This is a genomic window from Shewanella atlantica (assembly GCF_003966265.1).
GTDB lineage: Bacteria > Pseudomonadota > Gammaproteobacteria > Enterobacterales > Shewanellaceae > Shewanella > Shewanella atlantica.
This window is the reverse complement of the sequence record NZ_RXNV01000019.1, coordinates 1-53,581: the sequence shown is the minus strand read 5'-3', so window position 1 is coordinate 53,581 and position 53,581 is coordinate 1. Positions and strand designations below refer to the sequence as shown.

Genomic DNA, 53,581 nt, shown 5'->3' with positions numbered 1-53,581 from the left:
AGTATTCACTCTTTGCAGAGTCTAATGCAGTCCGGGTCCCCATCGTCTAGAGGCCTAGGACACCGCCCTTTCACGGCGGTAACAGGGGTTCGAATCCCCTTGGGGATACCACTTTTTCAAATAATCAGATTTCGGTCTGGTTATTCAAGCGTTAAACCTTAGCCTACAGGGTTTAACGAGTATTCACTCTTTGCAGAGTCTAATGCAGTCCGGGTCCCCATCGTCTAGAGGCCTAGGACACCGCCCTTTCACGGCGGTAACAGGGGTTCGAATCCCCTTGGGGATACCACTATTTCAAATAATCAGATTTCGGTCTGGTTATTCAAGCGTTAAGCCTTAGCCTACAGGGTTTAATGAGTATTCACTCTTTGCAGAGTCTAATGCAGTCCGGGTCCCCATCGTCTAGAGGCCTAGGACACCGCCCTTTCACGGCGGTAACAGGGGTTCGAATCCCCTTGGGGATACCACTTTTTCAAAATTTCATGCTTATATTCCAGTGCATGAAATGGGGCCTTAGCTCAGCTGGGAGAGCGCAACACTGGCAGTGTTGAGGTCAGCGGTTCGATCCCGCTAGGCTCCACCATTTTCTTATTGTTAGTTTGATATAAATTAACAAGAGACATGAAACCACCTTAGGGTGGTTTTTTTGTGACTAAAATTGGTGCCATACAGTTCATCTACCTGCGAACATAGAGTCTGAAGAAATCCTGAATACAGTTAGAGGGGATGGAGCTGCGTAGGCAATAAACTACTTTGCTTGCTGGCTGAAATCTGCATACCTATGGCCATTGGTATCATCAGCATTTATTGTTCGTCTACAGAGCTTTGACTTTCCGTCTAATGACGTTAGCCGTTAATAAAAAACCACCCTAACGGTGGCTTTTAAATTGTTAGATTAATGGCTTATCAATCGACCCCTAAAAAACCTCCGGTTTGATGCGCCCAAAGCTGAGCATAGATCCCCCCGGATCGAATTAACTCATGATGAGAGCCCTGTTCGACAATTTCCCCCTCATCGATGACAATAAGCCTATCCATTGCTGCAATCGTCGATAATCGGTGCGCAATAGCTATTACTGTCTTACCCTCCATCAATTGATATAAACTCTCCTGAATGGCCGCTTCTACTTCTGAGTCCAGAGCTGATGTTGCCTCATCGAGTAAGAGAATGGGGGCATTTTTAAGTAAGACACGTGCGATAGCGATACGTTGACGTTGACCACCGGATAGCTTTACGCCACGTTCTCCAACTTGCGCATCTAACCCTCGATTACCTTCCGGATCACTAAGAGTTTGAATAAACTCGTAGGCTTGAGAGTTTTTAATCGCTTTGAGTAGCTCCTCTTCACTCGCATCGGGGTTGCCATAAAGAATATTCTCACGAACTGAGCGATGTAGGAGAGAGGTGTCTTGCGTCACCATACCTATATGCGCGCGCAGAGAATCTTGCTGTACGTTTTTAATATCTTGTTTGTCTATTTGAATCGAGCCTTGTTCGACATCATAGAAGCGCATTAACAAGTTAACCAGTGTCGATTTTCCAGCGCCGGAACGGCCGACTAGGCCAACTTTTTCGCCGGCTTTAATATTCAGATTGAGATTATCTATGATCCCGCTGTTTTCGCCGTAATGAAAACTAACATTGGCAAAATCGATACACCCTCGGGTAACCGTGATTGGCTTCGCATCGATAATATCTTCAATTTCAGTGGGCTTGGATAAGGTGTTCATACCATCGGTCACAGTGCCGATATTTTCAAATAAAGAGCTTATCTCCCACATGATCCATTGGGACATACCATTGAGGCGAAGAGCCAGGCTGATTGCGATAGCGATGGCTCCTACGGTAATCGCACTGCTCGTCCACAACCAGATAGAAACTGCAGCTATGGTAAATGCGAGAAGATAATTAATCACTTGTACGCTGACATTAATGCCTGTAACCAGTCTCATTTGACGATAAACAGTATTCAGAAAAACTTTCATGCTGCCTTGAGCATACTCAGCTTCTTTTTGCGTATGAGAAAAGAGTTTTACCGTTGTGATATTGGTATAGCTGTCTACAATTCGCCCTGTCATGGTAGAGCGAGCGTCGGCTTGCTCCGTTGAGACCTTCTTCAGCTTAGGTAAAAACATGACTTGCAGGCCGATGTATAGCCCTAACCAGATAAGCATAGGGGCCATTAGCCTTAGATCCGCATTTGCAATCATGACTAGCATAGAGGTGAAATAAACCAAAATATATACCAGAACATCTAATAGCTTTGTCACAGTCTCCCTGACAGCCAGAGACGTCTGCATAACCTTGGTTGCAATTCTTCCTGCAAAATCATTTTGGTAGAATGAGACACTTTGTTTGAGCAGATACCTATGTGCTAACCAGCGGATCGACATGGGATAATTTCCAAGTAGCCCCTGATATACAATTAAGGCGTGCAGGAGAATAAGGCTGGGAATGATGACTAACACCAACACAGTCATCCCAATTAGCTTCTGACCTTCCTTTTCAAATAAGGTTTGAGGATCGTTAGCGATTAGCATATCGACTAACTGCCCCATAAAACCGAATAGTGAAACCTCTAAAATTGCCAACGTTGCGGTTAAAATAGACATAAGGACAAGAGGAAGTTCAAATCCTCGGGTGTAATGCCGGCAAAATGCATATATTCCTTTCGGGGGTTGTATCGGTTCTTCTGAGGGCAGGGCGTTGACCCAAGATTCGAATCGTTTAAACATCTATGTTCTCAATGATTATTTTTGCTAACTCTGTCGTTAGCATATAGTAAAAATAAACATTAGGTTAACATTGCTGTTTTTTGTAGAGTTCCGTTTTCCGCTAGTTTAGATGGTGGTTATTAAGTAAAGTAACACTTTATCAAATTACAAATTATGGATTAGGCCAGCTTAACCATGGACCATCACCTCGATACTTTAACCGTCGAATCTTGCCGAAAAGCGAGACTATCAAAAGATCCCCGTTTCGATGGCCAATTTTTTGTTGGCGTGATCACTACGGGGATTTTTTGTCGCCCTATATGCCCTGCAGTATCGCCACAAGAGAAAAATGTCAGGTATTTTGATTCTGCAATTCGAGCAGTGAATGCTGGATTAAGGCCCTGTCTGCGCTGCCGCCCTGATAGCGCGCCGGATTCATCAGCATGGAAAGGGACACAAACAACAATCGAGCGAGCCTTGAGATTAATAGATGCCGGGGTTATGCAGGGTGATGAAGGATTGAATATAGAGGCCTTGTCGGAAAGGCTGGGGATCGGTAGCCGATATTTACGCCAGTTATTTAATAAGCATTTGGGAACATCGCCTAAGAAATACGCACAATTTCGTCAGCTTATGTTTGCGAAGCAACTATTACATCAAACAGATCTACCTGTGATTCAAGTCGGCCTGGCTGCAGGCTACACCAGCATGAGGCGTTTTAATGAAGTATTCAAAGAAACCTTACAGTTAACGCCAACAGAGCTAAGAAAAACAAGAGGTAATAAGCAACCTCTCGTAGTGAAGGAAGCCTGCTCAGACAGAGGTCTTTGCTTAAGTTTACAGTTGTCATATCGGCCCCCCCTGAATTGGAGTCACCTGTCTGAGTTTTACCAATTGAGGATGGTGGAGGAGATGGAATGGCAGAGTGATTCATTGAGTTATGGACGAACTTTTGAAATCGGTACGGCGAGAGGTTTTTTTGAGGCGGTACATGATCCCTTAAAAAATAGATTCATGGTCACGATTCATCTGTCAGACGCACAAGATTTAGTATCGCTTAAGGATATTGTCATGCAGATCCGTAGGTTATTAGATCTCGATGCGGATATGGATAAGATACAGAGCTCGCTCGCATCAATCTCTCTTATAAGCAACCAGATAAAAGAGGGGCTTAGATTACCCGGCACCTGGTCTGCTTTTGAAGCTGGTTGCAGGGCGATTTTAGGGCAGCAGGTCAGCGTTATTCAAGCCACTAAGTTGCTTAATCGCATGGTAGAGGTCAATGGAGAGGTGTTGTGCCTTTCGGGGCGGACGCTTCGTATGTTTCCTACTCCTGATAAGCTTGCCAAAGCCAATTTGGATGAGCTTAAGATGCCTGGAGCAAGGAAAGCCGCGATCAATGCTTTTAGTTTATATGTGGCCACGAACCCGGATGCGGATCTTGATCAATGGTTAACCATTAAAGGCATAGGCCCCTGGACTGTAGCGTATGCAAAAATGCGCGGATTAAGCGATCCCAATATTTTGTTATGCACAGATCTGGTGGTTAAAAAGAAACTACTTAAGATGTATGAACTGGAAAAGTTATCAGGGAAGACAAAAAAGTCAGGTTGTCACCCTGAGCCAATGTCGGCAGAGGCGGTTGATTACGGCGCATTGACCGAGTCACTTCGTCAGCAGGCTACGCCCTGGGGCAGTTACTTAACCTTTCAACTATGGAGTCTGACATGACAGCACTAATGACTAGCAACACTGAACAGCAACCAACTCAGAAGCATAGTGTTGCTGAGGAAGCTGGACTCAATACCGGATCTGTACTTGTTAGCTTGCCGGACAAAGAGAAGGTTGTGCCGCTTGCATCGAAAACCTTTTCAACTCCAGTGGGTGAATTGCTCATTAAAGCAAATCAGTATGGTTTAAGTCACTTAAGCCTGACTGAGATGGATGAAGCTTTATGGGTAGATGAGAGTCATCCTTCACATCTTGATGCTGCCGGATACCTGTCCCAAACGGAGCTCGAAATCCGGCAGTATTTTTCTGGCTCTCGCGAGGTTTTTTCTGTGCCATTAGCGCCTCAAGGTACGGAGTTTCAGAAGCAAGTTTGGCAAGCCTTGCTTGAGCTCAGCCATGGTGAATATTGTAGTTACAGTGATATCGCGCAGAAGATCAATAGACCCAAGGCAGTTAGGGCTGTGGGCGCTGCAAATGGGGCAAATAGAATTGCCATCATTATTCCTTGTCACCGAGTAATAGGGAAAAATGGCCAGCTGACAGGTTATGCCTATGGAATAGATATGAAACGACAACTGCTTGGGTTGGAAGGCAATACTGACCGGAAAACTATTCTGTTTTAACCCTGGTCTGCCAATGAACACTTAGTGTTTGCTCTGTGTCCCATTCTACCAATCTAGATAACAGCAAAATATAAGCTTTATAGGTGAATTTAGCGTAGAATATGTGCCATATTTATTTTATGGCACTCATCCCAAACCTATGACACAAGCTCACTCTTCACAAACATCACAGAACGTCACCTTCGAACAATTAGGATTAATCCCTGAATTACAGGCTCGTTTAACTGAACTTGAGTATGTGACTCCTACACTGGTTCAAACAGGAACTATAGCTGCGGTTTTGGAAGGAAAAGATGTGTTAGCGGGGGCTATCACAGGTTCAGGTAAGACAGCTGCGTTTGCATTACCACTGATACAAAGACTGTTATCAAAACAATCTACCTCTGTGAAGGGAAACCAAATTGGGACATTAGTTCTGGTTCCGACTCGTGAGTTGGCTCAGCAAGTTGCCGAAAGCTTTAAGAGTTATGCAAAACTGATTAAACCTAGAGTTAAAGTTGAGGCAGTGTTTGGTGGTGTTTCAGCCAATACCCAAATGCTTGCGTTGAGAGGTGGGGCGGATGTGCTTGTGGCAACGCCCGGGCGTTTGCTTGATCTGATGTCGAACAATGCCGTGAAGCTTGGCCAAGTGGCCTCTTTAGTCCTCGACGAAGCCGACCGTATGTTAAGTCTGGGCTTCGAAGAAGAGTTAACGGAAATTCTGGCCAAGTTACCTAAACAAAAGCAAACTCTACTCTTTTCGGCTACTTTCCCTGAAGAAGTTAAGATATTGACTGACAAGTTGTTATCGTCTCCGGTAGAGGTTCAGCTTCAAAGTGAGGAAGAGAGTACGCTGACACAACAGGTATACACGGTTAACCGGAACCGTAAAACAGCATTACTGGCGCATTTGATTAACGAGAATGATTGGCGTCAAGTCTTGGTTTTTGCCAGTGCTAAAAATACCTGTAACCGTTTGGAACAAAAGCTGGAAAAGGCTGGCATTGCGGCGCAGGTTTTTCATAGCGATAAGGCTCAAGGAGCTAGAACCCGGGTATTAGAAGGGTTCAAAAATGGCGAGGTCCGTGTATTAATAGCTACCGACATCGCCGCGCGTGGTATAGATATTGAAAAGCTTCCCGTTGTTATTAATTATGAACTGCCTAGAAGCCCTGCTGATTATATGCATCGGATCGGCCGAAGTGGACGGGCTGGAGAAGCCGGTCTGGCGTTATCTTTAATTTCTCATGATGAGTACCATCATTTCAAAGTCATAGAGAAAAAGAATAAGTTTAGGTTAGAACGAGAGCAAGTTGTTGGTTTTGAAGCCTCTGAAGAAGCCCCGCTCGATTGCCCATCCAGAGAGATAAAGCCAATGGCGGCACCCGAAGGTATGGGTAAGAAAAAACGTAAGAAAATGCCTAAGGTCAATGCTGACCTTTGGGCCAAAAAGTCCTGATTTATTCGTTAGATATATGGTGGAAGCTCCACCTTATATTTGAATTATTTTGATCAATGTCATTAATAGTCAATTTGTTATAGGTAGAATTTATGCAGCATCTATTTTGGTTAGTTGAAGACAAAATTGCGGGACGTAGTGGGCCTAACAAGGAAGCGTGGGATCTCAATGAAATTAAAAGTTCAGGTATCGGGGCTATACTCTCTGTAAATGGTGGCGAGGCTTGTGAACCTGACGCATTTACTGAGGCGGACTTGGCGTATGCGTGCATCCCTTTTTCAAGTAATGTACCGCCTAAAGAGGAAGATTTAGGCTTGTGTGTCGAACAGCTCCCCAAGGCTTTGGCCTTTATTCGTGAATGTGAAGTTAACAATATGCCTGTTATGATCCATTGTCGCTCAGGTAAAGACAGAACAGCCTTGTTAATGGCTTATTATTTGATGGAAAATGGGGCTGCGCCTCTTCATGCCGTCAGCCAAGTTCGTGCGGCGAGGGATATTGCTTTTAGTGCCGAAGGTTGGGATCAGTTTGCTTTCGATGTGCTTTACGCATTACAGGAATAAAAAAGTTATCAGATAATTCATGTCATAATCTCTACGCTGAATAGGTTGAGACCAGCAGGCTTTTTGAGGAGTAGGTTTTGAATGGTAACCTATTTGATAAATAGGCTTTTGATAAGTAGGCTTCTGATTAATAGACTTCTGATTAATGGGTATTGGAATGGCATGAAAAGTAAACCCCTTGGCTGTTGGGCTGCTTTTTTCTGTCTCGTATGCTTATCCGCCTGTGGCTCTTTACCCGATTTTGGAGATAAAGAGCCAAGTTATAAATTACCTGCTTCATCAAATGCCAACCTGGTTCAATTTACCACTCCCCTCATCGTTAACCACCCGGCCCAAACTGGTGTCGTTCCCTTAACTAATGGGCTCGATGCATTTATAGCAAGGCTGGCCATCATCACTGCAGCAAGTACAAGCGTCGACTTGCAGTATTATATTTATCGACCCGATGAGACGGGTAAGTTACTCGTTTGGCATCTACTGGATGCGGCAGAGCGAGGGGTAAGAGTTCGTATCTTACTCGACGACTTGACGACCAAAGAGTTAGATCGCGGTTTGATGTTGCTCTCGAAGCACCCCAATATTCACATCCGCCTTTTTAACCCTTCATCTTCGAGAGCGTATAGAGGCCTTGAGTTTATTACCGGTTTTTCGCGCATGAATCATCGCATGCATAATAAGTCTTTGACCGTGGATAATTCGGCGACCGTTGTCGGTGGACGAAATATTGGCAACGAATATTTCTCAAATAATGAAGATGTTGATTTTGGTGATTTTGACCTGCTCGCGATAGGGAAGGCGGTTGACGAGGTATCTAATCAATTCGATCTGTACTGGAATGCTGAGGTCACAGTGCCTATTGAAACGCTATCGGACAAAAGTTTTAGCGAAGAGGAGCTTATCGATGCCGATGAGTCCTATCGGGCCGAACGCTTAGCCTTCGAGACGAACGAGTATCTGGGGCGCCTGGAGTTGAGCCTATTTTTAGAAGAGCTCAGGGAGCACAAACTAAAGTGGTACTGGGGCAAGGCTGAGGTGGTGTTTGACCCTCCGCAGAAGGCCCAGAAAAAAGATGATCAGTTGTGGCTACTTTCAGACTTGTCTAAATTCCTTGAAAGTGCCAAAGAGGAGGTGATGATAGTTTCTCCTTACTTTGTGCCAACGGCGCAAGGTACTCGAGATTTGGTGGCGGCATCCCAAAGTGGTTTAAGCGTTACTGTGGTTACCAATAGTTTAGCGGCTACCGATGTGCTGGCCGTTCACGCCGGATATCAGGGATACCGTAAGGCCCTACTCGATGGCGGAGTTAAAATATTTGAGGTGAGAGTCGACCCTGAGCATAGACCCTCAGGATGGATGGGTAGTTCACGCACAAGCCTCCATGCTAAAACTTTTATCTTAGACAGAAAATCAATCTTTGTTGGTTCATTTAACTTCGATCCCAGATCGGCTTGGATAAATACCGAAATGGGGATGATATTTCATCAGGTTGAATTTGCTGATGGCGTTGTCACCGCAATTGAGACAGGCCTTAAAGAGTCTGCCTTCAGATTAGATATTGAAGAGGGAGAACTTGTTTGGTTTGATGATTTAAGAAGCGAAAAGCTTCACTCTGAACCCGGTGCGGGGTTTTGGCGAAAGTTTATGGCCGATTTTATTTCGCTATTCCCTTTTGAATCACAACTTTAATGACTATCCGCCCAGCCTTTGACCGTCGTCATCTTGTTTTTGCTGTGTTAGGGTTATACTACAACTAATATTAATATTTTATTTGGTACGAAAATGAAGAGTAAGGCCAACCAATCACAAGGCTTATTGCTTTTTCGTCTGTCTCATAGACAACTATTCGCCCTGGGCACGCTAAAGATCAGGGAGCTAGTCCCCTATACTCCTTTAAGTGTCATACCTCAGTCTCACCCCACTATCTTAGGGGCTGCGACCATCCGTGGTAATACTATTCCTGTTATCGATATGGCGGCAGCGGTTGGCTATCCCTCTCTTACAGATGAAGAGTTGAAATCCAGTTATATTGTCATCACCGACTGCCAGCGAATGGTTATCGGTTTTTTGGTTCGCGCTATCGATAAAATTATTGAATGTAACTGGAGAGATATTGAATCTCCTCCAAATAACTTGGGTCCCAATGCCTATTTGACCGGAGTGACTCGCTTCGATGACCAATTGGTACAATTACTCGATGTAGAACTCCTACTGTCCAAAGTATTCCCACCAAGCCCTGAGATGAATCGAGCTATTTTAACCGATGTCCAGCGCGAGAAACTTAAGCCCTTGAGTATTCTGTTAGTCGATGACTCCAAAGTGGCCCGTAAGCAGCTTTCTGATGCCTTAGATAGCATCAATATTCCTTATCAGGTGACCTCCGATGGGCGTGACGCGCTCTCTATCATGGAGAAAGCGGCAAATGAGGGAACGCCTATCGATCTGCTGGTCAGCGACATTGAGATGCCGGGGTTAGATGGCTATGAACTCGCTTTTGAGGTGAAAAATACGCCCGCGTTGGACTCCGCCTATATTATCTTGCATACATCGCTCTCAAGTGAGATCAGCGTAAGTCAGGCTCATCAGGTTGGTGCGAATGAGGCATTAACTAAGTTTGATGCCCATGAGTTAATTAGTGCCATGCTACGAGGCGCAGAGTCCAAAGAGTAGGTGCTCACTTGAACTAACTCCGACAATCAGAGGCAGCAGCTAGGGAGTCATGGCTTTTATGGCTAATGACTTCTCGATGTTGGAGGGAGTTTTAGAGGCTTTGCTGGGGCGAACTGTCTCGATTATCTGTGATAAAAATTGAATCTCTGACAGGTTTAGGATTTGTGGCAAAAAGCCTTGTGAGCAAGCTTGGGTATATAGCTTGTTACCATTATGCTACAAACGGGTAATTTAGTCGGCTATTTCCACACTATGACTAGACATCTTAAGTGAGTTTAGTTAAAACATCTTGTTAAGAAATATTAATTATACTTATCTCTTCGATTAGTTTACGGCACCGCTTTGAAGGTGCCAGAAGCTAACAAGCTACATATTATAATAATGACAGGCCAATCAATGAATCAAAAACAATCTTTATTAGCCAGACTGGCTAATGGCAGCTTAGTGCTGCAAATCCTATTTGGGATAATTGCTGGTATTGCACTGGCGACAGTTTCAAAAGATTCCGCACATAGCGTTGCCTTCTTGGGTGAGCTGTTTGTCGGTGCTTTAAAAGCAATTGCGCCTATCTTAGTGTTTATCTTAGTCGCGGCTTCAATCGCGAATCAGAAAAAAAATGCTAAGACTAATATGCGCCCAATCGTTGTCTTATATCTGTTTGGTACCTTTGCCGCGGCGATGACCGCTGTACTTCTTAGCTTTACTTTCCCGATCACCTTAGTTCTGGCAACCGGCGCCGAAGGGGCCACACCTCCGGAAGGAATAGGTGAGGTGATTCACACTCTACTCTTCAAGCTAGTCGATAACCCGGTCAATGCGGTTATGACCGGTAACTACATCGGAATTCTAGCTTGGGGCGTAGGCCTTGGTTTGGCTCTTCACCATGCCAGCGATTCTACCAAGCAGGTATTTGCCGATGTGAGCCATGGTATTTCACAGATGGTTCGTTTCATTATCCGTTTAGCGCCTATCGGTATTTTCGGACTGGTTGCAGCAACATTTGCGAAAACAGGCTTCTCTGCTATTGCAGGTTATGGACAATTGTTAGCAGTTTTACTCGGTGCGATGGCTATCATTGCCCTTGTAGTTAATCCACTGATTGTTTTCCTGAAAATTCGACGCAATCCATATCCGTTAGTATTCACTTGCCTACGTGAAAGTGGCGTTACCGCGTTCTTCACTCGTTCCAGTGCGGCAAATATTCCGGTGAACATGGCACTTTGTGAAAAATTAGAGCTTCATGAAGATACCTATTCCGTATCTATCCCATTGGGTGCAACTATCAACATGGGAGGGGCGGCTATCACGATTACCGTGCTGACTCTCGCAGCCGTTCATACCATGGGAATTCAAGTTGATATTCTCACCGCAATTTTACTCAGTATCGTTGCTGCTGTATCGGCCTGTGGCGCCTCAGGGGTTGCCGGGGGCTCACTCCTGCTTATTCCTCTTGCGTGTAGTCTATTTGGCATCTCAAATGATGTTGCTATGCAAGTGGTTGCTGTTGGATTCATCATCGGTGTTATTCAGGACTCAGCAGAAACGGGTTTAAATAGTTCTACAGACGTACTCTTTACCGCCGCAGCTTGTGAAGCCGCAGAAAGAAAAGAGACTGTATAAGCTTAATCTATAGAAAGTCCCCGGAGTATAGGCTCCGGGAACTCTCTTATGCTCCACTGTTTTAAAGACAGTATCACACCATCATACCTTTGCTTTTCTCAACCAGTACTCTCAGAGATTGACTCATGAGTCGACCTATACATTGGTACTGAGGGGAGACATATATTGTGTCCCAACTCCTCATCGCTATATCAGTAACAATTAAAAATGGCTGAAACTCCTTTCTGACAGATAGAACCGTCTTAGATGAAACTTTAGCCATTATCTTTATGCCGATTGGTATAAAAACAGGTCTGAAAATATTCATTGACCTATACTCATCGGATGAATTAGGTAAATTAATTCATATTGTCTAAAGTAATGCATATAAAGTGATTTAGATCGCGTTTTTATTTTATGCATGCGATACACTTTTTAATGAATTGTTTAGCTAAGTCGCCATAAATCCGATTTAGCCATATGGTGCTTGATAGATAGCACCATGGCTCGTAACCGTCACAAATATTTAACAAAACACATTTCGATGGAGTTGAATTGAAAATGGATTCAATGGCTGAAGTCATACAAGATGAATGTAGTCAAACTGAAAGTCGAGAATTACTCGAGGTGATTAAAATGTCAGTATTTGAAAAGCGACAACGCTTAAGTTGGCAAGAAAAGGATGTGGTCAGTCGAGAAGTGGTTGGTAGGTGGATAGATGATCGTCATTGTGTGGGAGACAAGATCACACTTTACCGCCAAGGGGAGAAAGTTTTTCTGGAGACCTGGTACAGCGATGGTTGCCACAGTTTAGATGAAATGATGAGTACTCAAACTGAGGATGGGTTGAAATTAGAAGATAAAGGCGGGAATATTTTCGGAGAGTACTTCCTGCTATCGGCAGAAAATCATTTACGTTTTTGTAACTCTAGCGAGTGTTTCTATACCGCTAAAGCGGCTTAAACTCGCATCGCTCCAGATTCTGTCTTTAAAAATTGATATCCATAAGACCAGAAATGGTGCAGCCTGGTCTTATATGACTCATCATCTGTAATGAGGTTATGATCATTAACTAAAAGGGTGAGCGCTACTGAAGGTCATCGCCTTGCCCGAATAGGGGTGAGTAATGCTGAGTGACATAGCATGGAGGCAAAGCCTCTTTGAAGCCGAGATAACTTTTTCATCACCGTAAAAATCATCGCCTAAAATTGGGTGGCCAATTGCCAGCATATGTATGCGTAGCTGATGCGTACGTCCCGTTACAGGCTTTAACTCAACTAATGTGCTGCTTTGTCTACGCTCAAGCACCTTAAAATATGTTTTCGAGGGTTTTCCATCCTGCGCAAGTTGTTGCAGAGGAGGCCGCTCAGTATCGGGTTTCATAGCAAGTTCGATTACTCCTTCCTCATCTACGATATGCCCCTGTACCTCTGCGATATAGGTCTTCTTACTCATCCTGTTTTGAAATTGTGTCTTGATGTTAGATTCAGCTTTCTTGTTAAGTGCAAACACCATAATGCCAGAGGTTGCACAGTCCAATCTGTGAACCAATATCGCTTCTGGATAACGCTGAAGAAGACGGTTGATTGCACAATCGAAGGTGTTCGCAGCTCGGCCTGGGTTTGAGAGTAAGCCAGAGGGTTTATTAATGACTATTATATCTCTGTCTTGATATCGAATATCTAACCAAGGGATAGAAGGGGGGGTATAAGTAAATATCTGCATGAAATCTCCTGTTGCGGAGAATTCTAGCAAAAAGTGGCCATATTGAGAATGAGTAAACGAGGAGTTTTGTTGCTAATTGCCAGGGGCTGAGCCCCTGAGAACTATAAGTATTCGGCCGGTGTGTTTCGTGTCCAGATACGGCTGTATGCCATTAATTGAGGGTAGAAGGTTCTAAAGGCTATCTCAATTTCGATATCCAAAGATTTTACCGCAGCGGTTGCGCCGTTAAATATCTCAGGTTTTGATACTCGCTTGGCCACAGACTCGATGCTTTTGTTTAGCCCCTCTCGACTCTTATAGGCTACCAGCCAGTTCTCGCTTCTAATTCTGGGTGCAAGGCTCTGAAGCTTTTCGGGCAACCCTTCACAAGCGTCGATGGCATCATAAGCTTTGCGAGCGAACTCTTTTAGACTGGCATTATGGTATTCGTCCCAGTACTTAGCCAACATGTGGTCAAAAGCTAAATCGATCAGTATGGGAGCGGCTCGCTTGAGTTGTTTAGGGAATTTCGACTCTAATTCTTTAGTGAGCTCATGGGTATCGGTGAGTTGGTCTATCTGTCTGTGTAGCCAGATACCTTGCTGCAGATGCTTGGGGAATCTCTCTATGCTTCCTTTTGCGAAGTCGCCAGCTAAATTGGCGGCCAGACTCGTTTTACTATTATCGGCAAGATGTAGGTGTGCAAGAAAGTTCATGATGATTTGCTAATTTTCTTGGTTAAAACTCTATTTTCACGTTATCATGTGCATCGATGCTAAGAAAGCCTTTCTCCCACTTTAATTGAGATTATGGTTATTTCTTAAGGATGTGCATCACTCAATATATTCTCATCAATTATCGGTTTAAGGATCAAGGATGATGTGGAACTGGTTATCTAAGTTTTTTGGAAAACAAGAACAAACTCAACGCAAACGCGTACGGGTCGATATTCCCTATGAGCAGCACAGTTATCGTAAGGAAGATTTTGACATCGATGAGAATAGTGTGACGATGAAAGAAGATAATATCAGGAACTAATCCATATACCTTGATCTTCTCGGTCTCTGCAAATAGACTAGCGCCCGATTCATGCTAAGTAGAGACTAACCATGCGCGTTACTGATTTTTCATTTGACCTCCCTGACGAGTTGATTGCTCGTTATCCTATGGCAAACCGGACCTCTTCGAGATTACTTTCATTAGATGGTAATACCGGCCAGCTGGCCGATAATCAGTTCACCGATATTCTGAACATGGTTAATCCTGGTGATCTTATGGTGTTTAACAACACTCGGGTGATACCTGCGCGTCTCTTCGGTCAAAAAATAACGGGTGGTAAGCTGGAAATTCTTGTTGAGCGTATGCTTGATGACAAGCGAATTTTGGCTCATGTAAGATGCTCTAAATCCCCTAAAGTCGACACTATCATCTGTTTAGATGGCGATTATGAGATGAAAATGCTCGGTCGTCATGATGCATTATTCGAACTTGAGCTGCAATCAGATAAGACGATTTTGGAAGTACTCGAAGAAGTGGGGCATATGCCGTTGCCTCCTTATATCGACAGACCCGATGAAGATGCCGATAAAGAGCGTTACCAAACAGTTTACAATCAAAACCCCGGTGCAGTTGCGGCGCCTACGGCGGGTTTGCATTTCGATGACGTTCTATTGAAGGCATTAGCCGAAAAAGGTGTGGATACCGCGTTTGTAACTTTGCATGTTGGAGCGGGAACATTTCAACCTGTAAAAGTTGATAACATTCTTGAACACAAGATGCATTCTGAATGGGCCGAAGTTTCACAAGAGGTTGTCGATAAGGTTGCGCAAACTAAAGCGAATGGCAAGCGTGTTATTGCCGTTGGTACAACCTCGGTACGTTCATTAGAGAGCGCAGCTAAAGCGAGCGAAGGTGAACTAAAAGAGTTTTGCAGTGATACAGATATCTTTATCTACCCGGGATATGAGTTCAAAGTTGTCGATGCTATGGTGACCAATTTTCATCTGCCTGAGTCGACATTGATCATGCTACTCAGCGCCTTTGCCGGTTTCGATGAGGTAAAAAACGCCTATCAACACGCGATTGCTCAAAAATACCGCTTCTTTAGCTATGGTGATGCCATGTTTGTGACTAAAAAAGCGAACTAACGGCTAAATTTGGTTTAAAATACCCACCCATTGAAGAGGTGGGTTTTTTTTAACTTCTATTTTTTTGCTAAGGGTTGATACTCGATTGTTTGCCCTTATCTCTAGTTTTAACGATAGCTTTGTACTGTGTACAAACATTTATGGGTCAGACTGTTTCTCTGGCGAGGTATAAAATGAAATTTGAATTAGATACAACTCAAGGTCGCGCTCGTCGTGGCCGTTTAGTCTTTGAGCGTGGCACCGTAGAAACGCCTGCTTTCATGCCTGTTGGTACTTACGGTACCGTAAAGGGGATGACGCCTGAAGAGGTTCGTGCAACAGGTGCTGATATCCTTCTGGGTAACACGTTCCATTTGTGGTTACGTCCGGGTGAAGAGATCATGCGTAAGCATGGTGACCTTCATGACTTTATGAACTGGCAAAGACCTATTTTGACTGACTCAGGCGGATTTCAGGTATTCAGTCTAGGTGATATTCGAAAGATCACTGAAGAGGGTGTTCACTTCCGCTCGCCTATTAATGGTGAAAAAATCTTTTTAGATCCTGAAAAGTCTATGCAGATCCAGAACTCTCTTGGCTCTGATGTAGTGATGATTTTTGATGAGTGTACACCGTATCCAGCGACAGAAGATGAAGCGCGTAAGTCGATGCAGATGTCTCTTCGTTGGGCACAACGTTCACGTGATGAGTTCGATAAACTTGAAAACCCTAATTCTCTGTTTGGTATCATTCAGGGTGGGGTTTATGAAGACTTGCGTGACGAAAGCCTTAAAGGGCTTGTTGATATTGGATTTGACGGTTATGCCGTTGGCGGTTTGGCTGTGGGTGAGCCTAAAGAAGACATGCATCGAATTCTTGAGCATACATGTCCTCAGATCCCAACTGATAAGCCGCGTTACTTGATGGGGGTCGGTAAGCCAGAAGATTTAGTTGAAGGCGTACGTCGTGGCGTCGACATGTTCGATTGTGTCATGCCTACACGTAATGCTCGAAATGGTCATCTGTTTACCACTGAAGGCGTTATTAAGATACGTAATGCACGTCATCGTGATGACACTTCACCACTCGATGATAAATGTGACTGTTATACCTGTAAGAACTACTCTCGGGCATATCTGTACCATTTAGATCGTTGCAATGAAATTTTGGGTGCTCGTTTAAACACCATTCACAACCTTAGGTATTACCAAAAGTTGATGGAAGGTTTGCGCGGTGCGATCGAGACAGGTACATTAGACGCCTTCGTTGAGGAGTTCTATACCAGTCAAGGACGCGAAGTCCCTGAAGTTCCTGAATTAACCGATTAATTTTTAACTGAAAATAAGAAGAGAACACTATGTTGATTTCAAATGCTTATGCTGCTGATGCTCCTGTAACTGGCGCCGGTGGCACCATGGAACTGATTTTCATGCTAGTTATATTTGGCTTGATATTCTATTTCATGATTTTCCGTCCACAATCAAAGCGTGTTAAAGAGCACAAAAACCTAATGGGCTCATTAGGTAAAGGTGATGAAGTGCTCACAAGTGGTGGCATTTTAGGAAAAATTGCAAAGATCAGTGACGAAAATGACTACGTGTTACTGACGATCAGTGAAACAACTGAAATCACGATTAAAAAGGATTACATTTCGGCTGTATTGCCTAAAGGCTCTATTAAGTCACTTTAAGCCAAGAGGGCGATGGTGTGTTAAATAAATATCCAATGTGGAAAAACCTGATGGTGATGATTATCATCGCTGTCGGTTCTTTCTACGCGATTCCAAACCTCTTCGGGGAAGACTATGCGGTTCAGGTAGTTGCAACTCGTGGTGCAGAGGTTACGGCAACGACCCAGTCGACCGTAAATGATGTTCTTGCAAGTAAGAACATTACAGTAAAGCGTTCAGAGCTTGAAAATGGTCAACTATTGGTTCGTGTGACTAATGGCGATCAGCAACTGTTAGCTAAAGAAGCGATTGCAGAGTCACTAGGTGATAAATACATCGTCGCCTTAAACTTAGCTCCAGCGACACCTGACTGGCTTGAGTCAGTGGGTGGAAGCCCGATGAAACTGGGTCTCGATCTTCGTGGTGGTGTGCACTTCCTGATGGAAGTGGACATGGGTGAAGCCGTTCGTAAGATGACAGAAGCTAAAATTTCTGACTTCAGAACCGATCTTCGTGGTGAGAAAATTCGTTATGCCGGCATTCGTAACAGTGTTAAAGGCATAGAGATTAAGTTCCGTGATACTGAGAATCTGGCTAAGGCTGAACGTTTTCTCAAGACTCGCGGTAACGACATGGTGTTTACCGATATCTCTTCGGGCGACAACTATTTCTTACTGGCGAACTTGAGCGAAGCTTACCTTAAGCAGATCAAAGAAGAAGCACTACAGCAGAACATCACAACGATCCGTAATCGTGTGAACGAGCTGGGTGTGGCAGAGCCTGTAGTACAGCGTCAAGGTGCGGAACGTATTATCGTCGAGCTTCCTGGTGTTCAGGATACGGCACGTGCAAAAGATATCTTAGGTGCAACGGCCTCTATTGAATTCCACATGGTGGATGAAAAAGCCGATGCAGCAGCCGCTGCAAGTGGTAGAGTCTCGCCAAGTTCTCAAGTATACAACCGTCGTCAGGGCGGACAAGTTGTACTGCATAAGGCAGTTATGTTGACCGGTGACCATATTCAAGGTGCTCAACCGAGCTTCGATGAATATAGTCGTCCTCAGGTGAGCATTAACCTTGATTCTAAAGGTGGTTCTATCTTCTCGAATGTAACTAAGGACAATATCGGTAAACCGATGGCAACCTTGTTTATCGAGTATAAAGATAACGGTGATAAGAACCCGGATGGTAGCGTGAAGATGCAAAAAATCGAGGAAGTTATCTCGGTTGCAACGATTCAAGCCCGTCTTGGTCGTAACTTCGTGATCACCGGCCTTGAGCATGCTGAAGCACAAAACTTAGCCCTTCTACTTCGTGCGGGTGCCTTGATTGCGCCTGTGACTATCGTAGAAGAGCGTACCATCGGTCCAAGCCTGGGTGCTGAAAACATCCAAAATGGTGTTCAGGCAATGATCTGGGGTATGGCTGTTGTACTTATCTTTATGTTGGTCTATTACCGTGGTTTCGGCCTTATTGCTAACTTAGCATTGACGGCTAACCTTGTGATGGTAGTTGGTGTGATGTCGATGATCCCGGGTGCTGTACTTACGCTTCCAGGTATTGCAGGCATGGTATTGACTGTCGGTATGGCGGTCGATGGTAACGTACTTATCTACGAGCGTATTCGTGAAGAGTTACGCAACGGTCGCAGCGTACAGCAAGCGATTCATGAAGGTTACGGTAACGCATTTTCAACTATTGCCGATGCGAACATCACTACATTCATGACAGCACTTATCCTGTTTGCTGTAGGTACAGGCGCTGTTAAAGGGTTTGCCGTAACGCTTATGATCGGTATCGCAACCTCTATGTTTACTGCAATCGTGGGTACTCGCTCAATAGTTAACGCTATGTGGGGTGGTAAACGCGTGAAGAAACTGTCTATATAAGGGTCGTTGATTATGTTTCAGATTTTATCAATAAAAGGCACTATCAACTTCCTTCGCCATGCGGTTCCTATCAGTATGCTTTCTTTGCTACTGGTACTTGGCTCACTAACATCGTTAGCGACCAATGGGATTAACTGGGGATTGGATTTTACCGGTGGTACCGTCGTTGAGCTTGAGTTTTCTTCACCTGCAGATTTAGAAGCCTTACGTGCTGAACTGAGCAGTGTTGAGACGGACGGTGCAGTGGTACAGAACTTTGGTTCCAGCCGTGATGTGCTTACTCGTCTTCCTGTTAAGGAAGGCGTATCGACCGATACTCAAGTTAGCCATGTTATGGATGCTGCACTTAAATTGGATCCACAGGTGATTCAAAAACGTGTAGAAGTCGTTGGTCCGCAGATAGGTAAAGAACTGGCAGAGCAAGGAGGCTTAGCTGTATTAGTCGCTCTTATCTGTATCTTAATCTATGTCTCATTCCGATTTGAGTGGCGTTTAGCCTTAGGTTCTGTCGCCGCGCTTGCGCACGACGTTATCATTACTCTGGGTGTCTTCTCGCTATTTCAACTCGACTTTGACCTTACGGTACTTGCGGGTGTCTTGACGGTTGTTGGTTACTCACTCAACGATACTATCGTAGTGTTCGACCGAATTCGTGAAAACTTCCTTAAGATACGTAAGGGAGAGCCGGAAGAGATTGTTAATACTTCAATTACTCAAACTATGAGTCGTACGATTATCACTACGGGTACAACATTGGTTGTGGTAGTAGCGTTATTCCTTAAAGGCGGCACAATGATCCATGGCTTTGCAACTGCATTGTTGATGGGGATATTTGTCGGTACATTCTCATCTATCTATGTCGCGAGTTTCCTTGCCATTAAGCTTGGCATTAATCGTGAGCATATGATGCCTGTTGAAATTGAAAAAGAGGGCGCAGATCAAGACGCGCTGATGCCTTAAGCATTGACTCTCTAATAAAAAACCACCTTCGGGTGGTTTTTTTATCTCTTAATATAGGGAATCACACTAACAGCATAATATGACGCTGCTTGTGTTTGTGTTTCTTTTAATATGGATGAGCATTATTACCGCTCGACAGCCTTGCCCGTTTGGCAGTAGGATGTTGGCAGTCTATCTATTATACCGATTGGTTTTAGTCGAGATAACGCCAGAATTTGCCAGAAGAGCAATAGTTGTTGGGAGAAATAAAATGGAAGAGCGTCGTCGTTTGGTCGCCGGTGGAAACTTACTTCAAGCTCATACCTGGAAAGGGCTTTTAGAGAGCAGTGGAATAGAGGTAGAGCTCAGAGGAGAAGCCCTTTTAGGTGGGGTCGGAGAGTTGCCTGTCGATCTACAAAATGTTGAGTTGTGGGTGTGCGAGTCGCAATATGAGCTGGCTAAAACTCAACTTGAATCTCTTAATGCCGATGGTCCTCAGTGGCAATGTGTAAAATGCCATGAAATGAACGAAGATAGTTTTGAGCTTTGTTGGCATTGCAGTGCAGAGCGATGTGTTCAACACAATTAACCCCGTCTTAATTATTAAATAATCTAAACTTACCTTTATCTATCGCCTTTCCGGGAGACTGTAACATGCAACATAATTCTGCATTTCTAGCTTTGGTCGAGAGCATCTTACCTCAGATCAAAGAGGTGACCGTTGAGGAGTATCAAAATGATGATACTTGGCAACTTATCGATGTTCGAGAGGATCATGAATGGTTGAAGGATCATCTGCCTGCGGCGGCTCATCTTGGCCGTGGGATCATTGAACGAGACATCGAAGTTCGTTACCCGGATAAATCGACGGCATTACTTCTCTACTGTGGTGGCGGCTATCGCTCAGCACTTGCAGCAATGAACCTTCAACTAATGGGATATACCCATGTCGCGTCTTTGGCCGGCGGTTATAAGGCTTGGGTTCAGAGACAGCTGCCCTTGATACAAGATTAGGCGACTAAGCTTATAAGAAATAAGGTTTCTTAGTGGTAAGATTTTTGGGGTCAAGGTTTTCAGGAGCTAATGTTTGATGCAGTACTTTCCACTGTTTGTCGATACATCTCAATTAAAAGTGTTACTTATTGGTGCCGGTGAGGTCGCGAGTCGTAAACTCGATCTCCTTTGCAGGACTGAGGCCGACATATATGTCATCGCCTCTGAGATCTCAGCAGAAGTGCAGGCCTATGCTGACAAGGGGCGGGTTTCACTTTTGGAACGTGCAGCTAAAGATGACGATATTCAGGGTGTAGATCTGGTTTATCTCGCAACAGCGGACCAAGTCTTAAATACCCAATTGGCTAATGTAGCTAATAATCGTGGGATATGGGTCAACGTCGTCGATAGTCCGGAGATATGCCGCTTTATTACCCCATCAATCGTTGACCGCGGGCGTTTACAGGTTGCGATCAGTACTGCCGGTGCTGCACCGGTTTTTGCTCGGGAATTAAGATCCAGATTGGAGTCCTGGTTACCAGGCTCACTGACTGAACTATTTGATTTTGTGGCCGAACGACGACAAGAGGTACAGCAAAAGTTACCCGTATTTAAACAGAGAAAGTTGTTTTGGGAACACTTTTTTAATACCAATGGCGATAGGTTTGATGCTCAAACCCCGATTCATTATGATAATGCATACCAAAATATCTCAACGGGTGGTGAAATACTGCTGTTAGATGATGAGACTCAAGTCTCAATGCTACCCATCGCGGCCATGCCCTTACTGCAGAGGTTAGATCATATCTTTAGTATCGAAACGCTACCTTTCGAGCTGAATGAGCTAGTGAGAAGGGATGCGAGTCGTGCTCCGCTTCCCCCTTTAAGTGAACTCAGCAGGTTGTTTGAAGAGGGAAAGCGATGTTTAATCTATACCGATTTTGACAAATTAGCGCAGTTGAAGGCACATTTCCCGATGGCAAAGCATCTAAAAGCGGGGTCGCTCTAATCATCACAGCCCAGATTTAAACCCTTTAATTTTATATCCTTTAGCTTCATGTATGAGCAAATAGGGTACACTAGTGCCAATCTAGATTAATGATGTTAATACGATGGCACCTAAAGCAACAGTTTATAAAGTTCACCTTCAAGTGGCTGATATGGATCGTGGTTACTATCACGATCACCACTTAACACTCGCACAACACCCCTCAGAAACAGATTCCAGGATGATGGTCCGTCTGCTGGCCTTTGCTATGAATGCCAGTGATACACTCGAATTCAGTAAGGGACTTTGTGTCGAAGATGAGCCCGAGCTTTGGGAGAAATCACTTGTCGGTGATATAGAGCTTTGGATTGAGTTTGGTCAAAGTGATGAGAAATGGCTGAGAAAGGCGAGTGGTCGTTCAAAGCAGGTACAGCTTTTTGCTTATGGTGGTCGCAGTGTACCTATCTGGTGGAAGCAGAACGAACAAACATTTGAGCGTTATAAAAACCTGAAAGTGTGGAACATTCCTGAGGATTCAGTCAAGGAGATGGGAGAACTGGTTAGTCGAAGTATGACGCTTCAATATAATATCAGCGAAGGGCAAATTTGGGTCTCTAATGATACCGGAAGTGTATTAGTTGAGCCTGAGCTCTTAAAAGAGTAACTCTTACTCAATTTATACAGCAAAAAGCCAGTCACATGACTGGCTTTTTATTGGGCTGAGTTAAACCGTCAAAGATTAAGCCTCTTCGATCACACCTTCATCACCTTTGCCCTTAGTCTTGATAATAATCAATGAAGCAAGGACGGCAGTAGTTACTATACCGGCTATGGTCGAAACCGTGATAGGCAGTCCTGCACCTAAAGTTTGTGAGCTTAACAGGAAGCTAACCACTACAGTAGTCATAAACATGGCTGGTGCGGTACAGATCCAATGGAACTTGTTGTGCCTTAGTAGGTATGCCGAGGCAGTCCATAGCATCATTACCGCTGTAGTTTGGTTTGCCACACCGAAGTAGCGCCAGATAACACCGAAGTCAACTTGAGTCAGAATCGCACCCATGATGAACAGTGGGATAGCTAACATTAAACGCTTAGGTAACTCAGTCTGCGGCATCTTGAAAAATTCAGACAGGATTAGACGAGCCGAACGGAAGGCTGTATCGCCTGAAGTGATTGGAAGAACAATAACGCCCAAGATAGCCATAAAGCCACCCACTGCACCCAGAAGGCCTGTTGATGCTTCATATACAACATTTGCCGGGTTACCAGCCATTCCTGCATTAAGGCCTTCAACACCACCGAAGAAAGATAGGGCAATGGCACACCAGATAAGGGCTATCACACCTTCACCTATCATAGCACCGAAGAAAACGAAGCGACCATTAGATTCATTTTCTACACAACGAGCCATCAAAGGAGACTGAGTCGCATGGAAACCGGATACCGCACCACAGGCAATAGTGATAAACAGTGCAGGCCATAGAGGCATATCGTTAGGGTTAAGGTTAGTCAGGAAGTCACCGGCTTCGAAGCCAGGTAACAATGTGTGTTCACTCGAGACTATGATGGCAATGGTCAGGCCGATTGACATGAACAGCAGAAGTGCACCGAAGAATGGATAGAGTCTACCGATGATCTTATCGACTGGGACGATGGTGGCGATAAGGTAGTAAGCAAAGATAACACCCAGGAAGATTGATACGTCCCAACCGGTAAGCTTTCCAAGTAGACCAGCAGGCGCTGAGATAAATACCACACCGACAAGCAATAATAAGATGATGGCAAATACATTCATAAAGTGCTTAGCACCTTTGCCTAAATACTTACCCGCCAGGTTTGGAACTGATTGACCGCCATTACGAACAGATAACATACCGGAGAAGTAATCATGAACAGCACCGGCAAAAATACAACCGAAGACAATCCATAACATGGCCGCGGGGCCATAGAGGGCACCGAGGATAGGGCCAAAGATAGGTCCTACACCTGCGATATTCAGCAGTTGAATAAGGTAGACCTTGCCCTTGGACATAGGCACGAAATCGACGCCGTCGGTTTTAGTAAATGCCGGAGTTTGGCGTTGGGCATTGATACCGAAAACCTTCTCTACGAAAGCACCATAGACAAAGTATCCACCGATAAGCAGGCCGACACACATTAGAAACCACATCATAATTACTATCTCCCATTTTGAGTTGCACTCAGTGTAAAGATATTTGTAATTTAGAAAATGGAGAATAAGGTGAGTGGTCGGATTGAGGGGGTTAACGGTTTCATATCGACCCCGAGTGGTTTTGATTTGTTACGGAAGTGGTCGCTTGTTTGCCGAAATGTTAATCCGCTTAAGGAGGAGACTCCTACGACTTTCGTCACTTTCGACAAATGCCTCATGCCATAGGAGATGACTAAGAAAGCCGAAGGTACTATAAAAAACCAAACATCTGCTTCAATGGTTTTAAGTAACGCCTTGAAACTGGAACTTTAGCACCTGAGACTGTTGTGACTTCGGCTCCGGTTTCCTGGACGTCGATTTCTGATATTGCTTCAGGACTAATCAGGTATTGTCGATGACACTTGATCAAGGAGGTTTTTTCTTCCAGCACTTTCAGGGTTAAGTGGGTATGTGCTTGCTCCTTATCGGTCGCAACATGAACACCACTGAGATCGCTGAAGACAAACTCTACCTCTTTAATCGATACCACCTTGAGCTTGCTCCCGGTATAGCAGGGGAGGTGCGTTAACTGCTCAGGTGCAATTATGTTGACAGACTTTGGCTGAAGATCTTTTCTGACTCGGTTTAATGTTTGTTGGAGCCTTTTTTCATCAATGGGCTTTAACAGATAGTCGAAGGCATGGTTATCGAACGCCTTGATGGCAAATTCATCGTAGGCGGTAACGAAAACGATACGCGGCATGATGTCGGGATCCAGCATGCCAATAAGCTCAATACCTGTGATCCTGGGCATTTGGATGTCCAGAAAGATCAACTGAGGCTTAAGTTTAGTTATCATCTGTAATGCTTCGATAGCATTACTGCATTGGCCGATGATCTCTATATCTGAGCTTTCACTCAGTAGGTCGGCTAACTCTTCTCGAGCAAAAAGCTCATCATCGATAATTAGAGATGTGATCACGACTGGGTTTCCGTATATGGTAGCTTAATGCTGACTCTGGTGTATTCATCTTGGCGACAATCGACTTCTATACCAAATTCGGATCCAAACTGATTTTGAATTCGTTTATGAACCAAATTCATCCCCAACCCCTCCGAATTGTTATCTGACTTGTATAGCCCTGCATTATCAATTACCTCTAATATTAATAAATCATCGTGTACCTTGCCAGTAACTCTTATAAGACCCTGTTCTAACATATGGCTGGTGCCATGTTTTACTGCGTTTTCAATGATGGGTTGCAATGTGAATGCCGGTAGACGAAAAGAAAGCAGTAGAACCGGGATATCAATCTCAACTTTTAGTTTATCGATAAATCGTGCTTTCTCTATGGTCAGATATGAATCTATATGTTCGAGTTCGTCCGAAAGTGTCACAAGCCCCGTGGTGCGCTTGAGGTTAATTCTTAAAAATTGAGATAATTGTTGGATCAGCTGTCTTGCCTTTAAGGGATCTCTTTTTATGATGGCTGCTATGGTATTGAGCGCATTGAAGAGGAAGTGAGGATTAACTTGTGCCTGCAATAACTTTAGCTCAGCTTTGGTAAGTAGATTCTGTTGACGTTCGAAGCGGCCAAATAAGATTTGGTTCGACAATAATCTACCTATTCCCTCACCCAGCGTTCGGTTAATGTTGAGAAATAGCTTGTTCTTCGGCTCGTAAAGTTTAATTGTCCCAATTACCTCATTTTCACAACGAAGTGGGATCACCAGGCTGGAGCCGAGTCGACAATGCGGCGAAATAGAGCAGGAGTAAGCCATATTGACTCCATCGGCAAACATGACACAGTTATTATCTATGGCATCTTGAGTTATTTTCGATGAAATAGGCGTGCCGGGAATATGATGGTCGGCGCCGGTACCGATAAAGGCCAACAGGTGCTCTCGATCGGTTATCGCAACGGCGCCGACATGTGTTTCTTCTATGATTATCTGGGCAACCTGAGTGCTACTTTCTTGATTGAACCCCTTCGATAACACCCCAACGCTACGTTCGGCAATTTTTAAAGCTTGAGTAGAGAATGCCGAGGAGAGTTTGTCGAACATGTTTTTTTGATCTCTTACCATACTCATAAACAGGGCGGCACCGACAGAGTTCACAAGGAGCATAGGAAGGGCTATCTGTTTAACCAACTCCCATGCCTCGGCAAAAGGCTGAGCGACGAGTAGAATAACTCCCATCTGAAGCATCTCTGCGCAAAAGGTAACCAGGCAGACCAATAAAGGGGCGTATATCAGTTCACTCTTATCTTGCCTGCGAAGATAGAGGCTGATTATCCCCGCCGAAAACCCCTCGAGAGTAGTAGAAATTGCGCAGGCCAGATCGGTAAAGCCACCCATGCTGTATCTATGCAAACCACCGGTGAGCCCGACCAGAAAGCCGGTGACTGGCCCGCCCAATAGTCCGCCCAGTACGGCCCCCATGGCACGGGTATTGGCGATGGCGTCGTTAGTCTGTTCACCGAAGTAGGTTGCCATGATGCAAAAGCCTGAAAAGATCAGGTAGATGAATATTTTGTGTGGCAGGCGAGTCGCGGCTTCGGCAAAAAATTTGAATAAAGGGGTTTTACTGACAAGGTAGACCAGCACTAAGTAGAGGCTCATCTGTTGGGTTAAAAGTAAAATCAAAGACATGTATAAGGATCCCAATGAGTCATTTTGGCATTCAAGCGTAAGATAAGCTGAATATCAATTCAAATTACGATTGAAACCTATCTGTGAGTGTAAGATCAAAGTTTAATTTTCGAAAATCATTTATAAAGGGATAAATAATTTATACCTTATATGAGGCAACCTATGTCGAACTCGGTACATGGCCATCAAGTCATGGAATTAATGTTAACCCTAGGGAAAGCGATTAGCAAAGAGGATCTAAAACTCCTGATGCATGAACAGTTTGGAGAGAATGCGTGTTATCACACCTGTTCAGCAAGTGAGATGACAGCTGAAGAGCTGATAGCGTTCTTGGAGAAGAAGGGGAAATTTATTGAGTCGGAGCAGGGGATAGAGACAGCGGCCAACCGTATCTGCAACCATTAGAGTCGTTGTTTTCTAGCGGTGTTGTTTTATAAATTAACTCAACCGCAGTGATAGACATCACAGCGGTTGAGGCAAGGCTAAGTCAGTTTCAGTGATCGTCGCAGGTTGCAATAATCGTGTCTCGTTCAACCTTATTTTTATTCGAAAACTCATGGATTAAGATTCGGATCAGGCGTGATTTTGCGATTTTAGATTGGCTTGCTAGCTTATCCAAAATACCAATAGATTCCTCAGTTAATGAAAATGTCGCATGTTTATAAATTTTAGTGGAGTGTTTATCTAACCCCATGTGTCTGCCCGTGGTGAGTTTTTTTCTATTGCGACTAACCACACTGGGCTGTCCGAAGGCGTAGTTATTTGCGTCTTCGATAAAATCCTCGATAGAAACATCCTTACGAGGTGTTTTCTTCTTCCTTCGCTTTAGGTCAGTTAAGCTCATAGCAATTTTCTGGTTCTATAGCAAAAAGTTCATCGGCAATCGAGTGAATTTCCATTGCAGCCTTTCCTTCGGGCTCAATCTCAATGACAGAGGAGCCTTGCTCTTCACTATCGTCATAGATATTTCTACTGAAAGTGACGGCATTTAACACCCGTAACCCAAAAGATTGTACAACCTCTTTGGCCTCCAGGATCCGTTTAAATTGGCTGGGAAGCGAAGGGCATTGAGTCATCACGATAGTTGCGACCATCTTGGGATTAACCATCTTACAGGTGCTTAACATATCTTCCATATGGGGAAGGGTCTTTAGATCGCGGCGCTTAGGTCTTAATGGAAGAACCACATAAGTCGCTACCGACATGGCGGCTCGCATCGCAAGGTTATCTTGTCCACCACAATCGACAATGACATAGTCAAATCGTTCATCCTGGCTCAATAAGTCATTACGAATTTTTCCGTAGAGCTGGATACAATTAATTGTCGGAAGGCTGGGATCTTCATTACGCGCCTGGATCCAGTCGGATGTCGTGCGCTGGGGGTCACAATCGACCATAAGTACATTGGCTTGAAATTTCTGAGTGATATGAACAGCCAGATTTTGGGCCATGCAGCTCTTACCTGCACCACCCTTTTCGCCACCCACAAGCAAAATCATAAAAATATCTCCATATCCTTTCGCACCAATTACCCTTGGTTATTAAGTACGTTAAGTATAGAACAGACTCCCTGATACTGCTGAAAACCAGGAAAGCGTATTATTTATCTGTCGCGATCAGTTGAAGTGCAATATGGAAACTATTGGGGTTACATTCTGTTGTCCTGCACACCTGGCCTTTAACTGTGTGTGCTTTGTCGTTATCAGGATTGAAGGTGATATTTAATAGTTCGCCAAGTTCGAAACCCTGTTTATAGTCAATTAGCACACCATGTCTGGCGAGATCGATACAGATCCCTTCATCAGTGTTCAAAACACCTTGTTTATCATGCCAAAAGATAACGACCCTTTCTGCTTCCATATCAATTCTTAAGGAAGTTCGTCGCTCATCTAAATCTTCAACATTATCACTCATCTAAGATCCTTTCTTAATGAAGTAAAAGTAACCTCTTTAAAAGTAGCATAATATATGTTCAATAAGGCAAAAAAATCAATAAGAGGATGCTCTTTGCCACAGGCAAAAAAAACTCAGCCTATTTGGCTGAGTTTTTTAATATCAATATTGGTTACTGATGATCTTCACTCTTTGGGTAAGGTAGTTTTAACTGTCCCCAACGGATCACGATTACCGTAGAAGCTAATATTAGCGTGGATACGGAGATTGCCAGAATTCGCCAGTCGTCCATAGCTTTCATATCTAATATCAGATAACGAGCCAAGGCAACGATGGCAATATAGAGAGGCATACGAACAGGAAGCTTTCCTGATTCGGCATAGTTGGCCACCATGGCCAGGACTTCCAAATAGATAAACAGTAGTAGTAGATCGGCTAGTGCGACTTTTCCTACTTCAAATATATGGTATATCTCTTGTCCGATGGCAACGATCGTCGCGATTGCAATGATGAACAGAACGAAATGCTCAACCGCTTTGATACTTTTTGAGCCATATTGAATGTATCGTTTCCCCATAAAGACCTCTTTGCGTTTTTTTTGCAATGGTATCAAGTATTCAGAACTGTGCTAACTTATCTGTGTGATGTTATTCACATTAATACTATTCTAATGCAGGTAGGAGAGGCCGTGGCTGCGCAAATATTTTGCGATATACTTGGAGAAAGCGACATTTATAGATGGTAACCCGAAGTTGAGGATGATTTGTGGTGGGCTCGGATTTTTTAAACGAGCAGGGCGCTTATTCGACAATAGGCACCCTGTTTGTGTTGTGGTTAACCGGGTTTACCGTCTACCCGGGCTTTAAGCAAAATCGGGGTATAGTGATAAATGAATATGACGAAAGACAGCACCCAACACGCTATTGCTGCCTCGAGTAACGGAAGGTAATAGCTCGTCATCAACCCTGCCAATATCCGACATACTGTGGCCAGAACGATGAGTGCAAAAGCCAATGTTACTATTTTCGGAGGAGTTAGTTTTCTGCCCGTGTGGCCTAAAGATACCCTGGCCATCATAGCTAAAATCATACCTCCTAAGCCACCTAAGGTGATCCCATGTAATCCTGCGGAGAAATTCTCACCCGTAGCGATGAGTAATAAACCCAGCGGAATGAAAAAGTAACTAATATGGAGTGACCACAAGAGGGGAACCCGTGCTGTATGTCTTCCTCCCCAGCGTGACCATCGCATCAGTAATATAATTCCGGCAATACCTGCACTTATCCGAATAACTAAAGTGTGCTGAAACAATACTGACAGGATAAGTAAAATTAGACTGATAAAGGTGAGTATTTCGAGCCAAACAATATTCGGGCTTCTCTGCCATTGTGTGGCTCTCTCGGTAAAAAACGGAATCACTCTACCGCCAATCAGTGCCACTACAGTGACCATGAGTAATATCGCGCTATGCAGAGCCGTTTGAGTTAACGCAGAGTCATTCGTTAGCAGGCCGTAATAACTTAACGCATTGACTAGCATCAGCATCAGTAGAATCGGCACGAAGGCAAAATTTCGCCATTGTTTGACCTTTAATACCGACCTTGCCATAAATAGTGCGGTTAAGGGAGCAAAGGCCAAATCTATCGCCATGATGACTTCCAGTGATACCCAGTCTTTATCAAGAAGCAATACTCTTGGTAACAACCAAACCAAGACGAGGGCTATGAGGGATTTACCTTTAACACCAGGTTGTCCGGTCCAGTTTTGTACCGCAGTCAGCAAGAATCCGGCAATGATGGCGATAACAAAGCCAAATATCATCTCATGGCCATGCCACCATATTGGATCTCCATGAGGCGAGAACTGAATATGACCAAAGAAGAAGCCCCCCCAAATGCTGATGGCTATAAGGCTAAAGATGGCCCCTAAAAGAAAGAAGGGTCGAAAACCTAGATTAAAAAGTGAAAATTGGGGTTGGGGCTGAGTCGGTTCATCGATATTTAACATGACACTCTCTAATAACCTAGTAAATATGTCGGGTATTATAAGGTGTATTTCAGATGCAAGTAAATGCTTTTAAATCCTGGAAGCTAACTTTTGTCTTTGAGGTAGTTGAGGAAGCGGGACTTAGAAAACAAAAAAGCCATCATGATTATGATGGCTTTTAATTTTACAATCTGTTCCGGGGGGATTAACGCTTAAGAGCTTCGCTTAATAATGGGCGAGCTGTTTTAACGATTATTGACGTGGCTTTTGGTGAACCAGCAATAATATTACCAGATGTCATATATCCATGGTTACCGGTAAAATCGGTTACAGTACCGCCGGCTTCGCGAACAATAAGCTCACCTGCCGCGATATCCCAAGGCTTAAGACCAATTTCGAAGAAACCATCTACACGACCCGCACCTACATAGGCAAGATCGAGTGCGGCAGAACCTGCACGGCGAACATCTGCACACTGAGTGAAGATTTCGCTGAAGATTTTCATGTAAGTTTCAGTATGCTGTTTGGCTTTGAAAGGGAAGCCAGTAGCGATAATCGCATCGCTGAGATCATTTTGCTTGGTAACACGCATACGGAAGTCATTGAACTTAGCGCCTTTACCGCGAACGGCAGAGAATAGTTCGTCGCGAATTGGATCATATACAACGGCAACTTCTGTCTTGCCTTTGTATTGAACTGCGATAGAAACCGCAAAGTGTGGGATGCCTTTAACAAAATTGTTAGTGCCATCCAGAGGGTCTACAATCCAGACGTATTCGCTGTTTTCGCCTTTATTCTCACCAGTTTCTTCACCAATAATAGTGTGATCCGGGTAAGACTTACGGATTTGGTAGGTAATGGCAGCTTCAGCTTCTTTATCTACGTTAGTAACGTAGTCATTAATACCTTTCGCTGTAACCTCAACTTTGTCGAGTTCTGCGAAAGCACGTATAATCGTTTGGCCGGCAGCGCGGGCAGCGCGCACAGCAATAGTCTGCATCGGATGCATTACAATCCCCTGGATTTTAAAGAACAGATATAAATAATCGGTGCGCATTATACCCTCATTGTCGTAAAGTGCAAGTTCTGTCTCTTGGCTACATCATCGGGTAATAGTGAGCTTCCGGCTTTTAATCGCTGCTCCTAGTTGATCTGCAGGGGCTGTTTGGCCTATATGTTGATTCTATTCATATCATCACCCGCTATCACGGCCAATGAGTACAAAATAGATGAGAGCTGCGAAAGTTATAGTATTGGCTTATCGATGAGTTATACCAATTGGTATTAGATGCCGAAAGAACCTTAGATGTTTTAACAAAAGGGGGGCTGTGCTAATATTCTTCGCTATGTTCTTTTATCAAAGTAAGTAGTTTCATGCTCAGCAATATTCGTGTCGTACTCGTTGGTACATCTCATCCTGGGAACATAGGTTCCACAGCCCGTGCAATGAAAACCATGGGCCTCTCTACATTATACCTTGCCGAACCTCGTGTTGAACCTGATGGGCATTCGGTAGCTTTGGCTGCCGGGGCATCAGATATTCTTAAACATGCGGTTACTGTCGATAGCGTCGCAGAAGCCATCGCGGATTGCAGTTTGGTTATCGCGACCAGCGCACGCAGTCGTACATTAGACTGGCCGATGTTGGAACCGAGAGAGGCGGGCGAAAAGTTAGTTGCCTCTGCTTTAGCCGGCCCTGTCGCCATTGTATTTGGTCGTGAAAATAATGGCCTAAGCAATGAAGAACTACAGAAATGTAACTATCATGTCGCGATTCCTGCAAACCCGGAATATACTTCGCTGAACTTAGCACAAGCGGTGCAGATTATCTGCTATGAAGCGCGTGTGGCCCATCTTGCTCAGGTTAAGCGTGATTTTGAGAATGCCAAACCTGAAGGTTTTGTTGAGCCGGTGAATGAATACCCGTTTGCAAAAGAGCGTGAAAACTTTTTTACTCATCTGGAAGAGACACTGCTAAATACCGGCTTCATTGTTAAGCAGCATCCTGGTCAGGTAATGACAAAGTTGCGTCGTCTGTTTAGTCGAGCCAGATTGGAAAGACAAGAGATGAATATCCTGAGAGGGATGTTAACCTCTATCGATAAAAAAGTGGCACCCAAAGACAGTAACGAAGCATAAGGAACGGGAATCATATGGGAGTTATCGCTCGACTTAAAGATGATATAGCGTCTATCTATCATCGAGATCCGGCGGCACATGGTACGTTTGAGGTGTTATTAAACTACCCTGGAATGCATGCTATCTGGATCCATAGAGTGAGCCATAAGCTATGGGAGCGAAAGTGGCGTTTAACCTCCCGTTGCCTCTCCACATTTGCCCGTTGGATGACTGGAATTGAGATCCACCCAGGTGCGACGATAGGTGATCGATTTTTTATCGACCATGGTATGGGTGTCGTTATCGGTGAAACTGCTGAGATTGGTGATGATTGTACTCTCTATCATGGTGTCACATTAGGTGGTACGACGTGGCAGGCAGGCAAACGTCACCCCACCTTAGGCAATAATGTTGTCATCGGAGCTGGCGCTAAAATATTGGGGCCTATCACCATGAATGATGGTGCCAGAGTCGGTTCTAATTCTGTAGTTGTCAAAGAGGTCCCTAAAGACACTACGGTCGTCGGCATTCCAGGCCGGGTGGTGTCAACGCCAAATGAAGCCAGCAAAGAAACGTCTAAGCGACGAACTGAGATGGCTAAGAAGTATGGCTTCGATGCCTATGCTGTTTCGCCCGATAATCCAGACCCAGTTGCTAACGCGATTGGTCAGATGTTGGACCATATGCACCTCATGGATTCTAAGGTCCAGGAAGTATGTCAGGCGGTTCAATCTATGGGCGGAAGTGTGTGCACCGATAAGCTTCCTGAACTTGAAGTCGATGATTTCAGTGATGCCGAATTAGCCGCCGCGCAAAAGCGTAAACAGTCAATTGATGAGTTTGATCCCATAATCTGATCTTTTAGTGCGCTAAGTTGTAAACATTCATTGAATCTTTTAATAGAAACAGGTTAAATACCCCACCAAAGTGGCAGGGTATTTTTCTGCTAATCAATACCCATATATACCCTGTCTGGAAATAGACTTAATACTTGAGTAAATTATAAGGTCTAATACTTGACTAAAATAGTCGGGTATGTTTGAATTCCCTTATGCATTTTTGGGAGCTGGTTGCTATGAAACTTACATCGAAAGGTCGTTATGCTGTGACAGCCATGTTAGATGTTGCTATGCATTCTACATCAGGTCCAGTGCCATTGGCCGATATTTCTGAGCGCCAAGGGATCTCTCTTTCTTATCTTGAACAACTTTTCGCAAAACTGAGAAAGCATGGACTGGTTTCAAGTGTTAGGGGCCCGGGTGGTGGTTACCGTCTAGGTGCTGATGCCGGGGAAATTTCAGTTGGTATGGTCGTACGTGCAGTCGATGAATCCGTCGATGCAACACGTTGTCAGGGACAAGGTAACTGTCAAAGTGGTACGCGCTGTCTGACTCACTCCTTGTGGGGTGATTTGAGTAAACAAATTTCTGATTTCTTAAATGGGATCAGTCTTGCTGGCTTAATGAATAAACGTGACGTTCAGTTTATTTCAGTTAAGCAAGATGAATTGCAACAGGAACAAAGAGTAACGGTATAAGTTAACTTTGTTATTATTAAATAATTTTTTGTACTTTGTTGAGCCTTTTTACAGGCTGTAAGTACGGAGTGTGTGATGAAGCTTCCTATCTATTTAGATTATGCTGCGACAACGCCGGTTGATCCTCGTGTTGCAGAAAAAATGATGCAGTGCATGACTATGGACGGCATATTTGGTAACCCTGCGTCTCGTTCTCACCGTTATGGTTGGCAGGCTGAAGAGGCGGTTGATATCGCCCGTAATCAAGTTGCTGAGTTAATCAATGCAGACCCGCGAGAGATCGTATTTACATCGGGTGCAACTGAATCTGACAACTTGGCAATTAAGGGTGTTGCTCATTTCTACCATAAGAAAGGCAAGCACATCATCACCAGCAAGACTGAACATAAAGCGGTACTCGATACTTGTCGCCAGCTTGAGCGTGAAGGGTTCGAAGTGACCTATCTTGCACCTGAGTCTAATGGCCTGATCCCACTTGAAACGATCGAAGCTGCGATGCGTGAAGATACGATTCTTGTCAGTATCATGCACGTAAACAACGAGATCGGTGTTATCCATGATATTTCTGCTATCGGCGAGCTATGTCGTAGCAAGAAAATCATTTTCCATGTAGACGCTGCCCAGAGTGCTGGTAAGTTGCCTATCGACGTTCAGTCGATGAAAGTCGATCTGATCTCTATCTCTGCTCACAAGATGTATGGCCCTAAAGGTATCGGAGCACTCTATGTGCGTCGTAAGCCACGCATTCGTCTTGAAGCGACTATGCACGGTGGTGGTCATGAGCGTGGTATGCGAAGTGGTACCCTTGCGACTCACCAAATTGTTGGTATGGGTGAAGCGGCTGCGATAGCAAAAGCTGATATGACAACAGATAATGCGCGTATCAGAACCTTGCGTGACAGACTTTGGAATGGCGTGAAAGGAATTGAAGAAACCTACATTAATGGTGACTTCGAACAGAGCTATTGCGGTAGCTTAAATGTCAGCTTTAACTTCGTCGAAGGTGAGTCATTGATGATGGCGCTTAAAGACCTCGCAGTCTCCTCCGGCTCGGCATGTACATCGGCAAGCTTAGAACCAAGCTATGTGCTAAGAGCGCTTGGTTTGAATGACGAAATGGCGCATAGCTCAATTCGTTTCTCTATCGGTCGCTTTACGACTGAAGAGGAGATCGATCATGCAATTGAGACTATTAACAAGTCAATTGGCGACTTACGGGAGATGTCTCCACTGTGGGAGATGTTTCAAGATGGTGTAGATCTGGACAAGGTTCAGTGGGCTCACCATTAATCCGGTTAAATCGAATATAGAGATTGGAGCAGTACCATGGCTTATAGCGAAAAAGTACTAGAACATTATGAGAACCCAAGAAACGTAGGTTCTTTCGATAAAAATGATCCATCAGTAGTTACCGGTATGGTCGGCGCACCGGCTTGTGGCGACGTGATGAAGCTACAGCTGAAAATTGACAAAGATGGTATGATTGAAGATGCCAAGTTTAAGACTTATGGCTGTGGAAGTGCAATTGCATCGAGTTCTCTTGTTACCGAATGGGTTAAGGGAAAAACGATTGAAGAAGCAGCAGCAATTAAGAATACCGATATTGCTGAAGAGCTTGCACTGCCACCGGTAAAAATTCATTGCTCAATTTTGGCTGAAGATGCAATTAAAGCAGCCATCGATGATTATAAGTCAAAGCAAACTAAGTAATTTCCGGAGTTAAGATGGCTATAACAATGACTCCCGCGGCAGCAGAACGTGTAAAAAGCTTTCTTGTGAGTCGCGGCAAGGGGATAGGCTTACGCTTAGGACTCAAAACATCGGGTTGCTCTGGTATGGCATACATCCTCGAGTTTGTTGATGATTTGAATGATGATGATGAAGTTTATGAAATCGGTGATGTAAAAATTATTATCGATGCCAAAAGCTTCATCTATCTTCAAGGTATAGAGCTCGACTTCGTAAAAGAGGGGCTCAATGAAGGATTTCAGTTTAACAACCCTAATGCTAAAGGGGAGTGTGGCTGTGGTGAGAGTTTCACAGTCTAACCGTCAAAAGAATTGAGTCATGAACTATTTTGAGCTGTTTAGTTTTACACCTTCCTACGAAATAGACACCGCCTTACTTGCAGAACGCTATCGCGAACTGCAAAGGGCGGTTCACCCCGATAAGTTTGCTAACTCCAGTGAACAAGATAAACGTATTGCCGTTCAGCGTACCGCCCAGGTAAACGACGGCTTTTCGACGTTGAAAAATCCAATAACAAGAGCCGAACATATTCTTGCATTGAATGGATTTGATCTTCTACACGAGTCGACGACTGTCAAAGATACTCATTTTTTAATGCAGCAGATGGAGTGGCGTGAATCCCTCGAAGATATCGCTCACAGTAGTGATCCCGATGAGATGATTGCCGACTTACACGAGTCATTTTCGGTTTATGCTAAGGAGATTGAGCAAGATTTAGCTCAATTGCTTCTAAGTAACTCTGAGGAAGAGCTGTCAAAAGCTGCAGATCTTATTCGAAAATTGAAATTTATGGCTAAGTTACAGATTGAACTTGAGCGTGCGGAAGACGTTCTGTTTGATCAGGCTTAGGCATACTTTTCAGTTTGTTAATTATTTTTTATTTGATTAGCTTTAGCTCCATACTGGCTAATACTTAGGTTGGAATTTTTATGGCTCTTTTGCAAATTGCTGAACCTGGACAGACTGCAGCGCCTCATCAACATAGATTGGCTGTAGGTATTGATTTAGGTACCACAAACTCACTGGTTGCTGCCGTTCGCAGCGGTGTCGCTGATACCCTGCCAGATGAGAATGCTCGACATTCACTGCCATCGATAGTTCGTTATACCGATACTGGCATCGAAGCCGGTTTTGAGGCCGAGGCGCATTCTGCTAAAGACCCACAAAATACTATTGTATCAGTGAAGCGTTTTATGGGCCGAAGTCTTGCTGATATTCAATCGGGTATACAAGATCTGCCTTATCGTTTCCAAGCCAGTGAAAATGGTCTACCTTTGTTCGCTACCGAGCAGGGCACAGTTAATCCCGTTCAAATCTCTTCAGAAATTCTAAAGCCGTTGATTTCCAGAGCCGAAAGCACACTAGGTGGCGATCTTGAAGGTATTGTCATCACGGTTCCCGCTTATTTCGATGATGCTCAACGTCAAGGAACTAAAGATGCTGCAGCCCTGCTAGGGGTGAAAGTATTACGTTTATTAAATGAACCTACTGCAGCCGCAATCGCATATGGATTAGATTCAGGGCAAGAGGGCGTCATTGCTATCTATGATCTTGGTGGCGGTACCTTCGATATTTCAATATTGAGGCTCAATAAAGGGGTGTTTGAAGTGTTAGCTACCGGTGGTGATTCTGCACTGGGTGGTGATGACTTTGATCATCTTCTTCATCATCATCTTCTGCAGGAATGGCAGATAGATGCGCCTTCAGCATCGGTGAGTCGTCAGTTACTGATTGAATCCAGACGGGTGAAAGAAGTGTTGACCGATGAGAGTGAAGTGACTGCGACGCTGTTATTGGACGATGGAACGACACTTACTCATGTCGTAACAAAGTCACTGTTTGACTCTCTTATAACAAGCCTGGTTAAGAAGACTGTCGCAAGTTGTCGTCGTGCCTTACGTGATGCAGGTATCAAAGCGGATGAGGTACTCGAAACTGTCTTGGTTGGTGGCTCGACAAGAGTGCCATTGGTCAGAGAACTGGTTGAAGGCTTCTTTGGCAAAGCGCCATTAACGTCTATTGACCCGGATAGGGTGGTGGCTATCGGTGCCGCAATTCAGGCTGATATTTTAGTGGGTAACAAGCCTGAATCAGATCTCTTATTACTCGATGTTCTCCCTCTGTCACTGGGTATCGAAACCATGGGAGGCTTAGTAGAAAAGGTCGTTTCACGTAACACGACAATTCCCGTGGCTAAAGCGCAAGAATTTACTACCTTTAAAGATGGTCAAACCGCTATGGCATTTCATGTCGTACAGGGAGAGCGGGAATTGGTCGATGACTGCCGCTCGCTGGCGCGTTTTACTTTGAAGGGGATCCCGCCATTGGCAGCGGGCGCTGCACATATTAGAGTCACCTTCCAGGTTGATGCCGATGGTTTATTGAGTGTGACTGCAATGGAGAAGTCTACTGGCGTGCAGTCGAGCATACAGGTTAAGCCCTCTTTCGGCTTAACAGATGAAGAGATCGGGTCCATGTTGAAAGATTCGATGGCGAACGCAAAAGATGACATTGCTCGCCGTATGCTTGCAGAACAGCAAGTCGAAGCTGCAAGGGTACTCGAGACATTAAGTGCCGCATTGGCGAAGGATGGTGAGCTGTTAACGGCTGACGAACGTAATGCGATTGAGCAGAGCATGGCTGTATTGGTTGAAGTCGGTGGTCAGGATGATGCCGATGCGATTGAAAAAGCCATTGAAGCATTAGATGCTAGCACGCAGGATTTTGCGGCTAAGCGTATGGATAATTCAATTAAGCTGGCCCTTAAAGGCCAGTCAGTTGACAGTATTTAGATTAAATAGGTAACCCAATGCCGCAAATTGTATTTTTACCCCATGAAGAACTATGTCCCGATGGGGCCGTTATTGAAGCCAATGTAGGTGAAACGGTTTTAGATGTTGCTCTGAAAAATGGCATTCATATTGAGCATGCTTGTGAGAAAGTTTGTGCATGTACTACCTGTCATGTTGTGGTTCGTGAAGGGTTTGATGAGCTTGAAGAGAGCGATGAGCTCGAAGATGACATGCTGGATAAGGCATGGGGCTTGGAACCTGAAAGTCGTCTTTCGTGCCAGACCAAAGTACCTGACTGTGACTTGGTCGTGGATATTCCCAAGTACACCATCAATATGGTGAGTGAAGGCAACTAGTTAACTGAACCGGCTTTAAAAAGGGCAATAGCATTCGTATGCTATTGCCCTTTTTATTTTAGTCTACAAAGATGCTGTCTATACTTTCACTAACCCAAGAGAGAATGCAGGAGCTTACTATGTCATTAAAATGGATAGACTCACTGGATATTGCACTGGATCTATTAGAGAAGTACCCGGAAGTGGATCCTGAAACGATCCGTTTTACCGACCTTCGGGAGTGGATCCTGGAGCTGGACGCATTTGAAGATGATCCCGCCCATTGCAATGAGCGTATCTTAGAGGCTGTACAAGCCTGCTGGATAGCAGAAAGTTGATCGAGTAACACTTTCTTGACTAGTTGGAAAACGTGGGCCTATCTACCTTCTGATTCTTGTAACTGCGACTCGAATCGTTTGTCGTAAGGCAGAGTTCTCTGGTGAACAGCTTTGCTATTTTTGTGTACTATCGGTTGTTTTTTGAGTGAAATGTGTCTTCGATCCGCTTACCTCAGGTTTCTCTTTGATGTATGTCTCACAGCTTCAACTTTAAAGGTAGGATTTCCCCGATAAATCTCGTATAATCCGCGCAAATTAAAAACCTGTTTTAAAAAAAGGAAGCTAGACATGGCTATCGAACGTACTTTTTCTATCATCAAGCCTGATGCAGTTGCTAAAAACCACATTGGTGCTATCTACAACCGTTTTGAAACTGCTGGCCTGAAAATCATCGCTTCTAAAATGATCCACCTAAGCAAAGAACAAGCTGAAGGCTTCTATGCTGAGCACAGCGAACGTCCTTTCTTTGGTGCACTAGTTGCGTTCATGACTTCTGGTCCAATCATGGTTCAGACTCTTGAAGGCGAAAATGCTGTTCTTGCTCACCGTGAGATCTTAGGTGCAACAAACCCTGCTGAAGCGGCTCCTGGTACTATCCGTGCTGACTTCGCTGAAAGCATCGATGAAAATGCCGCTCATGGTTCTGATTCAGTTGCTTCTGCTGAGCGTGAAGTTGCATATTTCTTCAGCGCTGAAGAGTTATGCCCACGCACTCGTTAATTCGAATGCTGGTAAAGAAAAGAAGCCTAATGGCTTCTTTTTTTTTGATCATAAGGCGCTAGCCTATAGCGGTAATCTTGGTTGATATCCTCTTTCATCTAATGTTTAGTTAAATCCTTTCACTAAATCCGTTCTTATCCAATAGGTGTAATAGCACTGTAGATGATGCAGTCTTTAAACCTTTAAATCCCTTAGCGATTAACAGTCATATTTTCCATCATTTTTAATATCGGCTCAGATCCTCGCCTTAAACGTCACAAAAAGTGTAATGCCTTTACCGCCTGATCATCGATAAGTTGTTACGGAAAACTAACCATCGGTATTACATTTTCCATTAAAGTTTGCCTGAATATGATTTCATTCATTGAATGAGCTGTTTAGTTTTGAGACGGGTGTTAATAACTTGTTGCCTGGCCAGTCCTTTATTTAAATGAATATTTTGATCCTGTTTGGTGTTTATGAATTTTATCGTTTCTGCATTACGACGCGGGGTTTGTATAGGTTGGCTTCGCTATTTGTTAGGGGTGGATTTATTATTTATTTATTGTTTGTGTTGGTATTTACTATTTAACCAAGATAGAACAGGTGTATCTGCTTGTAACCATCATCCACCTTCTGCATTCGTTCGCCTTTAAATCTACCTTATAAGCATTCCGGCTTTAACCTGCAGATATAGCGCACTTTTATTTTTTACATTACTTGGTTGTAGCTTGTTTTGTTTGTCTGTTTGTATCAAATCTTTTCACTAAGGTTATTTAATTGTGACCGCTGTTGACTTGCTTAGCATATTTAAACAATATTTAAAGGGAGGTAGTTAACCTTTACTTTAAAATCAGAACAATAAAACAATAATTACTATTAAATTGTTACCTGCTTATATATCGAGTGGTAATGATGAGGGAGAAAATATGAACTCTTTGACCTTAACAGCAAAAGCCGTGCGCACTAGTTTAATCGCTGCCGCTGCAACCAGTGTTGCTTTCTCAGGATTAGCGTTTGCTGAAGAGCAGAGCGAAGGTGCTAATGTTGAACGTATCGAAGTGACAGGTTCTCGAATTCAAAGAACAGACATGGAAACGGCAAGTCCGGTTACTGTGATTGATGCCAGTGCAATCAAGGCCGCCGGTGCAACCTCTATCGATGAAGTACTACAAAAGATGACAGCCACTGGTGGCGCAATGACAAATCCTGGCATTAATAATGGTTCTCAAGGTAACGCTTCTATCAATTTAAGAGGCTTAGGTTCGCAGCGAACCTTAGTATTGGTAAATAACCGCCGTATGGTCAACTCGGGTACAGGTGCAGCTTCAACTGTCGATTTGAACACCATTCCTGTGTCTATGATTAAACGCATCGAAGTACTGAAAGATGGTGCTTCTTCGGTATATGGTTCAGATGCTGTAGCCGGTGTTGTGAACATTATTCTTAAAGATGACTTCGAAGGTTTAGAGGCTAATGTGCAAACTGGTGTTTCCGGTCAGGGAGATGCAAGTGAAACCAGCTTCGACCTCACCATGGGGGGAAGCTTTGACCGCGGTAATGTTGTTATGGGTCTGCAGTATATGGACCGTGGCGAAGCGAGCATGGCTGACCGCGACGCAACACAGTGTGACTATGCCGAGCGTGTCGGTGCCGATGGCAATTTAGAGCTATATTGCGGTGGTAGTTCATATACCCCTGGTGGCCATATTTGGGGGCCTGATGGACGTGATTCTTTACAAGGTAGTCTTGATGGAACTTGGCATGAATTTACCGACGATGATAAGTATAACTACAATGCGTCGAGCTATTTATATACACCAATGCAGCGCCTTAACCTGACTGCATTAGGTAACTTTGAACTTACTGATTCGATTAATCTGTTCAGTGAAGCCATGTATTCTAAGCGCTGGTCTGAACAGCAGATGGCACCTCAACCGATATGGACTGACACATTTACATATACAGAGGCCATGGGAGATAGCCTATTAGAGCATGGTTACGAATATGGTGACGAATTGGACTATGGTCGTCGTATGGCCGATGTCGGAAATCGTGAGTTTTCTCAGGTTGTAGACACGGTTCGAGTTGTCGTTGGACTGGACGGCTTGTTGGATAATGGTTGGGCATGGGATACTTCAGTTAACTACGGACGAAATGATTCGGTAGACCGTCTGGCAAACCTTATCAATATGGGCTCAGTTAATACAGGTATTGAAGAGGGTACGTTTAATCCACTGGATCAAGCTTCCTGGTCGCAAGAAAATATGAATGAGTATCTCTATACCGAGCTAAATTCTGGTGGTAGTGAGATGTTTATTTTATCCGCTAACCTTTCTGGTGAGGTTTTAGAATTGCCTGCAGGCTACTTAGGGTTTGCTACGGGTCTAGAGCATAGAACGGAAAAAGCTTGGTTTATCCCTGATTCTTTAACATCGCAAGGTATGGCAAATGACCCTAAAGTTGAGCCAACGGGTGGGGAATATGATGTTTCTGAAGCGTATTTAGAGTTAGCGATTCCATTATTGTCAGGCGTATTTTTAGCCGAGCAAGTCGATTTGAGTGCCGCGGTTAGATATTTTGATTACAGCACATTTGGTAGTGATAGTACCTGGAAGCTGGGTTTGACCTGGCGCATGACCGATGATCTTATGCTTCGTAGCGTAGCTTCAACGGCATTCAGAGCACCGTCAGTCGATGAGTTATATTCGGGTAAGTCACCCTCGTTCGACCAGGTTGAGCATCCGGTAGGCCAAGATCAAGCGGAAGTGACGCGCGGTGGTAACCCTAATCTGACACCGGAAGAGGCTGAAACCTTTACTGCAGGTTTTGTCTATTCACCTTCATGGTTTGATGGTTTCTCGGTAACAGCGGATTACTATGATATCTCGATAACTAACTCAATTGCCTTAGTTGACTCGCAGTACATCGTTGATCAGTGTATGGATGCGCAGGGTAACCCAATCAATACAGAAACAAGTCTGTGTCAGTCTGCCGATATCAAAATGGGCGGTGGTAATCGCATCATATTTAACAACCAGCTACAGAACATTGGTGCTGAAAACACTTCAGGTATCGACATTAATTTAGCTTATGCCTTCGATGCTGTTGGACTTGCATGGACAACAAGTTTAGATTCGACTATTTTGCTCGAGAACGAATCTATTATCTTAGGTGAGTCAATAGATTATGCGGGCCTTATCACGTCAGGTAGTGGCGGTTTTGCCAAGTATAAGACTAATTTTGACTTAGGTGTGGAAGGGGATAGTTGGGGAGCACACTATCAAGCACGATATATCTCCGGAATGGATAGTTATGCGTGTCAAAGTGAGCCATCTTCTTGTTATGCACCATCGACAGATAGCATTATCTATCACGATGTTTCAGCTACTTACTTCCTTCCTCAAGGATGGACGCTGTCAGCTGGCGTAAATAACTTACTCGACGAAGAGGCACCATATTACACTGGTAATAACGATGCCAACACAGATCCCTACACTTATGATACGTTAGGACGTTACTTCTACTTGCAAGCGAGTGTAAAACTATAATCTAGCTCGTTACCAGATAAAAAGTCGGCTTAAACGCCGACTTTTTTGTGCAGCAATTATAAAGGAAGGTAACTTGCTATAACGATTAATTGCTGGCACACGTAAGGGCAACGATAGTTCAAAGGCAAAAAGAAAGTTCTTACTCGATGTGATTAATGTGTCAGCCTAAGCTCTTGTCTATGCTCGTGCTCATATTGTTCGGCGCAATTAGCGCACCTTTGCTCTATTGGATCCAGAGTTAAACGTTCAGACTCGATCTCACTTTCGCAATCAGAGCATAAACCATATACACCAATATCGAGTTGGCAGATGGCTGCATCCAGTTTCGTCAATTTTGAAAATAGCGGATGATCACATAGGCCGGCTTTGGTCAGTACCTCAATAATTTCGCAAAGAGAGGATGTTTCAGCTTCCAGAGATACTTGATTGATTTCTGCAAGCGCACCGATCTCTTTCCTGAGATGTGTTTCGAGCTGCGACAATTCATGTCTGATATGGGATATGCTCACGAAAATATGCCTAGTTATTGACTTACGGACATTAAGTCTAAACAGGTGAGGCTGTTTGACTATGACTAAGATCAAAACTCAGTCATATTTTCTCCATGAAAATCCCATATCAGTACAGATCTGACCTCTCAGGTTGGGATAATTTGTCCTATATCAAAGAATAAGCGAACAAAATTCCCACACAAGCTGACAAGATAGAATCGAACGATTTCTATACTTAGGCTTTTAATGCCGCTAAAATGTCGGCCGTTTGTTTCATGACTCTAACCTGTCTGAACAGGAGGTCGGCTTCTTCATACTGGAGGACAATAAACCTAAGCCACTGTTTGATCCGTGCCGGGTAGTATTTCTCTTTAGCACTGACGATCTCATATTCAGAATATTGAAGCAGCAGTTGCTTAACTTCATTCCATGGCATGGCATCTTGTGTTCCTTTTAAGACATGAGCAAGGTTGGGAACGGCTAATGCTCCGCGGCCCACCATGACATCATTGCAGCCACTGACAACCTGACACCTTTGGTAATCCTCCCGGTTCCAGACTTCGCCGTTGGCAATAACAGGGATAGAGATAGCCTCTTTGATCTGATTAATATATTCCCAGTGAGCGGGGGGTCTATAGCCTTCCTCTTTAGTGCGGGCATGTACCGTCAGTTCAGTGGCTCCGGCGGCTTCAATTGCCTGTGCAATTTCGACACATCGACTCTTATCATCCCAGCCTAATCTTATTTTGGCTGATACGGGGTGATTACTGGGGACAGCCTCTCTCACTGAATGAGTTACACGGTAGATAGTATCAGGCTCTTTTAGCAGCGCTGCACCACCATTACTGCGATTGACCATTGGGGCCGGGCAGCCAAAATTTAGATCGACACCACGAGAGCCCAGCTCTACAGCCCTAAGGGCATTTTCAGCCATCCAGCTGGGGTGTTGCCCTAATAGTTGCAGTCGTACAGGGGTTCCTGCTTGGGTTTGACTGTTATTGGCTAATTCGGCGCATAATCGATAAAAAACCTTTTCAGGCAGTAGCTGATCTACGACGCGAATAAATTCGCTGATGACCATATCGTATCCACCAACGCTAGTGAGTAGCGAACGCATCGGTGCATCGGCAACCCCTTCCATCGGAGCAAGTATTACGCGCATTGTATGACTCTTTCTATGATTAACAACTTTATAAAGGGGGCCGATTCTCTTACGGATAGTACACAGCAGGTTGCAGTCGACAGCTTCTGTAGACCTTTTCCTGCTGACACCTGGAGTCTGAGTGTCTTCCGGCTATTCGAAAGCCGGCTATTTAAGCTCAGAAACATAACGCCCCTACAAACGGGCGAGCATTCTACCCTAAGCGTGCTGGCGATACAAAACTCACCTTCAGGAGTATTTTGCCTTCCTACTTCTGCGTTGACTGACTTTCAAAGGGGTCAGCACTCCTCATCAATTCGCCTTGAATTAGTTTGCCCAAAAAATACTGAGCAACTCACTTTCTTATATCGATTTGTATAAAGAGATAAATCTCAGGGGATGTTTTCGTAAAACGATGCTTTGTTAGGCAAAGTCCAAAAGTTGCGCTTATGCTAATAATGCGTCATAAATGTGATCCCGGTAAAATTTTTGAAATAAATTTGCGGTGTGTCGGGTCTATTAATGCGAGCCAGCTAACAACATTTTGGTTGGTAACCCAAATCTAATATTTTTAATTTGAAAGGAAGACATTATGAATTTAGTTAAAAAGACCGCTGTTGCTGCTGCCTTAGGCACTGTTGTTATCGGTTCAGCTTTTGCTGCTGAGGTCCAGGCTAACCCATTCGGTTATAGTCAAATGGAAGCGGGTTACCAGCTTGTAGATGGCGAAGGCAAGTGTGGTGGCGATATGAAGAAAGGGAAAGAGGGTAAGTGCGGTGAAGGCAAATGCGGCGAAGGCATGAAGAAAGGTAAGGAAGGTAAGTGTGGCGAAGGTATGGCCAAGGGAAAAGAGGGCAAGTGTGGTGAAGGCAAATGCGGCGAAGGCATGAAGAAAGGCAAGGAAGGTAAGTGCGGCGAAGGCATGGCCAAGGGAAAAGAGGGCAAGTGTGGTGAAGGTAAATGCGGCGAAGGGATGAAGAAAGGTAAGGAAGGCAAGTGCGGTGAAGGCATGGCCAAGGGAAAAGAGGGCAAGTGTGGTGAAGGTAAATGTGGCGAAGGGATGAAGAAAGGAAAAGAGGGTAAATGCGGCGAAGGGATGAAGAAAGGTAAAGAGGGCAAGTGTGGCGGAGATATGTAGCCTTATCTGAATATCATTTATTAAGCACTCTCGTGTCATATTCGATTGATGGTGAGTTCTGTTGAGATAATTAAGGCTGGTTTTAACCGGCCTTAATTATCTTTAAACGGGTATATCTGTTTATCTTTTTTAATGTGAGTCATGAGTTAAATGTTCATAAATTGGGAGAAGCTATGAGTGAGCAAGCCAAAGTCGGCCTTGGTCTTAGACGTGAAATGTTAGATGAGTTTTGCGACTTGACTCCTGATGCTATCGATTTTTTTGAGGTGGCTCCAGAAAACTGGATGACTCTGGGTGGAAAATTTGGACGCCAATTTAAGCAACTGACCGAGAGAAAGCCTTTTTTTTGTCATGGCTTATCATTGTCTATCGGAGGACCGTCCCCTCTCGATATCCAGTTTGTTAAAGATATAAAAGCTTTTATGGATCTGCATAATATCTCAACTTATTCAGAGCACTTAAGTTATTGTTCTGGCACTGGCCATATGTATGATCTCATGCCCATTCCCTTCACGCAGGAGGCGGTCATGCATGTTGTAAAGAGGGTCAAGCAGGTTGAAGATATTCTTGAACGGCCATTGATTCTCGAAAATGTCTCTTTTTATGCGGCTCCGGGAGCCGAGATGACAGAGTTTGAATTTGTTAACGCTGTGCTAAGTGAAGCAGATTGTAGGCTCTTACTCGATGTGAACAATATCTATGTTAATTCGGTTAACCATCATTATGATGCCAGTCAGTTTTTAAGATCTATGCCGACCGAGCGTATTGCTTATCTGCATATTGCCGGCCATTACGAAGAAGCTGAAGATCTTATCGTCGATACCCACGGAGCCGATATCATCTCGCCCGTGTGGCAATTACTCCGGGAGTGCTATGAAATCCATGGGGTGCATCCGACCCTCTTGGAGAGAGACTTCAATATCCCCCCAACCTCTGAATTACTAAATGAAATCGATCAGATCCATGAATATCAGCATGCCGTTCCGAGCCTGCTCTCGAGGAGCGCATAATGAGTTTTACCAAGGTTCAGCAATCATTTATCGATTATATCAAAGAGCCTTCACGCCAGCTTCCCATTGGCACTGAATCAAGAAGGATGAAGATATATAGAGATCTGTTTTTCAATAATATCGATGGTTTTATTTCCAGTGGTTTTCCCGTACTGAAGAGCTTATATTCTCAGGATGCCTGGCAGGCTTTGGTACAGGATTTCTTTGTTACTCATGATTGCCAATCACCCATCTTCATCGATATTGCTAAAGAATTCGTTATTTTTCTTCAGTCGGAATATGAGTTAAAAGCACATGATCCCGGTTTTTTGCTCGAACTCGCCCATTATGAATACATGGAGTTGGTTATCTCTGTTGCTAAAGATAATCCATCCCAAGGGCAAATTACGGGAAATGTCGCTGCTGAGTGTCTTTGTCTGTCCGACACCGCTAAAGTTTTGCAGTACTCCTATGATGTTGAACATATATCTGAGCACTACCAACCCCAATCGCCGACTCCGACACCACAGTATTTCTGTTTATATCGTGACAGTGAAGATGAGGTCGTATTTTTAAGACTTAACCCGCTGGCAGCTCAGGTATTAGGGTACTTATCTCAATCTGAAAATGTCACCTTCGATACGCTGGTGGCTTGGTTATTTTCAACATACCCGGATATGGAAGAAAATATACTCATTAAGGGATGCCGGGAGATGATAGAGGGCTTGGCGCATAATGGGGTGATTAAAGAGGATAAGCGATAACTCTTGGCATAGGAAACATTAGCACTGGTAATAATAGTATTGGCAATAATAGCTGGGGAAATAGTTGAAATAGCCTTTCTATCCGACTGACATCACTCTATAATGGCGCGAAAAATTGATCTAGATCAATAAAGTCACCCCTGAATTTGAGTGAGGAAGTATGAGCCAGCCTTTTAAAGATCCATTTAACATCGTTTATTTTATTGGTTTTATTCTAGTTTTATTATTACCGACCTTGCCTGCGACCCTATCCTGGTTAAAGTTGACCGACATACTCTAATCTTGTGTTATATCCGGTTTATCCGAATCGCAGTGTCAAGGATGACAAAGCGTTCCTGTCTTGTACCTCTGAACTTAGATTTATCTTGTGGTGACTTGTGTGGTGACTTGCCTTAGTTATAAAAATTGACACGATTTAAGCTGTTACTCCCATCAATCATATCAAGCTTATAAATTATCTACTCGTCAGCTATTCCCTTATACTATGTTGGAATGCTATGAAGGTAAAAAATGCTTATCTCAGCCGTAGACAGCAATTTTTAGATCGCCTTTTTCGGGTATTCACCCATGAAGCATTCGGGTATTATGGCTGTTCATTATCGTTTTCAGAGGAATAAAATGGCGTTAAAGCGTGGGGTATATTTAATCTGTGGATTGTGCAGTTTAGCCTTGGGTCTACTTGGGATCCCTCTGCCTATCTTGCCAACCGTCCCCTTTATTCTCCTGGCCGCTTTCTGCTTCGCTCGTTCGAGTGATAGCTTATATCAATGGTTAATGGAGCATCCCTGGTTTTCTGATGCACTCAAACATTGGGAAAGTGAACGTGCGATCCGCAAAGGTCTTAAAAGAAAAGCTTACATTGTCAGTGGGCTCAGTTTTGCGTTGAGCATTGCAATTGTCCCTCTTGTTTGGGTTAAATTTATGCTGCTTTTCTTTGCCATTGCTCTTGGGGTATATCTTAGAAATATCCCGGAGTTAGAGGATTAATACTGTGTCTAAAACCGTCTATATGCGCTTTTTGTTAGCCTAATTATCTCCATGGAACTTGCCGAAATTTACCTATAAAAATTGTCAAAGTGTGACTTTATCCCTCCATTCTTGTTGGTATTAGCTACAGAGTTTGTTGCAACTCATGGTAAAGCGGCTTAAGCTTTACCCCGATTTTTTTACAAGTCAGCTCATAGAGCGGGCGAAACCAAAAGATGATATCGATGAATAACGACACCTTAGCAGTGATAAAACAGAGCATAAAAACCATTCCAGATTATCCAAAACCTGGGATCCTTTTTCGAGATGTGACAAGTTTGCTGGAAGATCATACCGCTTATAAGGCGACAATGGATATCTTGGTTGAGAAGTATAAGAACCAAGGTTTTACAAAGGTTGTCGGCACAGAGGCGCGTGGTTTTCTATTTGGTGCACCATTAGCCCTCGAACTCGGTCTGGGTTTTGTTCCTGTCCGTAAGCCCGGCAAGCTGCCGCGCGAAACGATTTCGGAAAGCTATGAGCTTGAGTATGGTCACGATGTATTAGAGATCCATGTCGATGCTATCAATGAAAATGATAAAGTGCTTGTTATCGATGATCTGCTTGCGACAGGTGGTACAATCGAAGCCACTGTTAAATTGATCAGAAACTTAGGTGGTAAGGTAAACCACGCCGCATTCGTTATCTCTTTGCCCGATCTCGGCGGTGAGAAACGCCTTCAAGCGATGGATCTTGAGCTCGTTAAACTGTGTGAGTTCGACGGCGAATAATCATCCGTAAAAATGTTCCTCGGTAGCGAGTTTTTGCATGGCATGTTATTGTGCCACTATCCGAGGAGCATGCTCCCGAAATTGATAAAGTGACACTTTGGGGAGTTCCATGTCATATCAGGTGTTGGCCAGAAAATGGCGCCCTGCTACATTCGAGCAAATGGTTGGCCAGTCGCATGTTCTACATGCTCTAACCAATGCTCTTTCTCAGCAAAGATTACATCATGCCTATCTCTTCTCTGGTACCCGTGGTGTAGGTAAAACAAGTTTAGCCCGTCTGTTTGCGAAAGGACTGAATTGTGAGAAGGGAGTTACCGCCTCTCCATGTGGTCAATGTTCCAGTTGTATCGAGATATCTGAGGGACGTTTTGTCGACCTCATCGAAGTCGATGCGGCCTCAAGAACCAAAGTCGATGATACCCGTGAACTGTTAGATAACGTTCAGTACCGACCCAGTCGAGGGCGTTACAAGGTTTACTTGATCGATGAAGTTCACATGCTATCCAGAAGCAGTTTTAATGCCCTGTTAAAGACGCTTGAGGAGCCGCCTGAACATGTTAAGTTCCTGCTCGCGACCACTGATCCACAACGACTTCCGGTCACTGTGTTGTCTCGCTGTCTGCAATTTAACTTAAAGAGCTTAACGCTGGAAGAGATTGAACAGCAGTTAACTCATGTGCTTTCTCAAGAGCAATTGAGCTTTGAACCACAAGCACTGAAATTATTAGCAAAATCAGCAAATGGCAGTATGCGTGATGCACTTAGCCTGACCGATCAGGCGATTGCCTTTGGTGCGGGTCAGGTCAAGCTTACTCAAGTACAAACCATGTTAGGCAGCATCGATGAGCATCACGTCATTACCTTGCTTAATGCTTTGATTCAAGGTGATATTGAAAATCTGATGCAGGTAACTGCTAAGGTTCTCTCCTTTGGGGCTGATCCACAGGAAGTGCTTCGAAGTTTACTTGAGCTGTTACACCAAATTACGCTAAGCCAGTTTGCGCCGGCCGCGGCTCAACTGTCAATTTACAGTGAACAGATCACCGCATTTGCCGAGCAGATAAGTCCCGAGCAGATCCAACTCTATTATCAACTGTTACTGACCGGGCGCAAAGATCTTCCCCATGCGCCAGATCCAAAATCCGGACTCGAGATGGCCTTGCTAAGAGCCGTGACCTTTGTACCGGAAGTGCCGGTCAAGCGATGGTCGGTAGCAGAACCGGCGACCATCACTGTACCTGAAGTGAAGTCTGTATCTCAGCTGGAACGGGATAATGTTAATTCGAACGCTCACCCTCCAAAAGAGCAGTCTTCAGTAGATGGCTCTTCAGCAGATCAGTCTTTGGTAGATAGCTCATCAAACAGTGGCTCTTCAGAAGATAGTCCGGCAGCATCGCAGGAGTCTAGCGATGATGATTCAGACTTACTCAACAGCTTAAACAGTGAGCAAGCCCTGATATTGAGCCAGGCTTCTAGTCAGGGAATGGAGCAGGGCGCAGCGGTAGAGTCACCGGTCGAAGCCGTTGCAGTGCAAGGTGTAGCGTCAGAAGTGCCTAAGATTGTTGAAACACAATTTGTTAAGGCTGAGCCTGTAGAGACTGAGCCTGTTGAGACAGAAGCTGCTGTAAACGATGCTCCTGCGGTCGAGACTCTTGTGGTTGATCCTGGCGCAAATATAGAGCGCAAAGACGAAGAGCCGCAGTCTCAGCAGCTTAAGCCCTCAGTTACAGACAAGCAATCAGATGATACCAGGCAAACAGAGGCTCAGGTGACACCGGAAAGTGTGACAGAGCAAAGCATACCAGAGTTAAGTGTATCGTCGCCGAACTCTATGCCCGACGAATATTACGCCGCGCAAGATGCTCAATTTGATGCACAAACTGACGCCTATGATGATCATCCACAGCAGATGGATGAATATCTTCCTTTCGACTCTTTAGCACAGGGAAACCCCGGAGCAAGCGACAGTGAGCTAAATCAGGGGAATAGCGCTGCCGTTACATCACCCGCACCGGACGTTGCTGAAGATGATATTTTAGATGCCGTCCTGGCCGCCCGGGACTCATTGTTAACAGAATTGGTTGAGAGTGAACCTAAGGAGAGTGGTGGAAAAAAGCCTGAAGCGGAACGCCAGAGCTTTGTGCCACCGTCTCGAAAACCAGCTCTTAGTGAGTCCGAGTCCAATGCTGTCGATGAGGGCGTACATGAACTGGGTGACCAAGTGGAAACTCAGGAGCATGAGGGAGCCGATAGTCAGATTGAAGACAGGCCTCCATGGGAGGAGCAAGAATCGTCAGTTTCATTGAGTGGTGAGTCATCAAAGGCTGCCGAGGAGATGCTTGATACACCGCTTCATGATGCCGTTAAGGGTGAGGAGAGTCACGTAGAGCAAGTCGCGGGGGCTCAGACTCAAAGTCATACATCTACGTCGGTTACGGCGGGTGTAAGTCAGAGCGAGTCACATGTCAGTGCTGAGCTGATGCCCGGTAAGCTTCTTGTATCAGGCGATGGCGAGATCACCGGCCATGATATCGATCTTAAATGGTACCGTTTGATGTCGGCGCTGGATGTGGGCGGAAGGGTCAGGCAACTTGCTGTTAATTCAGTTTGTCATGAGTTTATTTCCCCAATACCACTGTTATTGAAACCCAATCAAAAGCATTTAGCTGCTGATATCGCCATCGTTCAGTTGGAAGAGGCCTTGAGTCGAGCACTTGAAAATGAAACTAAGGTGACGATTGAAGTGGGTGTCGATGAGGTGCGTGAGACACCATTAGAGATCCGTCAGCGGTTTCACCGGGAGCTACTTGCCGAGGCCCAGCAAGGCTTGATGAGTGATAGCAACATCCAATGGCTGATGAGTCAGATGGATGCCGAATTTGAAAATGATAGTTTAAGTTACAACCCTGAATTGTTGAGTTTAAAAGGAAATACCATTGAGCTTATCGATAAGTCGAACTTTAAGACGCTAACTGAGTCATAACTTTGTACGACTTTAATTGATTCTCAGTATTATTTTAGTAAGATGAGCCAACTTTAATCGACCCTTAATTGAAGAGAAATAGATATGTTTGGAAAAGGCGGTATGGGTAACCTGATGAAGCAGGCCCAGCAGATGCAAGATAAAATGGCGAAAGTGCAGGAAGAGATCGCCCGTATGGAAGTGACCGGTGAAGCCGGTGCTGGCCTTGTTAAAGTGACAATGACAGGTTCTCACAGTGTACGTAAAGTGGATATTGATCCAAGCCTGTTAGAAGACGATAAAGAGATGTTAGAAGATTTGATCGCTGCAGCTTGTAATGACGCTGCTCGTCGTGTTGAAGAGAATCAGAAAGAGAGAATGGCTGAAGTGACCGGGGGCATGCAGTTGCCACCAGGCATGAAGATGCCGTTCTAGTTCTAAGTTATTGTTTTTGACCTCTATTTTGCTCTGTCTGTATGACGGGGCCAATTAGGGGCCAAATAAAACTAAGAAAAAGCTCAAGTAAATTACTTGAGCTTTTATGTATGAGTCGTCAATTAGTAATATCATTTGTAGGTTTGGTTTAGTTTTTTTGCCATCTCTTTCACGTAATCTGGTTTTTCAGAACTGATCCATTTAGCATAGATTTTTCTGATCATTCCCCAGTCCGAATGCCCCATCTGGTTTGCTAGCCACGATGGCTCAGCTCCAGCCATGAGTAGCTGGCTGGCGTAGGTATGTCTTAATTGATAAGCAGGCCTATGAGTGTTAGTTTGCATCCAAAACTGATCCACTTTCCCCTTAATTTGCATTGAAAACTGATCCACATATTTAATACCTCCTGCCACCCCTGAGCAGGAGAATGTGGAGTGATAGATGTGTCATTA

The 53,581-nt window shown here is 44.3% G+C and carries 53 protein-coding genes and 4 tRNA genes; 42 read left to right on the top strand and 15 right to left on the bottom strand.

Annotated elements, in window-relative coordinates; translation table 11 throughout:
• The first annotated feature begins 35 nt into the window (after positions 1–35).
• From EKG39_RS21535 to EKG39_RS21520, 4 genes are all read left to right on the top strand, one after another.
• A tRNA-Glu gene (locus tag EKG39_RS21535) sits at positions 36–111 on the top strand.
• A 102-nt stretch (positions 112–213) separates the two neighbouring features.
• Positions 214–289: transfer RNA gene (locus EKG39_RS21530), tRNA-Glu, on the top strand.
• A 102-nt stretch (positions 290–391) separates the two neighbouring features.
• Positions 392–467 (top strand) — tRNA-Glu (locus EKG39_RS21525).
• Between the two features lie 40 nt (positions 468–507).
• Positions 508–583 (top strand) — tRNA-Ala (locus EKG39_RS21520).
• A 323-nt stretch (positions 584–906) separates the two neighbouring features.
• Here the strand turns inward: EKG39_RS21520 and EKG39_RS21515 are convergent.
• Positions 907–2,736 (bottom strand): ABC transporter ATP-binding protein, encoded by a 1,830-nt coding sequence (locus tag EKG39_RS21515; RefSeq protein WP_126508048.1) that lies wholly within the window; start codon positions 2,734–2,736, stop codon positions 907–909.
• Positions 2,737–2,910: 174 nt separating this feature from the next.
• On the opposite strand from EKG39_RS21515, the gene EKG39_RS21510 reads away from it, so the two are divergent.
• The 8 genes from EKG39_RS21510 (at position 2,911) to EKG39_RS21475 (ending at position 12,299) form a co-directional block, all read left to right on the top strand.
• Positions 2,911–4,446 (top strand): DNA-3-methyladenine glycosylase 2 family protein, encoded by a 1,536-nt coding sequence (locus EKG39_RS21510; protein ID WP_126508047.1) that lies wholly within the window; start codon positions 2,911–2,913, stop codon positions 4,444–4,446.
• On the top strand, positions 4,443–5,069 hold the full coding sequence (locus EKG39_RS21505) for a methylated-DNA--[protein]-cysteine S-methyltransferase (protein WP_126508046.1): 627 nt from the start codon (positions 4,443–4,445) through the stop codon (positions 5,067–5,069). Before EKG39_RS21510 ends, EKG39_RS21505 begins: the two co-directional genes overlap by 4 nt.
• A 139-nt stretch (positions 5,070–5,208) precedes the next feature.
• Positions 5,209–6,507: a DEAD/DEAH box helicase gene (locus tag EKG39_RS21500; protein ID WP_126508053.1), complete on the top strand. Its 1,299-nt coding sequence runs from the start codon at positions 5,209–5,211 to the stop codon at positions 6,505–6,507.
• Between the two features lie 92 nt (positions 6,508–6,599).
• Complete coding sequence (locus EKG39_RS21495; protein WP_126508045.1) at positions 6,600–7,070, top strand: dual specificity protein phosphatase family protein; 471 nt, start codon at positions 6,600–6,602, stop codon at positions 7,068–7,070.
• A gap of 162 nt (positions 7,071–7,232) precedes the next feature.
• Complete coding sequence (locus EKG39_RS21490; RefSeq protein WP_126508044.1) at positions 7,233–8,756, top strand: phospholipase D family protein; 1,524 nt, start codon at positions 7,233–7,235, stop codon at positions 8,754–8,756.
• Positions 8,757–8,849: 93 nt separating this feature from the next.
• Positions 8,850–9,737, top strand: coding sequence for a chemotaxis protein CheV (locus tag EKG39_RS21485; RefSeq protein ID WP_126508043.1), 888 nt, complete (start codon positions 8,850–8,852; stop codon positions 9,735–9,737).
• Positions 9,738–10,133: 396 nt separating this feature from the next.
• Positions 10,134–11,357 (top strand): serine/threonine transporter SstT, encoded by a 1,224-nt coding sequence (sstT, locus tag EKG39_RS21480; protein ID WP_126508042.1) that lies wholly within the window; start codon positions 10,134–10,136, stop codon positions 11,355–11,357.
• A 540-nt stretch (positions 11,358–11,897) separates the two neighbouring features.
• Positions 11,898–12,299 carry a hypothetical protein gene (locus tag EKG39_RS21475; protein ID WP_126508052.1) on the top strand — a complete coding sequence of 134 codons (402 nt, stop codon included), beginning with the start codon at positions 11,898–11,900 and terminating at the stop codon, positions 12,297–12,299.
• Positions 12,300–12,404: 105 nt separating this feature from the next.
• On the opposite strand, the gene EKG39_RS21470 is transcribed toward EKG39_RS21475, so the two are convergent.
• Positions 12,405–13,061 (bottom strand): RluA family pseudouridine synthase, encoded by a 657-nt coding sequence (locus EKG39_RS21470; RefSeq protein WP_126508041.1) that lies wholly within the window; start codon positions 13,059–13,061, stop codon positions 12,405–12,407.
• Positions 13,062–13,162: 101 nt separating this feature from the next.
• A complete protein-coding gene (locus EKG39_RS21465) occupies positions 13,163–13,756 on the bottom strand; it encodes an acyl carrier protein phosphodiesterase (RefSeq protein ID WP_126508040.1) in 594 nt (197 codons plus the stop codon).
• 160 nt (positions 13,757–13,916) lie between these two features.
• Between EKG39_RS21465 and EKG39_RS23475 the strand changes: the two genes are divergently transcribed.
• The 10 genes from EKG39_RS23475 (at position 13,917) to EKG39_RS21420 (ending at position 22,308) form a co-directional block, all read left to right on the top strand.
• Complete coding sequence (locus EKG39_RS23475) at positions 13,917–14,078, top strand: hypothetical protein (RefSeq protein ID WP_185817680.1); 162 nt, start codon at positions 13,917–13,919, stop codon at positions 14,076–14,078.
• 71 nt (positions 14,079–14,149) lie between these two features.
• The gene (gene queA, locus EKG39_RS21460) at positions 14,150–15,187 is read left to right on the top strand and encodes a tRNA preQ1(34) S-adenosylmethionine ribosyltransferase-isomerase QueA (protein WP_126508039.1); all 1,038 of its coding nucleotides are present in this window, start codon (positions 14,150–14,152) and stop codon (positions 15,185–15,187) included.
• Positions 15,188–15,360: 173 nt separating this feature from the next.
• On the top strand, positions 15,361–16,494 hold the full coding sequence (gene tgt, locus EKG39_RS21455) for a tRNA guanosine(34) transglycosylase Tgt (protein WP_126508038.1): 1,134 nt from the start codon (positions 15,361–15,363) through the stop codon (positions 16,492–16,494).
• 29 nt (positions 16,495–16,523) lie between these two features.
• Complete coding sequence (yajC, locus tag EKG39_RS21450) at positions 16,524–16,856, top strand: preprotein translocase subunit YajC (RefSeq protein WP_012143228.1); 333 nt, start codon at positions 16,524–16,526, stop codon at positions 16,854–16,856.
• A 17-nt stretch (positions 16,857–16,873) separates the two neighbouring features.
• A complete protein-coding gene (gene secD / locus EKG39_RS21445; protein ID WP_126508037.1) occupies positions 16,874–18,724 on the top strand; it encodes a protein translocase subunit SecD in 1,851 nt (616 codons plus the stop codon).
• Between the two features lie 12 nt (positions 18,725–18,736).
• Positions 18,737–19,684 (top strand): protein translocase subunit SecF, encoded by a 948-nt coding sequence (gene secF, locus EKG39_RS21440; RefSeq protein WP_126508036.1) that lies wholly within the window; start codon positions 18,737–18,739, stop codon positions 19,682–19,684.
• 250 nt (positions 19,685–19,934) lie between these two features.
• The gene (locus tag EKG39_RS21435) at positions 19,935–20,252 is read left to right on the top strand and encodes a putative signal transducing protein (RefSeq protein WP_126508035.1); all 318 of its coding nucleotides are present in this window, start codon (positions 19,935–19,937) and stop codon (positions 20,250–20,252) included.
• Between the two features lie 65 nt (positions 20,253–20,317).
• The gene (locus EKG39_RS21430) at positions 20,318–20,677 is read left to right on the top strand and encodes a rhodanese-like domain-containing protein (protein WP_126508034.1); all 360 of its coding nucleotides are present in this window, start codon (positions 20,318–20,320) and stop codon (positions 20,675–20,677) included.
• Between the two features lie 76 nt (positions 20,678–20,753).
• The gene (locus EKG39_RS21425; protein ID WP_126508033.1) at positions 20,754–21,665 is read left to right on the top strand and encodes a precorrin-2 dehydrogenase/sirohydrochlorin ferrochelatase family protein; all 912 of its coding nucleotides are present in this window, start codon (positions 20,754–20,756) and stop codon (positions 21,663–21,665) included.
• Between the two features lie 103 nt (positions 21,666–21,768).
• Positions 21,769–22,308 (top strand): YaeQ family protein, encoded by a 540-nt coding sequence (locus tag EKG39_RS21420; RefSeq protein WP_126508032.1) that lies wholly within the window; start codon positions 21,769–21,771, stop codon positions 22,306–22,308.
• A gap of 75 nt (positions 22,309–22,383) precedes the next feature.
• Here EKG39_RS21420 and EKG39_RS21415 read toward each other — a convergent pair whose 3' ends face one another.
• The 3 genes from EKG39_RS21415 to EKG39_RS21405 form a co-directional block, all read right to left on the bottom strand.
• Entirely contained in the window at positions 22,384–23,820 is a 1,437-nt protein-coding gene (locus EKG39_RS21415; protein WP_126508031.1) for a carbon starvation CstA family protein, read from the bottom strand.
• Positions 23,821–24,070: 250 nt separating this feature from the next.
• Positions 24,071–24,781 (bottom strand): two-component system response regulator BtsR, encoded by a 711-nt coding sequence (gene btsR / locus EKG39_RS21410; protein WP_126508030.1) that lies wholly within the window; start codon positions 24,779–24,781, stop codon positions 24,071–24,073.
• On the bottom strand, positions 24,778–26,454 hold the full coding sequence (locus EKG39_RS21405) for a sensor histidine kinase (protein ID WP_126508029.1): 1,677 nt from the start codon (positions 26,452–26,454) through the stop codon (positions 24,778–24,780). Before EKG39_RS21405 ends, btsR begins: the two co-directional genes overlap by 4 nt.
• 162 nt (positions 26,455–26,616) lie before the next feature.
• Here EKG39_RS21405 and EKG39_RS21400 point away from each other — a divergent pair, with 162 nt between their 5' ends.
• Positions 26,617–26,859 carry a YecH family metal-binding protein gene (locus EKG39_RS21400; RefSeq protein ID WP_126508028.1) on the top strand — a complete coding sequence of 81 codons (243 nt, stop codon included), beginning with the start codon at positions 26,617–26,619 and terminating at the stop codon, positions 26,857–26,859.
• A gap of 88 nt (positions 26,860–26,947) precedes the next feature.
• On the opposite strand, the gene EKG39_RS21395 is transcribed toward EKG39_RS21400, so the two are convergent.
• The 6 genes from EKG39_RS21395 to suhB all read right to left on the bottom strand — a co-directional run bounded on the left by EKG39_RS21395 (position 26,948) and on the right by suhB (position 31,342).
• Positions 26,948–27,298: a replication protein RepA gene (locus EKG39_RS21395; protein WP_126508027.1), complete on the bottom strand. Its 351-nt coding sequence runs from the start codon at positions 27,296–27,298 to the stop codon at positions 26,948–26,950.
• Positions 27,285–27,953, bottom strand: coding sequence for an AAA family ATPase (locus tag EKG39_RS21390; RefSeq protein WP_126508026.1), 669 nt, complete (start codon positions 27,951–27,953; stop codon positions 27,285–27,287). Before EKG39_RS21390 ends, EKG39_RS21395 begins: the two co-directional genes overlap by 14 nt.
• 100 nt (positions 27,954–28,053) lie before the next feature.
• Complete coding sequence (locus tag EKG39_RS21385) at positions 28,054–28,368, bottom strand: PilZ domain-containing protein (RefSeq protein ID WP_126508025.1); 315 nt, start codon at positions 28,366–28,368, stop codon at positions 28,054–28,056.
• Positions 28,369–28,519: 151 nt separating this feature from the next.
• Entirely contained in the window at positions 28,520–28,924 is a 405-nt protein-coding gene (locus EKG39_RS21380; protein ID WP_012143214.1) for a phosphate-starvation-inducible protein PsiE, read from the bottom strand.
• Between the two features lie 257 nt (positions 28,925–29,181).
• Positions 29,182–30,354 carry an NnrS family protein gene (locus EKG39_RS21375; protein ID WP_185817679.1) on the bottom strand — a complete coding sequence of 391 codons (1,173 nt, stop codon included), beginning with the start codon at positions 30,352–30,354 and terminating at the stop codon, positions 29,182–29,184.
• Positions 30,355–30,538: 184 nt separating this feature from the next.
• A complete protein-coding gene (suhB, locus tag EKG39_RS21370) occupies positions 30,539–31,342 on the bottom strand; it encodes an inositol-1-monophosphatase (protein ID WP_126508051.1) in 804 nt (267 codons plus the stop codon).
• Between the two features lie 365 nt (positions 31,343–31,707).
• Between suhB and trmJ the strand changes: the two genes are divergently transcribed.
• From trmJ to EKG39_RS21310, 12 genes are all read left to right on the top strand, one after another.
• Positions 31,708–32,472 carry a tRNA (cytosine(32)/uridine(32)-2'-O)-methyltransferase TrmJ gene (gene trmJ / locus EKG39_RS21365; RefSeq protein ID WP_126508023.1) on the top strand — a complete coding sequence of 255 codons (765 nt, stop codon included), beginning with the start codon at positions 31,708–31,710 and terminating at the stop codon, positions 32,470–32,472.
• A gap of 14 nt (positions 32,473–32,486) precedes the next feature.
• Positions 32,487–33,308, top strand: coding sequence for a serine O-acetyltransferase (gene cysE / locus EKG39_RS21360; protein WP_126508022.1), 822 nt, complete (start codon positions 32,487–32,489; stop codon positions 33,306–33,308).
• 218 nt (positions 33,309–33,526) lie between these two features.
• Positions 33,527–33,988, top strand: coding sequence for a Fe-S cluster assembly transcriptional regulator IscR (gene iscR, locus EKG39_RS21355; protein WP_012143209.1), 462 nt, complete (start codon positions 33,527–33,529; stop codon positions 33,986–33,988).
• Positions 33,989–34,063: 75 nt separating this feature from the next.
• On the top strand, positions 34,064–35,278 hold the full coding sequence (locus tag EKG39_RS21350) for an IscS subfamily cysteine desulfurase (protein WP_012143208.1): 1,215 nt from the start codon (positions 34,064–34,066) through the stop codon (positions 35,276–35,278).
• 36 nt (positions 35,279–35,314) lie between these two features.
• On the top strand, positions 35,315–35,698 hold the full coding sequence (iscU, locus tag EKG39_RS21345) for a Fe-S cluster assembly scaffold IscU (protein WP_012143207.1): 384 nt from the start codon (positions 35,315–35,317) through the stop codon (positions 35,696–35,698).
• A 14-nt stretch (positions 35,699–35,712) separates the two neighbouring features.
• Complete coding sequence (gene iscA, locus EKG39_RS21340) at positions 35,713–36,036, top strand: iron-sulfur cluster assembly protein IscA (protein ID WP_012143206.1); 324 nt, start codon at positions 35,713–35,715, stop codon at positions 36,034–36,036.
• Between the two features lie 19 nt (positions 36,037–36,055).
• Entirely contained in the window at positions 36,056–36,586 is a 531-nt protein-coding gene (gene hscB, locus EKG39_RS21335) for a co-chaperone HscB (protein ID WP_012143205.1), read from the top strand.
• A gap of 80 nt (positions 36,587–36,666) precedes the next feature.
• On the top strand, positions 36,667–38,529 hold the full coding sequence (hscA, locus tag EKG39_RS21330; protein ID WP_012143204.1) for a Fe-S protein assembly chaperone HscA: 1,863 nt from the start codon (positions 36,667–36,669) through the stop codon (positions 38,527–38,529).
• Between the two features lie 17 nt (positions 38,530–38,546).
• The gene (gene fdx, locus EKG39_RS21325) at positions 38,547–38,885 is read left to right on the top strand and encodes an ISC system 2Fe-2S type ferredoxin (protein ID WP_012143203.1); all 339 of its coding nucleotides are present in this window, start codon (positions 38,547–38,549) and stop codon (positions 38,883–38,885) included.
• A gap of 119 nt (positions 38,886–39,004) precedes the next feature.
• Entirely contained in the window at positions 39,005–39,202 is a 198-nt protein-coding gene (iscX, locus tag EKG39_RS21320; protein WP_041421721.1) for a Fe-S cluster assembly protein IscX, read from the top strand.
• A gap of 288 nt (positions 39,203–39,490) precedes the next feature.
• The gene (gene ndk, locus EKG39_RS21315; RefSeq protein ID WP_126508021.1) at positions 39,491–39,922 is read left to right on the top strand and encodes a nucleoside-diphosphate kinase; all 432 of its coding nucleotides are present in this window, start codon (positions 39,491–39,493) and stop codon (positions 39,920–39,922) included.
• Positions 39,923–40,830: 908 nt separating this feature from the next.
• Complete coding sequence (locus tag EKG39_RS21310; RefSeq protein WP_126508020.1) at positions 40,831–43,452, top strand: TonB-dependent receptor plug domain-containing protein; 2,622 nt, start codon at positions 40,831–40,833, stop codon at positions 43,450–43,452.
• 152 nt (positions 43,453–43,604) lie between these two features.
• On the opposite strand, the gene EKG39_RS21305 is transcribed toward EKG39_RS21310, so the two are convergent.
• Positions 43,605–43,961, bottom strand: coding sequence for a TraR/DksA family transcriptional regulator (locus tag EKG39_RS21305; protein WP_012143197.1), 357 nt, complete (start codon positions 43,959–43,961; stop codon positions 43,605–43,607).
• A 217-nt stretch (positions 43,962–44,178) separates the two neighbouring features.
• Positions 44,179–45,105, bottom strand: a complete 927-nt coding sequence (gene dusC, locus EKG39_RS21300; protein WP_126508019.1) for a tRNA dihydrouridine(16) synthase DusC — start codon at positions 45,103–45,105, stop codon at positions 44,179–44,181.
• Positions 45,106–45,676: 571 nt separating this feature from the next.
• Here dusC and EKG39_RS21295 point away from each other — a divergent pair.
• The 7 genes from EKG39_RS21295 (at position 45,677) to EKG39_RS21260 (ending at position 53,129) form a co-directional block, all read left to right on the top strand.
• Positions 45,677–46,222 (top strand): HvfA family oxazolone/thioamide-modified RiPP metallophore, encoded by a 546-nt coding sequence (locus EKG39_RS21295; protein ID WP_012143195.1) that lies wholly within the window; start codon positions 45,677–45,679, stop codon positions 46,220–46,222.
• Between the two features lie 173 nt (positions 46,223–46,395).
• Positions 46,396–47,232 carry an HvfB family MNIO-type RiPP peptide maturase gene (locus EKG39_RS21290; protein ID WP_126508018.1) on the top strand — a complete coding sequence of 279 codons (837 nt, stop codon included), beginning with the start codon at positions 46,396–46,398 and terminating at the stop codon, positions 47,230–47,232.
• The gene (locus EKG39_RS21285; RefSeq protein WP_126508017.1) at positions 47,232–47,975 is read left to right on the top strand and encodes an HvfC family RiPP maturation protein; all 744 of its coding nucleotides are present in this window, start codon (positions 47,232–47,234) and stop codon (positions 47,973–47,975) included. The genes EKG39_RS21290 and EKG39_RS21285 overlap by 1 nt, the downstream gene beginning before the upstream one ends.
• A 618-nt stretch (positions 47,976–48,593) precedes the next feature.
• Positions 48,594–48,962, top strand: a complete 369-nt coding sequence (locus tag EKG39_RS21275; protein ID WP_126508016.1) for a YbaN family protein — start codon at positions 48,594–48,596, stop codon at positions 48,960–48,962.
• Positions 48,963–49,180: 218 nt separating this feature from the next.
• On the top strand, positions 49,181–49,732 hold the full coding sequence (gene apt / locus EKG39_RS21270; RefSeq protein ID WP_126508050.1) for an adenine phosphoribosyltransferase: 552 nt from the start codon (positions 49,181–49,183) through the stop codon (positions 49,730–49,732).
• A gap of 109 nt (positions 49,733–49,841) precedes the next feature.
• Positions 49,842–52,715: a DNA polymerase III subunit gamma/tau gene (gene dnaX, locus EKG39_RS21265; protein WP_126508015.1), complete on the top strand. Its 2,874-nt coding sequence runs from the start codon at positions 49,842–49,844 to the stop codon at positions 52,713–52,715.
• A gap of 84 nt (positions 52,716–52,799) precedes the next feature.
• On the top strand, positions 52,800–53,129 hold the full coding sequence (locus tag EKG39_RS21260) for a YbaB/EbfC family nucleoid-associated protein (protein ID WP_012143188.1): 330 nt from the start codon (positions 52,800–52,802) through the stop codon (positions 53,127–53,129).
• A 131-nt stretch (positions 53,130–53,260) separates the two neighbouring features.
• On the opposite strand, the gene EKG39_RS21255 is transcribed toward EKG39_RS21260, so the two are convergent.
• Positions 53,261–53,521 carry a site-specific integrase gene (locus EKG39_RS21255; protein WP_221767384.1) on the bottom strand — a complete coding sequence of 87 codons (261 nt, stop codon included), beginning with the start codon at positions 53,519–53,521 and terminating at the stop codon, positions 53,261–53,263.
• Positions 53,522–53,581: the final 60 nt, after the last annotated feature.

Bases quoted from the DNA above. Each gene is read 5' to 3' on its own strand.
- EKG39_RS21515 (WP_126508048.1), bottom strand. From the start codon at position 2,736: ATGTTTAAACGATTCGAATCTTGGGTCAACGCCCTGCCCTCAGAAGAA.
- EKG39_RS21510 (WP_126508047.1), top strand. From the start codon at position 2,911: ATGGACCATCACCTCGATACTTTAACCGTCGAATCTTGCCGAAAAGCG.
- EKG39_RS21505 (WP_126508046.1), top strand. From the start codon at position 4,443: ATGACAGCACTAATGACTAGCAACACTGAACAGCAACCAACTCAGAAG.
- EKG39_RS21500 (WP_126508053.1), top strand. From the start codon at position 5,209: ATGACACAAGCTCACTCTTCACAAACATCACAGAACGTCACCTTCGAA.
- EKG39_RS21495 (WP_126508045.1), top strand. From the start codon at position 6,600: ATGCAGCATCTATTTTGGTTAGTTGAAGACAAAATTGCGGGACGTAGT.
- EKG39_RS21490 (WP_126508044.1), top strand. From the start codon at position 7,233: ATGAAAAGTAAACCCCTTGGCTGTTGGGCTGCTTTTTTCTGTCTCGTA.
- EKG39_RS21485 (WP_126508043.1), top strand. From the start codon at position 8,850: ATGAAGAGTAAGGCCAACCAATCACAAGGCTTATTGCTTTTTCGTCTG.
- sstT (WP_126508042.1), top strand. From the start codon at position 10,134: ATGAATCAAAAACAATCTTTATTAGCCAGACTGGCTAATGGCAGCTTA.
- EKG39_RS21475 (WP_126508052.1), top strand. From the start codon at position 11,898: ATGGATTCAATGGCTGAAGTCATACAAGATGAATGTAGTCAAACTGAA.
- EKG39_RS21470 (WP_126508041.1), bottom strand. From the start codon at position 13,061: ATGCAGATATTTACTTATACCCCCCCTTCTATCCCTTGGTTAGATATT.
- EKG39_RS21465 (WP_126508040.1), bottom strand. From the start codon at position 13,756: ATGAACTTTCTTGCACACCTACATCTTGCCGATAATAGTAAAACGAGT.
- EKG39_RS23475 (WP_185817680.1), top strand. From the start codon at position 13,917: ATGATGTGGAACTGGTTATCTAAGTTTTTTGGAAAACAAGAACAAACT.
- queA (WP_126508039.1), top strand. From the start codon at position 14,150: ATGCGCGTTACTGATTTTTCATTTGACCTCCCTGACGAGTTGATTGCT.
- tgt (WP_126508038.1), top strand. From the start codon at position 15,361: ATGAAATTTGAATTAGATACAACTCAAGGTCGCGCTCGTCGTGGCCGT.
- yajC (WP_012143228.1), top strand. From the start codon at position 16,524: ATGTTGATTTCAAATGCTTATGCTGCTGATGCTCCTGTAACTGGCGCC.
- secF (WP_126508036.1), top strand. From the start codon at position 18,737: ATGTTTCAGATTTTATCAATAAAAGGCACTATCAACTTCCTTCGCCAT.
- EKG39_RS21435 (WP_126508035.1), top strand. From the start codon at position 19,935: ATGGAAGAGCGTCGTCGTTTGGTCGCCGGTGGAAACTTACTTCAAGCT.
- EKG39_RS21430 (WP_126508034.1), top strand. From the start codon at position 20,318: ATGCAACATAATTCTGCATTTCTAGCTTTGGTCGAGAGCATCTTACCT.
- EKG39_RS21425 (WP_126508033.1), top strand. From the start codon at position 20,754: ATGCAGTACTTTCCACTGTTTGTCGATACATCTCAATTAAAAGTGTTA.
- EKG39_RS21420 (WP_126508032.1), top strand. From the start codon at position 21,769: ATGGCACCTAAAGCAACAGTTTATAAAGTTCACCTTCAAGTGGCTGAT.
- EKG39_RS21415 (WP_126508031.1), bottom strand. From the start codon at position 23,820: ATGATGTGGTTTCTAATGTGTGTCGGCCTGCTTATCGGTGGATACTTT.
- EKG39_RS21405 (WP_126508029.1), bottom strand. From the start codon at position 26,454: ATGTCTTTGATTTTACTTTTAACCCAACAGATGAGCCTCTACTTAGTG.
- EKG39_RS21400 (WP_126508028.1), top strand. From the start codon at position 26,617: ATGTCGAACTCGGTACATGGCCATCAAGTCATGGAATTAATGTTAACC.
- EKG39_RS21395 (WP_126508027.1), bottom strand. From the start codon at position 27,298: ATGAGCTTAACTGACCTAAAGCGAAGGAAGAAGAAAACACCTCGTAAG.
- EKG39_RS21390 (WP_126508026.1), bottom strand. From the start codon at position 27,953: ATGATTTTGCTTGTGGGTGGCGAAAAGGGTGGTGCAGGTAAGAGCTGC.
- EKG39_RS21385 (WP_126508025.1), bottom strand. From the start codon at position 28,368: ATGAGTGATAATGTTGAAGATTTAGATGAGCGACGAACTTCCTTAAGA.
- EKG39_RS21380 (WP_012143214.1), bottom strand. From the start codon at position 28,924: ATGGGGAAACGATACATTCAATATGGCTCAAAAAGTATCAAAGCGGTT.
- EKG39_RS21375 (WP_185817679.1), bottom strand. From the start codon at position 30,354: ATGTTAAATATCGATGAACCGACTCAGCCCCAACCCCAATTTTCACTT.
- suhB (WP_126508051.1), bottom strand. From the start codon at position 31,342: ATGCATCCGATGCAGACTATTGCTGTGCGCGCTGCCCGCGCTGCCGGC.
- trmJ (WP_126508023.1), top strand. From the start codon at position 31,708: ATGCTCAGCAATATTCGTGTCGTACTCGTTGGTACATCTCATCCTGGG.
- cysE (WP_126508022.1), top strand. From the start codon at position 32,487: ATGGGAGTTATCGCTCGACTTAAAGATGATATAGCGTCTATCTATCAT.
- iscR (WP_012143209.1), top strand. From the start codon at position 33,527: ATGAAACTTACATCGAAAGGTCGTTATGCTGTGACAGCCATGTTAGAT.
- EKG39_RS21350 (WP_012143208.1), top strand. From the start codon at position 34,064: ATGAAGCTTCCTATCTATTTAGATTATGCTGCGACAACGCCGGTTGAT.
- iscU (WP_012143207.1), top strand. From the start codon at position 35,315: ATGGCTTATAGCGAAAAAGTACTAGAACATTATGAGAACCCAAGAAAC.
- iscA (WP_012143206.1), top strand. From the start codon at position 35,713: ATGGCTATAACAATGACTCCCGCGGCAGCAGAACGTGTAAAAAGCTTT.
- hscB (WP_012143205.1), top strand. From the start codon at position 36,056: ATGAACTATTTTGAGCTGTTTAGTTTTACACCTTCCTACGAAATAGAC.
- hscA (WP_012143204.1), top strand. From the start codon at position 36,667: ATGGCTCTTTTGCAAATTGCTGAACCTGGACAGACTGCAGCGCCTCAT.
- fdx (WP_012143203.1), top strand. From the start codon at position 38,547: ATGCCGCAAATTGTATTTTTACCCCATGAAGAACTATGTCCCGATGGG.
- iscX (WP_041421721.1), top strand. From the start codon at position 39,005: ATGTCATTAAAATGGATAGACTCACTGGATATTGCACTGGATCTATTA.
- ndk (WP_126508021.1), top strand. From the start codon at position 39,491: ATGGCTATCGAACGTACTTTTTCTATCATCAAGCCTGATGCAGTTGCT.
- EKG39_RS21310 (WP_126508020.1), top strand. From the start codon at position 40,831: ATGAACTCTTTGACCTTAACAGCAAAAGCCGTGCGCACTAGTTTAATC.
- dusC (WP_126508019.1), bottom strand. From the start codon at position 45,105: ATGCGCGTAATACTTGCTCCGATGGAAGGGGTTGCCGATGCACCGATG.
- EKG39_RS21295 (WP_012143195.1), top strand. From the start codon at position 45,677: ATGAATTTAGTTAAAAAGACCGCTGTTGCTGCTGCCTTAGGCACTGTT.
- EKG39_RS21290 (WP_126508018.1), top strand. From the start codon at position 46,396: ATGAGTGAGCAAGCCAAAGTCGGCCTTGGTCTTAGACGTGAAATGTTA.
- EKG39_RS21285 (WP_126508017.1), top strand. From the start codon at position 47,232: ATGAGTTTTACCAAGGTTCAGCAATCATTTATCGATTATATCAAAGAG.
- EKG39_RS21275 (WP_126508016.1), top strand. From the start codon at position 48,594: ATGGCGTTAAAGCGTGGGGTATATTTAATCTGTGGATTGTGCAGTTTA.
- dnaX (WP_126508015.1), top strand. From the start codon at position 49,842: ATGTCATATCAGGTGTTGGCCAGAAAATGGCGCCCTGCTACATTCGAG.
- EKG39_RS21260 (WP_012143188.1), top strand. From the start codon at position 52,800: ATGTTTGGAAAAGGCGGTATGGGTAACCTGATGAAGCAGGCCCAGCAG.